Annotated in this window: 54 protein-coding genes and 2 pseudogenes (1 of these 56 running past the window's edge); 20 read left to right on the top strand and 36 right to left on the bottom strand. The window is 61.5% G+C overall.

Features of this window, described 5'->3' with window-relative positions; genetic code table 11:
- The 6 genes from lpxD to NKJ89_RS28595 all read left to right on the top strand — a co-directional run.
- Nucleotides 1-633: the 3' portion of a UDP-3-O-(3-hydroxymyristoyl)glucosamine N-acyltransferase gene (gene lpxD, locus NKJ89_RS28620; protein WP_352607476.1), read on the top strand. Its footprint begins 426 nt before the window's first position; 633 of the gene's 1,059 nt are visible here — the last part of the coding sequence; its start codon lies beyond the left edge, outside the window; the stop codon is at nt 631-633.
- Entirely contained in the window at nt 626-1,093 is a 468-nt protein-coding gene (fabZ, locus tag NKJ89_RS28615; protein WP_023759240.1) for a 3-hydroxyacyl-ACP dehydratase FabZ, read from the top strand. Before lpxD ends, fabZ begins: the two co-directional genes overlap by 8 nt.
- A gap of 13 nt (nt 1,094-1,106) precedes the next feature.
- Nucleotides 1,107-1,940 carry an acyl-ACP--UDP-N-acetylglucosamine O-acyltransferase gene (gene lpxA, locus NKJ89_RS28610; RefSeq protein ID WP_352607474.1) on the top strand — a complete coding sequence of 278 codons (834 nt, stop codon included), beginning with the start codon at nt 1,107-1,109 and terminating at the stop codon, nt 1,938-1,940.
- Nucleotides 1,912-2,829, top strand: a complete 918-nt coding sequence (locus tag NKJ89_RS28605; protein WP_352607472.1) for an LpxI family protein — start codon at nt 1,912-1,914, stop codon at nt 2,827-2,829. The genes lpxA and NKJ89_RS28605 overlap by 29 nt, the downstream gene beginning before the upstream one ends.
- On the top strand, nt 2,822-4,000 hold the full coding sequence (lpxB, locus tag NKJ89_RS28600; RefSeq protein ID WP_352607470.1) for a lipid-A-disaccharide synthase: 1,179 nt from the start codon (nt 2,822-2,824) through the stop codon (nt 3,998-4,000). Before NKJ89_RS28605 ends, lpxB begins: the two co-directional genes overlap by 8 nt.
- A 331-nt stretch (nt 4,001-4,331) precedes the next feature.
- On the top strand, nt 4,332-6,107 hold the full coding sequence (locus NKJ89_RS28595; protein ID WP_352607468.1) for an adenylate/guanylate cyclase domain-containing protein: 1,776 nt from the start codon (nt 4,332-4,334) through the stop codon (nt 6,105-6,107).
- A 414-nt stretch (nt 6,108-6,521) separates the two neighbouring features.
- Here the strand turns inward: NKJ89_RS28595 and gltA are convergent, their stop codons facing one another.
- Nucleotides 6,522-7,850: a citrate synthase gene (gltA, locus tag NKJ89_RS28590; protein ID WP_352607466.1), complete on the bottom strand. Its 1,329-nt coding sequence runs from the start codon at nt 7,848-7,850 to the stop codon at nt 6,522-6,524.
- A 184-nt stretch (nt 7,851-8,034) separates the two neighbouring features.
- Complete coding sequence (gene gltX, locus NKJ89_RS28585) at nt 8,035-9,459, bottom strand: glutamate--tRNA ligase (RefSeq protein ID WP_352607464.1); 1,425 nt, start codon at nt 9,457-9,459, stop codon at nt 8,035-8,037.
- Nucleotides 9,460-9,559: 100 nt separating this feature from the next.
- On the opposite strand from gltX, the gene NKJ89_RS28580 reads away from it, so the two are divergent.
- Nucleotides 9,560-12,025 carry a ComEC/Rec2 family competence protein gene (locus NKJ89_RS28580; RefSeq protein WP_352607462.1) on the top strand — a complete coding sequence of 822 codons (2,466 nt, stop codon included), beginning with the start codon at nt 9,560-9,562 and terminating at the stop codon, nt 12,023-12,025.
- Here NKJ89_RS28580 and lexA read toward each other — a convergent pair.
- The 4 genes from lexA to NKJ89_RS28560 all read right to left on the bottom strand — a co-directional run bounded on the left by lexA (nt 12,019) and on the right by NKJ89_RS28560 (nt 17,000).
- A complete protein-coding gene (gene lexA, locus NKJ89_RS28575) occupies nt 12,019-12,771 on the bottom strand; it encodes a transcriptional repressor LexA (protein ID WP_352607460.1) in 753 nt (250 codons plus the stop codon). The two genes, NKJ89_RS28580 and lexA, sit on opposite strands and share 7 nt — an antisense overlap.
- Before the next feature lie 442 nt (nt 12,772-13,213).
- A complete protein-coding gene (gene kynU, locus NKJ89_RS28570) occupies nt 13,214-14,461 on the bottom strand; it encodes a kynureninase (RefSeq protein WP_352607458.1) in 1,248 nt (415 codons plus the stop codon).
- An 80-nt stretch (nt 14,462-14,541) separates the two neighbouring features.
- Nucleotides 14,542-15,378 carry a tryptophan 2,3-dioxygenase gene (kynA, locus tag NKJ89_RS28565; protein ID WP_031260180.1) on the bottom strand — a complete coding sequence of 279 codons (837 nt, stop codon included), beginning with the start codon at nt 15,376-15,378 and terminating at the stop codon, nt 14,542-14,544.
- Nucleotides 15,375-17,000 (bottom strand): AMP-binding protein, encoded by a 1,626-nt coding sequence (locus NKJ89_RS28560; protein ID WP_352607456.1) that lies wholly within the window; start codon nt 16,998-17,000, stop codon nt 15,375-15,377. The genes kynA and NKJ89_RS28560 overlap by 4 nt, the downstream gene beginning before the upstream one ends.
- 318 nt (nt 17,001-17,318) lie before the next feature.
- Here NKJ89_RS28560 and NKJ89_RS28555 point away from each other — a divergent pair, with 318 nt between their 5' ends.
- Nucleotides 17,319-18,149: a hormone-sensitive lipase gene (locus tag NKJ89_RS28555; RefSeq protein ID WP_352607454.1), complete on the top strand. Its 831-nt coding sequence runs from the start codon at nt 17,319-17,321 to the stop codon at nt 18,147-18,149.
- Nucleotides 18,150-18,195: 46 nt separating this feature from the next.
- On the opposite strand, the gene NKJ89_RS28550 is transcribed toward NKJ89_RS28555, so the two are convergent.
- The 5 genes from NKJ89_RS28550 to NKJ89_RS28530 form a co-directional block, all read right to left on the bottom strand.
- Nucleotides 18,196-19,401 carry a molybdopterin molybdotransferase MoeA gene (locus NKJ89_RS28550; RefSeq protein WP_352607452.1) on the bottom strand — a complete coding sequence of 402 codons (1,206 nt, stop codon included), beginning with the start codon at nt 19,399-19,401 and terminating at the stop codon, nt 18,196-18,198.
- Nucleotides 19,401-19,883, bottom strand: a complete 483-nt coding sequence (moaC, locus tag NKJ89_RS28545; protein ID WP_023759227.1) for a cyclic pyranopterin monophosphate synthase MoaC — start codon at nt 19,881-19,883, stop codon at nt 19,401-19,403. The genes NKJ89_RS28550 and moaC overlap by 1 nt, the downstream gene beginning before the upstream one ends.
- A 66-nt stretch (nt 19,884-19,949) precedes the next feature.
- The gene (gene trpC, locus NKJ89_RS28540) at nt 19,950-20,798 is read right to left on the bottom strand and encodes an indole-3-glycerol phosphate synthase TrpC (protein WP_023759226.1); all 849 of its coding nucleotides are present in this window, start codon (nt 20,796-20,798) and stop codon (nt 19,950-19,952) included.
- A 3-nt stretch (nt 20,799-20,801) separates the two neighbouring features.
- Nucleotides 20,802-21,812 (bottom strand): anthranilate phosphoribosyltransferase, encoded by a 1,011-nt coding sequence (gene trpD, locus NKJ89_RS28535; protein ID WP_352607450.1) that lies wholly within the window; start codon nt 21,810-21,812, stop codon nt 20,802-20,804.
- Entirely contained in the window at nt 21,809-23,701 is a 1,893-nt protein-coding gene (locus NKJ89_RS28530) for a SurA N-terminal domain-containing protein (RefSeq protein ID WP_352607448.1), read from the bottom strand. Before NKJ89_RS28530 ends, trpD begins: the two co-directional genes overlap by 4 nt.
- A 143-nt stretch (nt 23,702-23,844) precedes the next feature.
- On the opposite strand from NKJ89_RS28530, the gene tpiA reads away from it, so the two are divergent.
- The 5 genes from tpiA (at nt 23,845) to NKJ89_RS28505 (ending at nt 28,890) form a co-directional block, all read left to right on the top strand.
- Entirely contained in the window at nt 23,845-24,612 is a 768-nt protein-coding gene (gene tpiA / locus NKJ89_RS28525; protein WP_023759223.1) for a triose-phosphate isomerase, read from the top strand.
- 170 nt (nt 24,613-24,782) lie between these two features.
- Nucleotides 24,783-25,232, top strand: a complete 450-nt coding sequence (secG, locus tag NKJ89_RS28520) for a preprotein translocase subunit SecG (RefSeq protein WP_352607446.1) — start codon at nt 24,783-24,785, stop codon at nt 25,230-25,232.
- A 209-nt stretch (nt 25,233-25,441) separates the two neighbouring features.
- Nucleotides 25,442-26,557: a L,D-transpeptidase gene (locus tag NKJ89_RS28515; RefSeq protein WP_352607444.1), complete on the top strand. Its 1,116-nt coding sequence runs from the start codon at nt 25,442-25,444 to the stop codon at nt 26,555-26,557.
- A gap of 136 nt (nt 26,558-26,693) precedes the next feature.
- A complete protein-coding gene (gene pyrG / locus NKJ89_RS28510) occupies nt 26,694-28,331 on the top strand; it encodes a CTP synthase (protein WP_352607442.1) in 1,638 nt (545 codons plus the stop codon).
- A 19-nt stretch (nt 28,332-28,350) separates the two neighbouring features.
- The gene (locus NKJ89_RS28505; RefSeq protein WP_352607492.1) at nt 28,351-28,890 is read left to right on the top strand and encodes a DUF1697 domain-containing protein; all 540 of its coding nucleotides are present in this window, start codon (nt 28,351-28,353) and stop codon (nt 28,888-28,890) included.
- Nucleotides 28,891-28,958: 68 nt separating this feature from the next.
- Here the strand turns inward: NKJ89_RS28505 and NKJ89_RS28500 are convergent, their stop codons facing one another.
- On the bottom strand, nt 28,959-30,416 hold the full coding sequence (locus NKJ89_RS28500) for an NCS1 family nucleobase:cation symporter-1 (protein WP_352607441.1): 1,458 nt from the start codon (nt 30,414-30,416) through the stop codon (nt 28,959-28,961).
- Nucleotides 30,417-30,705: 289 nt separating this feature from the next.
- Between NKJ89_RS28500 and NKJ89_RS28495 the strand changes: the two genes are divergently transcribed.
- Nucleotides 30,706-31,008 carry a DUF982 domain-containing protein gene (locus NKJ89_RS28495; protein ID WP_023759217.1) on the top strand — a complete coding sequence of 101 codons (303 nt, stop codon included), beginning with the start codon at nt 30,706-30,708 and terminating at the stop codon, nt 31,006-31,008.
- Between the two features lie 92 nt (nt 31,009-31,100).
- Here NKJ89_RS28495 and NKJ89_RS28490 read toward each other — a convergent pair whose 3' ends face one another.
- Entirely contained in the window at nt 31,101-31,547 is a 447-nt protein-coding gene (locus NKJ89_RS28490) for a pyridoxamine 5'-phosphate oxidase family protein (RefSeq protein ID WP_352607439.1), read from the bottom strand.
- A gap of 182 nt (nt 31,548-31,729) precedes the next feature.
- On the opposite strand from NKJ89_RS28490, the gene NKJ89_RS28485 reads away from it, so the two are divergent.
- Complete coding sequence (locus NKJ89_RS28485; RefSeq protein WP_352607437.1) at nt 31,730-31,954, top strand: hypothetical protein; 225 nt, start codon at nt 31,730-31,732, stop codon at nt 31,952-31,954.
- Here NKJ89_RS28485 and fixJ read toward each other — a convergent pair.
- Complete coding sequence (gene fixJ / locus NKJ89_RS28480; RefSeq protein WP_352607435.1) at nt 31,951-32,565, bottom strand: response regulator FixJ; 615 nt, start codon at nt 32,563-32,565, stop codon at nt 31,951-31,953. The two genes, NKJ89_RS28485 and fixJ, sit on opposite strands and share 4 nt — an antisense overlap.
- Nucleotides 32,555-34,066 carry a PAS domain S-box protein gene (locus tag NKJ89_RS28475; RefSeq protein WP_352607433.1) on the bottom strand — a complete coding sequence of 504 codons (1,512 nt, stop codon included), beginning with the start codon at nt 34,064-34,066 and terminating at the stop codon, nt 32,555-32,557. The genes fixJ and NKJ89_RS28475 overlap by 11 nt, the downstream gene beginning before the upstream one ends.
- 229 nt (nt 34,067-34,295) lie before the next feature.
- Between NKJ89_RS28475 and NKJ89_RS28470 the strand changes: the two genes are divergently transcribed.
- Both NKJ89_RS28470 and NKJ89_RS28465 read left to right on the top strand, forming a co-directional pair.
- Complete coding sequence (locus NKJ89_RS28470; RefSeq protein ID WP_352607431.1) at nt 34,296-35,108, top strand: putative universal stress family protein; 813 nt, start codon at nt 34,296-34,298, stop codon at nt 35,106-35,108.
- 163 nt (nt 35,109-35,271) lie between these two features.
- Nucleotides 35,272-35,508: a DUF6455 family protein gene (locus NKJ89_RS28465; RefSeq protein ID WP_352607429.1), complete on the top strand. Its 237-nt coding sequence runs from the start codon at nt 35,272-35,274 to the stop codon at nt 35,506-35,508.
- A gap of 141 nt (nt 35,509-35,649) precedes the next feature.
- On the opposite strand, the gene NKJ89_RS28460 is transcribed toward NKJ89_RS28465, so the two are convergent.
- The 9 genes and pseudogenes from NKJ89_RS28460 to ccoN all read right to left on the bottom strand — a co-directional run bounded on the left by NKJ89_RS28460 (nt 35,650) and on the right by ccoN (nt 44,545).
- Entirely contained in the window at nt 35,650-36,348 is a 699-nt protein-coding gene (locus tag NKJ89_RS28460; RefSeq protein ID WP_502904170.1) for a CBS domain-containing protein, read from the bottom strand.
- A gap of 106 nt (nt 36,349-36,454) precedes the next feature.
- Nucleotides 36,455-36,610 carry a cbb3-type cytochrome oxidase assembly protein CcoS gene (gene ccoS, locus NKJ89_RS28455; RefSeq protein ID WP_352607425.1) on the bottom strand — a complete coding sequence of 52 codons (156 nt, stop codon included), beginning with the start codon at nt 36,608-36,610 and terminating at the stop codon, nt 36,455-36,457.
- Nucleotides 36,607-38,895 (bottom strand): annotated as a pseudogene (locus tag NKJ89_RS28450) (cation-translocating P-type ATPase). Before NKJ89_RS28450 ends, ccoS begins: the two are co-directional and overlap by 4 nt.
- On the bottom strand, nt 38,892-39,389 hold the full coding sequence (locus tag NKJ89_RS28445) for a FixH family protein (protein ID WP_352607423.1): 498 nt from the start codon (nt 39,387-39,389) through the stop codon (nt 38,892-38,894). Before NKJ89_RS28445 ends, NKJ89_RS28450 begins: the two are co-directional and overlap by 4 nt.
- The gene (gene ccoG / locus NKJ89_RS28440; protein ID WP_352607421.1) at nt 39,386-40,945 is read right to left on the bottom strand and encodes a cytochrome c oxidase accessory protein CcoG; all 1,560 of its coding nucleotides are present in this window, start codon (nt 40,943-40,945) and stop codon (nt 39,386-39,388) included. The genes NKJ89_RS28445 and ccoG overlap by 4 nt, the downstream gene beginning before the upstream one ends.
- A gap of 218 nt (nt 40,946-41,163) precedes the next feature.
- Nucleotides 41,164-42,027: a cytochrome-c oxidase, cbb3-type subunit III gene (gene ccoP / locus NKJ89_RS28435; RefSeq protein ID WP_352607419.1), complete on the bottom strand. Its 864-nt coding sequence runs from the start codon at nt 42,025-42,027 to the stop codon at nt 41,164-41,166.
- A gap of 2 nt (nt 42,028-42,029) precedes the next feature.
- On the bottom strand, nt 42,030-42,179 hold the full coding sequence (locus NKJ89_RS28430; RefSeq protein ID WP_023759205.1) for a CcoQ/FixQ family Cbb3-type cytochrome c oxidase assembly chaperone: 150 nt from the start codon (nt 42,177-42,179) through the stop codon (nt 42,030-42,032).
- Nucleotides 42,180-42,191: 12 nt separating this feature from the next.
- Complete coding sequence (gene ccoO / locus NKJ89_RS28425; RefSeq protein WP_352607417.1) at nt 42,192-42,923, bottom strand: cytochrome-c oxidase, cbb3-type subunit II; 732 nt, start codon at nt 42,921-42,923, stop codon at nt 42,192-42,194.
- A gap of 11 nt (nt 42,924-42,934) precedes the next feature.
- Nucleotides 42,935-44,545 (bottom strand): cytochrome-c oxidase, cbb3-type subunit I, encoded by a 1,611-nt coding sequence (ccoN, locus tag NKJ89_RS28420; RefSeq protein ID WP_023759204.1) that lies wholly within the window; start codon nt 44,543-44,545, stop codon nt 42,935-42,937.
- A gap of 252 nt (nt 44,546-44,797) precedes the next feature.
- Between ccoN and NKJ89_RS28415 the strand changes: the two genes are divergently transcribed.
- Complete coding sequence (locus NKJ89_RS28415; protein ID WP_023759203.1) at nt 44,798-45,214, top strand: hemerythrin domain-containing protein; 417 nt, start codon at nt 44,798-44,800, stop codon at nt 45,212-45,214.
- Here the strand turns inward: NKJ89_RS28415 and NKJ89_RS28410 are convergent.
- Entirely contained in the window at nt 45,211-45,939 is a 729-nt protein-coding gene (locus NKJ89_RS28410) for a Crp/Fnr family transcriptional regulator (protein WP_352607415.1), read from the bottom strand. The genes NKJ89_RS28415 and NKJ89_RS28410 overlap by 4 nt on opposite strands.
- Nucleotides 45,940-46,095: 156 nt before the next feature.
- On the opposite strand from NKJ89_RS28410, the gene hemN reads away from it, so the two are divergent.
- On the top strand, nt 46,096-47,445 hold the full coding sequence (gene hemN, locus NKJ89_RS28405) for an oxygen-independent coproporphyrinogen III oxidase (RefSeq protein ID WP_352607413.1): 1,350 nt from the start codon (nt 46,096-46,098) through the stop codon (nt 47,443-47,445).
- 14 nt (nt 47,446-47,459) lie between these two features.
- Here hemN and NKJ89_RS28400 read toward each other — a convergent pair whose 3' ends face one another.
- From NKJ89_RS28400 to NKJ89_RS28380, 5 genes are all read right to left on the bottom strand, one after another.
- Nucleotides 47,460-47,891 carry a potassium channel family protein gene (locus NKJ89_RS28400; protein ID WP_352607411.1) on the bottom strand — a complete coding sequence of 144 codons (432 nt, stop codon included), beginning with the start codon at nt 47,889-47,891 and terminating at the stop codon, nt 47,460-47,462.
- 95 nt (nt 47,892-47,986) lie between these two features.
- Nucleotides 47,987-48,436, bottom strand: coding sequence for a group III truncated hemoglobin (locus NKJ89_RS28395; protein WP_352607409.1), 450 nt, complete (start codon nt 48,434-48,436; stop codon nt 47,987-47,989).
- A 20-nt stretch (nt 48,437-48,456) separates the two neighbouring features.
- Entirely contained in the window at nt 48,457-49,326 is an 870-nt protein-coding gene (locus NKJ89_RS28390; protein WP_352607407.1) for an SUMF1/EgtB/PvdO family nonheme iron enzyme, read from the bottom strand.
- Nucleotides 49,327-49,396: 70 nt separating this feature from the next.
- Complete coding sequence (gene nirK, locus NKJ89_RS28385) at nt 49,397-50,500, bottom strand: copper-containing nitrite reductase (protein ID WP_352607405.1); 1,104 nt, start codon at nt 50,498-50,500, stop codon at nt 49,397-49,399.
- A gap of 238 nt (nt 50,501-50,738) precedes the next feature.
- Nucleotides 50,739-51,185, bottom strand: a complete 447-nt coding sequence (locus NKJ89_RS28380; protein WP_352607403.1) for a pseudoazurin — start codon at nt 51,183-51,185, stop codon at nt 50,739-50,741.
- Between the two features lie 230 nt (nt 51,186-51,415).
- Here NKJ89_RS28380 and NKJ89_RS28375 point away from each other — a divergent pair, with 230 nt between their 5' ends.
- Nucleotides 51,416-52,120: a Crp/Fnr family transcriptional regulator gene (locus NKJ89_RS28375; protein ID WP_352607490.1), complete on the top strand. Its 705-nt coding sequence runs from the start codon at nt 51,416-51,418 to the stop codon at nt 52,118-52,120.
- 2 nt (nt 52,121-52,122) lie between these two features.
- Here NKJ89_RS28375 and NKJ89_RS28370 read toward each other — a convergent pair whose 3' ends face one another.
- The 6 genes and pseudogenes from NKJ89_RS28370 to NKJ89_RS28345 form a co-directional block, all read right to left on the bottom strand.
- Nucleotides 52,123-52,332 (bottom strand): DUF1858 domain-containing protein, encoded by a 210-nt coding sequence (locus tag NKJ89_RS28370; protein WP_352607401.1) that lies wholly within the window; start codon nt 52,330-52,332, stop codon nt 52,123-52,125.
- An 86-nt stretch (nt 52,333-52,418) separates the two neighbouring features.
- Nucleotides 52,419-52,757, bottom strand: a complete 339-nt coding sequence (locus NKJ89_RS28365; RefSeq protein ID WP_352607399.1) for a DUF779 domain-containing protein — start codon at nt 52,755-52,757, stop codon at nt 52,419-52,421.
- Between the two features lie 64 nt (nt 52,758-52,821).
- Nucleotides 52,822-53,343: pseudogene (gene adh, locus NKJ89_RS28360) on the bottom strand (aldehyde dehydrogenase); the annotation flags it as partial.
- A 3-nt stretch (nt 53,344-53,346) separates the two neighbouring features.
- Nucleotides 53,347-54,315 (bottom strand): ABC transporter permease subunit, encoded by a 969-nt coding sequence (locus tag NKJ89_RS28355; protein ID WP_352607397.1) that lies wholly within the window; start codon nt 54,313-54,315, stop codon nt 53,347-53,349.
- Nucleotides 54,316-54,376: 61 nt separating this feature from the next.
- Nucleotides 54,377-55,396 (bottom strand): FAD-binding protein, encoded by a 1,020-nt coding sequence (locus NKJ89_RS28350; protein ID WP_352607488.1) that lies wholly within the window; start codon nt 55,394-55,396, stop codon nt 54,377-54,379.
- A 116-nt stretch (nt 55,397-55,512) separates the two neighbouring features.
- Entirely contained in the window at nt 55,513-55,767 is a 255-nt protein-coding gene (locus tag NKJ89_RS28345; RefSeq protein WP_352607395.1) for a LysR substrate-binding domain-containing protein, read from the bottom strand.
- Between the last annotated feature and the right edge of the window lie 239 nt (nt 55,768-56,006).

Genomic DNA, 56,006 nt, shown 5'->3' with positions numbered 1-56,006 from the left:
ATCGGGCCGGGAGCGTCGATCGGCAGCGGTACCGTCATCGCGCCCAATGCGGTCATAGGACAATCCTGCCAGATCGGCCGCGACGGTTATGTCGGTCCGGGCGCCAGCATCCAGTATGCCTTGATCGGCAACCGCGTCATCATCCATGGCGGTGCCAGGATCGGCCAGGATGGTTTTGGCTTCGTCGGTGGCGCCAAGGGCCCGGAACGCGTGCCGCAGATCGGCCGTGTCGTCATTCAGGACGACGTCGAGATCGGCTCCAACACCACCGTCGATCGCGGCGCCATGTCCGATACGATCATCGGCCAGGGTACCAAAATCGACAATCTCGTGCAGATTGCCCATAACGTTCGCATCGGCCGCAATTGCATAATCGCCGGGCTTTCGGGTATTTCTGGGTCCGTGGTCGTGGGTGACAATGTCACAATGGGCGGTGGCGTCGGGCTTGCGGATCACCTGACCATCGGGACAGGGGCCAAGCTTGCCGCCAGAAGTGGATTTATGAGCAATGTCCCTGCAGGCGAGATCTGGGGCGGTTATCCGGCACAGCCGATGGCGGAAGCCATGCGGGAGATAGCCATGCTGCGCAAGCTCGCCAGGAGCCGCAAAAAGGGCGAGGGAGGCAATGGCTGACATGATCGCGTCGACGACGCTGGAAGCGGTCGACATTATGGGGCTGATAAAGCTCTTGCCGCACCGCTATCCGTTCCTGATGATCGATCGCATCGTCGACATCGATGGCGACGAGTCCGCCGTCGGCATCAAGAACGTGACCATAAACGAGCCACATTTTCAGGGGCATTTTCCAGAGCAGCCTGTGATGCCAGGTGTGCTTATCGTCGAAGCGATGGCGCAGACGGCTGGTGCCATCTGCATCCGTAGCCTGGGAACTGAAAAGCCGTCGCTGGTCTATTTCCTGACCATCGACAACGCCAAATTCCGCAAACCGGTCGTCCCCGGCGACCAGTTGAAGATCTATGTGAAGAAAATCAAGAAACGCGGCAATCTGCTCAAATTCGCTTGTGAAGCCATGGTCGACGGCGCCAAGGCGGCCGAGGCCGAGATTTCAGCCATGATGGTCACCAGCGACTGACGATCGAATGCTTATGAAAATCAAGACATTCATCCATGCTTCTTCCGTAGTGGAGGAAGGCGCCCAAATCGGTGAAGGTGCGCGCATCGGACCGTTCTGCCACGTCGGCGCCGACGTCGTGATCGGCGACGGCGTCGAACTGGTCAGTCATGTCTCGGTAATGGGCGTGACCTCAATCGGTGCCTCGACCAAGGTCTACCCAATGGCGACATTGGGCGCCCCACCACAGAACACCAAGCACAAGGGCGGCCGCACCACTCTGGTCATCGGCAGGAACTGTACGATCCGCGAAGGCGTGACCATGCATCTCGGCACCGATTCCAGCCGCGGCGAGACGACGGTCGGCGACAATGGCAATTTCCTTGCCTACGCCCACATCGCCCATGATTGCGTGGTCGGCAACAACGCGACGTTCGCCAATGGCGCGACGCTGGGCGGCCACTGCGAGGTCGGCAACAACGTCTATATCGGTGGGCTGACCGCCGTGCATCAGTTTGTCCGCATCGGCGACAACGCCTTTCTGGGCGGTTGCTCGGCGGTCGTCGGCGACGTCATTCCCTACGCCATCGCGGTCGGCAACCGCGCCAGCCTGCGCGGTCTCAACATCATCGGCCTGAAGCGCTCCGGCCTGCCGAGGTCAGAGATCCATGTGCTGCGCAAGGCCTACAGGATGATCTTCGATCGTTCCCGCACCGTTGGCGAGAACATCGAATTCGCCAAGGCTGAGTTCGCGTCTTCGCCGACCGCCATGAAAATCATCGATTTCATCACCAGTCGCGGCAAGCGGCACTACGCTGTGCCGTCGCTCAAGGGCGGCGATGGCGACGATGTCGATGACGAAGACTGAGACAGCGGCAGCGCGTCTTGATCTCCCGCCAGGCGCCAGGGTCGGCATTATCGCCGGCGGTGGCAGTCTGCCCGTCGAGGTCGCGGCCGGTTCGGCTGAACAAGGCTATCCGCCCTTCGTCATCCTGATGGACGGCGAGGTCGACCGCATGGCGGAGCTCTCCCGGTATGAGCATGAAAGCCTCGCTCTGGAAGGCATCGGCTCGCTGATATCGTTGCTGCGGCGGCACCGGATCACCCATCTGGTGCTTGCAGGCGAGATCAAGCGCCGGCCAAGACTGACACAACTGCGTCCAAGTCTCGGTCTGCTCGCAGTGATACCGGTCGTTGTCGCGGCGCTGGCGCGTGGCGATGATGGCCTGCTGAAGGTCTTGGCGCGAGGCCTCGAAGCGCGGGGAATAAAGGTCGTCGGCGCTCACGAAATTGTGCCGAACCTTGTCGCTGCCGAAGGCGTGCTGACGAAAACCTCGCCAAGAAAAACCGACTGGCGCGACATCGAGGCCGGCCTTGCGGCGGCTAAGGCCATAGGGGCGCTCGATATTGGCCAGGCGGCGATCGCCGTCGGCGGCCGGACCATCGCGTTGGAAGGTATCGAGGGAACAGCAGGACTGCTCGACCGTGCGAAGCTGCTGCGTGGCCACGGCCGTATTGCCGGCAAGACCCGCGGTGTCCTGGTCAAGTGCGCCAAGCCTGGTCAGGAACTGCGCGCGGATCTTCCCTCAATCGGCCCGCAGACGGTCGAAGCGGTGCATGCGGCCGGGCTTGCCGGCATTGCGGTGGAAGCGGGTCGTTCGCTGGTTCTCGAAGGCCCGGAAACCATCGCGCGCGCCAACGCGCTTGGGCTGTTCGTCATTGGCCTGCCTGCCGCGACGGAGCCAAACAATGGTTGACAGGGCATTGAAGATCGCGATCGTGGCCGGCGAGGAGTCCGGCGATCTGCTCGGCGCCGACATCGTGCGTTCGCTCAAGCAGGCTACCGGGCGCGACGTGCGACTCGTCGGCCTCGGCGGTCGCCATTTGCAGGCACAGGGACTGATCGCGCCATTCGATGCCGGTGAGATCGCCCTCATGGGCTTCAGCGCCATCCTGCGCGACCTGCCGCGCCTGATGCGGCGGATCAATGAGTTGGCCAGGACAGTTGCGGACGAGAAGCCGGATTGCCTCATCACCATCGACAGCCCCGACTTTTCGTTGCGCGTCGCCAAAAAGGTCCGTGCTGCCAACCCGTCGATCCCGATCATCCACTATGTCTGCCCGAGCGTCTGGGCGTGGCGGCCGGGCAGGGCGGCGGCGATGAAGCCCTATGTCGACCATATCCTCTGCATCCTGCCGTTCGAGGTGAAGGAGCTCGAGCGGCTGGGCGGCCCACTGGGCACCTATGTCGGGCATCGCCTCATGCATGATGCGGGCGTGCTCAGCGCGGCCAAGGCACAGGACCTGCCGCGCGACCTTGCCGCGGACCGCGTCAAGACGCTGCTCGTTCTGCCCGGTTCGCGGCGCGGCGAGGTGCGTCGGCTGCTCGACCCGTTTGGCGAAACCGTGTCGATGCTGCGCGCGCGCGGGCACCGCCTGCGGCTGTTGCTGCCGACGGTTCCGCATGTCGCCGACCTGGTCAAATCCTCGGTAAACCGTTGGGATGAAAAGCCTGAGATCATCATCGATCCGCAGCGCAAATGGCAAGCGTTCGGCAAAGCCGATGCCGCACTCATCGCGTCCGGGACGGTATCCCTGGAACTGGCGCTGGCCGGCGTGCCGATGGTCTCCTGCTATCGGCTCGATCCTGTCGCGCGCGTCGTCGCGCCGTATATGGTTTCGGTCTGGTCGGCTCTGCTGCCCAATCTGATCTCGGATCGAGCCTTGATCCCTGAATTCTACAATGAGTACGTCAAGCCGAACAATTTGGCTCGGCAATTGGAGGCGCTGTTCGCCGACAGCGGCATGCGGGCCTGGCAGAAGCAAGGCTTCGCCGAGATCACGCGGCGCATGGCGACCGAGAAGCCATCCGGAGAGATCGCTGCGCAGGTCGTGATGCGGTACATTAAGAGAGCGAATAGTGAATAGGAAGAAGGCGGTTCTCACCGCCTCGGTCTATATGAGGGCATAGCTTTGGTTTCCCGCTAAACAACGCCAAGGGAGATCAAATCGCGAATACGAACCGGATGGTGTGCTGAACTTCTTTGTGGGTGCAACGTTGCCCTTCGTCTCGTCGATGGGAACGAGCAAGCAGCGCCACTTCGGGACCTTTGCCAGCGATGCCGCGAAGGCGTCTCGAGCCCAAAACGGTCATTTTCGGCCGGCGATTGAAAGTTACTCTCCTCGCCTGGATCGTACCCATCGAATGGGAGGCGCTGAACGGTTCGTTGTGCTAATCTCGACAGTCGGCGAGGGCACCATGGGCGAGAATCGCAAGCTAGCCGCAATCCTAGTCGCAGACGTGGTCGGATATAGTCGGCTCGCCAGCGAAGACGAAGATCGCACCTTGGCGAGGTTGCGGGCTCTGCGCAGCGACCTGATCGATCCGACCATTGCCGTGTACAACGGGCGCGTGATCAAGCGCACGGGGGACGGGGCGCTGGTCGAGTTCCGAAGCGTGGTGGATGCCGTGCGCTGCGCGATTGAGGTACAAAACGGAATGGTGGAGCGCAACGCCGGAGTACCGCAGGACCGTCGCATCGAGTTCCGGATCGGCATCCATCTGGGAGACGTTGTCGAGGAAAGCGACGGCGACCTGATGGGCGATGGTGTCAACATCGCTTCGCGTCTGGAGGGCGTTGCGGCGCCCGGGGCCATCTGCCTGTCCGAAGATGCTTATCGCCAGGTCAAAGCGAGGCTCGACCTCTCGGTCACCGATCTCGGCAGCACGCAGCTCAAGAACATAGCCGAGCCGATCCGAGTTTACTCGCTGGCGGTCGGTGCCGCCGGCGCGAAGGCGATCGCGATGTCGGAACCCTCGACGAGCCGGCCGGCAGGATCAACGCCGGTAAAGCACTCGATCGCCGTGCTGCCGTTCGCCAATATGAGCGGCGACACCGATCAGGACTACTTCGCCGACGGCATGAGCGAAGACATCATAACCGACCTGTCGAAGGTCGCCGGCCTCTCGGTCATCGCCCGCAACTCCAGCTTCACCTACAAAGGCAAGAACATCGATGTCCGGACGGTCGGGCGCGAACTCGGCGTGACTGCGGTGCTCGAGGGCTCGATCCGCCGCGCCGGCAACCGAGTCAGGATCAATGCCCAGCTGATCGATGCACGGACCGGGACGCATGTCTGGGCGGACCGCTACGACCGCGACATGACCGATATCTTTGCGCTGCAGGACGAGGTGACGCACCGCATCGTCGAAGCCCTCAGGATTGCGCTGACCCCGGCCGAGTCGGCGCGCATCGCCCATATGCCAACGAGAAACATCCAGGCGCATGATCTTTTCCTGCGCGGGCGCGAGGTCTTGCTCGGTCCTGAAAAGACAAAGGAGACGTTCGAGCGCGCGGTCGCCCTGTTCACCCAGGCAATTGAGCTCGACCCCGACTATGCCGAACCGTATGCTGGCCTGGCTCACGCTTACAACCACGACTTCCAGAACCACTGGAGCGGGCGCACCGACAGCAAGGAACTCTCTGCCCATTACAGTCGGCTGGCGCTCGAGAAGGACCCCAACCTGCCCTATGCGCATTACATGGCCGCGCTGGTGAAGTTTTGGGAGAAGGATCCGGCCGGACATCGCGAAGAGGTGGAGAAGGCGCTTGCTCTCAACCCCAACTTCGCACTGGCCTTCGGCATGCGCGGGGTGGGCAACATCTACAATGGCGAGCCGCTGGAGGCGATTCCGGATCTTGAGCACGCGCTGCGCCTCGATCCGCTGCAGGGGCATTTGACCTGGCACTTCATCGGCTCGGCTTACCTCCTGGCCGGGCAGTACCAAAAAGCGGTCGAGGCATTTCGCGAGCGTATCCGCCTGTCGCCCAAGACCGACCTGTCCCGGGGACTTCTGATTGCCGCGCTTGGCCACCTCGGCGAAGTCGATGAAGCACGGCGCGTGAGCGCCGAGCTAAAAGAGATAAACCCGAGCTATCGCTTTTCAGAGCACGTGGGGCGGCTGCCCTTCAGCAATCCGGCCGATGCCGAACGCATCCGGCAGGGCTACGCCAAGGCGGCGCTACCCGAATAGGCGAACGAAAGCCCTGTGCCTGTCGCACGAGAGGTTTCGAGGGGCCGCTAGGTCGGCGGTGAAGGCCGGCACCATTATTAAATGGGTTTCCCCCGCAAACATATCTGACGGCGCCGCCTAGTCAGGAGCATGCACTTTTTGGAGTCGCGAGCTGCTATTGGTCCGAGACGGGTCCTGGATGTGAATTCGCCCGTCGGGTGGGAGCATATTGCCTTCTCCGGCGACTTCCTTTGGGATCGAGCAGCCAAGGCAGCCGGCCGGAAAGCTCTCAATCTGTCCGCGAAACAGCGGGCAGCATGACGATGTTCAAGCTTCGCTCCCCCTTAGCGTTGTTTAGCGGGAAACCAACGCTATGCCCTCTATATAAAAGTCCCTATTCGCTACTGGCTATTCGCTATTCGCTATTCGCTCTCATCACCGCTTGGCGATCGGCACGTAGTCGCGCTCCGGCGCGCCGGTGTAGAGCTGGCGCGGGCGGCCGATCTTCTGGCGCGGATCCTCGATCATCTCTTTCCACTGCGCGATCCAGCCGACGGTGCGGGCGACCGCGAACAGCACGGTGAACATCGTGGTGGGGAAGCCCAGCGCCTTCAGAGTGATGCCGGAATAGAAGTCGACGTTCGGGTAGAGCTTCTTCTCGATGAAATAGGGATCGGTCAGCGCGATCTTCTCCAGTTCCATAGCGATGTCGAGCAGCGGATCGTCCTTGATGCCGAGTTCGCCCAGAACCTCGTGCGCCGTCTTCTGCATGATCTTGGCGCGCGGATCGTAGTTCTTGTAGACGCGGTGGCCGAAGCCCATCAGCCGGAACGGGTCGTTCTTGTCCTTGGCGCGGGCGATGAACTCCGGGATATTATCGACATGGCCGATCTCGCCAAGCATGTTGAGCGCCGCTTCATTGGCGCCGCCATGGGCCGGCCCCCACAGGCAAGCAATGCCGGCGGCGATGCACGCGAACGGGTTGGCGCCAGAAGAGCCGGCGAGACGAACGGTCGAGGTCGAGGCATTCTGCTCGTGATCGGCATGCAGGATGAAGATGCGCTCCATGGCGCGCGCCAGCACCGGGTTGATCTTGTATTCCTCGCATGGCACGGCAAAGCACATATGCAGGAAATTGGCGGCGAAATTCAGCTCGTTCTTCGGGTAAATGAAGGGCTGGCCGATGTGGTATTTGTAGGCCATCGCCGCGATCGTCGGCATCTTGGCGATTAGCCGCATCGACGCCACCATGCGCTGGTACGGATCGGAGATGTCGGTGGAATCGTGATAGAAGGCCGACAGCGCGCCGACCACGCCGCACATCACGGCCATCGGGTGCGCGTCGCGGCGGAAGCCGGTGAAGAAGCGCGACATCTGTTCGTGCACCATGGTGTGGCGCGTCACGCGGTAGTCGAAATCGTCCTTCTGCGCCTTGGTCGGCAATTCACCGTAGAGCAGGAGATAGCAGACCTCGAGGAAGTCGCCGTGTTCGGCCAACTGGTCGATCGGGTAGCCGCGATGAAGCAGGATGCCGGCGTCGCCGTCGATGAAGGTGATTTCGGATTCGCAGCTTGCGGTCGAGGTGAAGCCGGGATCGTAGGTGAAGGCCCCGGTGGTGGTGTAGAGCGAAGCGATGTCGATGACGTCAGGCCCGACAGAACCGCTTCGCACCTTGAATTCGTGGGTCTTGCCGGCGAATGCAAGCGTTGCCGTGGTCTCCTGGCCCTTGCCGCCCAAGTCCAGTTTTTTAGCAGCGTCGGTCATTGCAAACTCCTTCTTGTTTCCTCATGCCGGCAAAGGCAAAATTCTGCAGAGCGACACGTTGAGATCACCGCAATGCGCGTATTCGCCACCGCATTTCAGGAGGTGCGTGCCAGATTGGGCCAAGGCCTAATGTTGCACTGCGAAACCCGCCTTTCAATGCCAATCTTCTTGGGCCAGTTTGCTCCTAATCGATTTGGTCTTCTATGCGCGCCAGGCTTTCCTCGCGGCCGAGCACGGCAAGCACATCGAACACGCCCGGCGAGGTGCTTTTGCCGGTCAAAGCGGCGCGCAGAGGCTGGGCCACGGCGCCAAGCTTGTGGCCACCAGCCATGGCAACCTCGCGGATCGCGGCCTCTGCCGAGGCGGCCGTCCAATCGCTTGTAAGCCCATTCAAAGCTTCGTGAGCGCCGCGTAGGATCTTGCGGGCATCGTCATTGAGCAGAAGGGCCGCCTTGTCGTCGATCGGTAGTGGCCGCGTGGCAAACAGGAAGGCGGCACCATCGACGAGTTCGACCAGCGTCTTGGCGCGCTCCTTCAGCCCCGGCAACGCGGCCAGCAGCTGCGCCTTGTTGCTGTCGTTCAGACGCGCGGCCATCGCCGGGCCGGCTTCGAGATAGGGCAGGGTGGCGATGAAGATATCGAACAGCTCGGCGTCGCTCATGCGGCGCATATGCGCGCCGTTGATCGCCTCCAGCTTGGCGAAGTCGAATCGGGCCGCACTTTTGTTGACATCACCGATGTCGAACCAGGAGATCATGTCGTCGATCGACATGATCTCGTCGTCGCCGTGGCTCCAGCCCAAGCGCGCCAGGTAGTTCAGCAATGCCTCCGGCAGATAACCCATGGCACGATAGGCTTCGACGCCGAGCGCGCCATGCCGCTTCGACAGCTTGGCGCCATCGGCACCGTGGATCAACGGGATGTGCGACATCGAGGGCACGGCCCAGCCCATGGCGTTGTAGATCACGGTCTGGCGCGCGGCGTTGGTCAGATGATCGTCGCCGCGGATGATATGGGTGACGCCCATGTCATGATCATCGACGACGACGGCATGCATGTAGGTCGGATTGCCGTCCGAACGCAGGATGATGAAATCGTCGAGGTCCTTGTTGGGGAAGCGTACCTCGCCCTGGACACGGTCATGGACAATCGTCTCGCCCTCGGTCGGCGCCTTGATGCGGATGGCACCCTTGGCGCCTGCAGGCGCCTCTGAGGGGGCACGGTCGCGCCAGCGGCCATCATAGCGGGGCGGCAGGCCTTTGGCTCTGGCGGCCTCGCGCATCGCCTCCAGTTCGGCCGGCGTGGCATAGCAATAATAAGCCTTGCCCAGGCGCACGAGTTCCTCGGCCACCTCCCGGTGGCGCGGCGCGCGCTCGAACTGCGACACCGGCTCGCCGTCCCAGGTTAGGCCGAGCCAGGAAAGCCCGTCAAGAATGGCAGCTGTCGCCGCGTCGTTGGAGCGTTCGCGATCGGTATCTTCGATGCGCAGCAGCATCGTGCCGCCGGTGTGCCTTGCATACAGCCAATTGAACAGCGCCGTGCGCGCGCCGCCTATATGCAGGTAGCCGGTAGGCGAGGGAGCAAAACGGGTGACGACCTTGTCGGACATGTAACTCTCGGAAACCATCTGAAGCGGGTGCGGTGCGCGGACTTTCGCGCGCCCGGCGTTCATGTAGCATAGGGTGTCGAGGGCGCAAGGGGCAGACCCGATGGCTGGACGAGGCTGGGGCTCGGATCAGGACGAGGACGCTGTCATTGGCGTCAGCGAGCGGTCCCTGTTTGCAGCGCCACTGCCAGCTTCATTGCCGCCGCCATCGCCCCTTGTGCCGGCACCCGACAAGGCGCCTTTGCAAGCCGGTGTCTCCGCCCCTGTTCCAACTGCCGAAGCCAGCAGGATCGTGCGCTTGCGCCGGCAGATTGGCCTGATATCACCGCCGCGCCTGCGCAATAGCCTGGCCATGGCGGCAGGCCTGGAACTCGACCGAGGCGTGGCCTTCCTGCTGGTGCCGGTCTGCCTGGCAAGCGGGGCGATCGGCTATTTTTCGCTTGTGGCGGAGCCGGACTTCGCAAAGCCTGTCGCAGTTGTCATCTTGGCGGGGCTCTGTGCGCTGGTCTCGCGTTCCTGGCCGAAAACCCATCTGTCCTTCATGGCGGCGCTTTTGTGTACACTCGGCCTGCTCGCCGCGAAGGTCGAGACATGGCGAGCCGGAACGCAGATGCTGGGCTCGGAAATCTCGACGCAAGTGACCGGCCGGGTCGTCTCGCTCGAACGGATGGAGAGCGGTCGCATCCGGCTGACAATCGACGTGGCATCGACTGCAAGGCCGAAACTGCGCTATGCGCCGGAGCGGGTGCGGCTTTCGGCACGCAATATCCCGGCGGACATGACCGCCGGTTCCCTGATCACTGGGTATGCCAAGCTGTTGCCACCGACCGGGCCGGTGCGGCCGGACAGCTACGACTTCTCCTTCGACAGCTATTTCGCCGGCATCGGCGGCAGCGGTTTCTTTCTCGGCAATCCAAAACTTGTCGTCACCGATGACGATAACATGCCGTTGGCGGCCCGGCTTTCCTCGGGGATCGAAAAAGCCCGTGAGGCCATTGCCGATCACATCAGGGGCAGCGTCGGTGGCGCCGAAGGCGAGATCGCCGCGGCGCTGATCGTCGGCGTTCGCGCCGGCATTCCCGATGACGTGAACGAGGCGATGCGGCGTACCGGCATCTATCACATCATCTCCATTTCCGGACTGCACATGGCGCTGGTCGCTGGCACCATCATGGGTTTGCTGCGTGGCGCCTTCGCCCTGTTTCCGGATTTTTCCGCGCGTCGCCCGGTCAAGAAGTATGCTGCGGCTGCCGCACTGTTCTCGATCGCCGCCTATCTTATCATCTCAGGCGTCGTCGTTGCCGCCGAGCGCAGTTTCATCATGCTGGCGGTGATGCTGATTGCCGTTCTTTTTGATCGGACAGCACTGACGATGCGCAATCTGGCGATCTCGGCGATCGCGGTCATCATGGTGTCGCCGCATGAAGTGGTCGGCCCGAGTTTTCAAATGTCGTTTGCCGCGACGGCCGCGCTGGTCGGTGCCTATGCCGGCTGGGCGGATCATCGTGCGGGGAAGGCGAGGCCACCGCCGCCAAAGCGATCCTTGCCCGGCTTCCTGACGCGAAAACTCCTGCTGGCGGCAGCCGGCCTTGCCATGACCTCCATCATCGCCGGCAGCGCCACGGCGCTGTTTGCCATCTGGCATTTTCAGCGTGTGTCGCCGCTCAGCCTGTTCGCCAACCTGGCCATCATGCCTATCGTAACAGTCGTAATGTTCCTGGCTGTCGCCAGCGCGCTGCTGATGCCATTCGGCTTGGACTGGCCGGCCCTCTTTCTGATGGGCAAAGGCCTGACGGTGATGATCGCGATGTCCGGATGGATTTCCGAGCGTTCGCCAGTCGACGCAATCGGTTTGATTTCGCAGCAATCCGTCGTGCTGGTGACGATTGCCTTGGTCATCGCGACGATGGCGACCACATGGTTGCGGCTCGCAGCGCTTCCCTTCGCGCTTGCCGGCCTGTTGACCGTCTCGGATACGCGCGTACCTGACGTGCTGGTCTCGGAGGATGCGAGGCTGGTGGCGCTGCCGATTGGCGGCGGCGAACTCGCGGTCAGCCGGGCCAGGCCGAACGAATTCACCGTCGACAACTGGAAGCGTGCGCTGACGTCCGAAAGCATTATCGCGCCGGAGGTGTTCGACGAAGGCGACGGGCAATTCGACGTCGAGGATGCGGCTGAAATGCCGCCGGGAGCGCCATTCTATTGCACATCAGGCGTTTGTCTCGCCAGGCATCCGTCCGGTGCTATCATTGCCTATGTCGAGGACCGAAAGGACACCTGGAAAGCCTGCGGCTTCGCCGACCTGATCGTCATCAACGACGCGACGGCCTATGACGCTTGTCACAACCCGCTGGTTCTCGTCATCACCAAGCGGCAACTGGCTCGCAATGGCAGTGCTGCCGTCTTCTTCGATCGCCAGTCGGCGACTGCGCCGGCAACGGTCAGCTTTGCGGTGGGTAAGCCCTACCGGCCTTGGCACGTGCAACGCAAGTTTTCGCGCGAGGCGAGGGGCCTGCCGCCCTTCAAGAGACCGGACAAGCCCGTCGTTAAACCGCAGCTGCCTCAGTAACGGCGGATCAGGCCGACAAGCTTGCCTTGCACCTTGACCCGGTCTGGACCGAAAATCCGTGTCTCATAGGCCGGATTGGCGGCTTCGAGAGCAATCGAGGCACCCTTGCGGCGAAACCGCTTCAGCGTCGCTTCCTCTTCATCCACCAGCGCCACGATGATTTCGCCAGGGCTCGCCGTATCGGCGTTGCGGATGATGACGGTGTCGCCGTCGAAGATGCCGGCCTCGATCATCGAGTCGCCCTTGACCTCCAGCGCATAGTGCTCGCCTCCCATGATCATGTCCGGCGGCACCGAGATCGAATGGGTCTGGTGCTGGATGGCATCGATCGGCACACCGGCGGCGATGCGCCCCATCACAGGGATCGACACGGCGGAGACCACGTCGTCGTCATTGCCGGCTGAAGGCATCCGCGAAGACGCCGGCTTGATCTGCCGGCCAAGGCCGCCCTGGCCGACGCTGGCCTGACCAAGACTGCCTTGGATGACGCTTGGCGAGAATTTTTTTGCGGCGTTGAGGCCGGGCGCGATCGAATCCGGCAGCCGCAGCACTTCCAACGCGCGTGCCCGGTTGGGCAGCCGGCGAATGAAGCCGCGCTCTTCCAGTGCCGTGATCAAACGATGAATCCCGGATTTGGAGGCAAGGTCGAGCGCCTCCTTCATCTCGTCGAAGGATGGCGGAATGCCGCTTTCCTTCAGGCGTTCATGAATGAACATCAGCAGTTCGTGTTGCTTGCGTGTCAGCATGGCGGCCCCCAGGGTACCTAAAACCAGAATCAGAAAACAAACCCAGAACAAACACTATATGTTCCAGTTGTGTTCTGCAACCGTTTAAAGTTTAATGAATCTGTTAAGGCCGCTGAAATTATTTGGCGCGCGCCAGCGCGCTTGGGTGATCACGGCATGCCGTCACAAGGCGCTTTCCGGCATTGAAATTGTTATGGTTAATGGGCTGCCGCCCATCGTTGGCCCAAGCTTTGGCATGAGCTGCCCATGGATCCGCGACGGGGCATTTCCAGCCTTCCATGCGTTCGTCTGCCGTGAACGAAACGAAGCCAAAATGCCAACCTTGGTTAATTTGTTGATGCCAGTGTTGGCCAGCAGCGGCAACCGGATTTGTGCACTGGAAATTCGTCCCTCCATCATCCGACCAAGAGGCAACGATGCGACAACAGTTGGGACGACTGCGTCAGGTCACGGCCTCCTTGACGGCGAAACGCTGGTCCTTCCATGCATCCGTTCGCAGAATGTCTTCCAGCACCTCGACCGCCAGCCACACGTCCTTGTAGCCGACATAGAGCGGCGTAAATCCGAAACGGATGGTTGACGGCGCGCGGAAGTCACCGATCACTCCGCGCTCGATCAGCGCCCGCATGATTTGATAGCCATGATCGTGAACGAACGACACCTGGCTGCCGCGCCTGGTCGCGTCGCGGGTGCTCTCCAGCGTGAGGCCATAGGCGCCGCACTTCGCTTCGACGAGCTGGATGAACAGTTCGGTCAGCGCGACGCTTTTCTTTCGCAATGCCGCCACGTCGACGTCGTTCCAGATTGCGAGCGCACCTTTGAGCGCCCGCATCGACAGGACCGGCTGCGTGCCGCACAGAAAGCGGCGGATACCGGTGCCGGCAACATAGCCTCGTTCGAAGGCAAAGGGCCGTGCATGCCCCCACCAGCCGCTGAGCGGCTGGCTGATCGCGCCGTGGTGGCGTTGCGCGGCATAGATGAAGGCTGGCGCACCTGGACCGCCGTTGAGGTACTTGTAGGTGCAGCCGACAGCGAAATCGGCTTTTGCATGATCGAGCTCGACTGGCAGAGCGCCAGCGGTGTGGCATAGATCCCAGACGATCAGCACTCCGGCCGCATGAGCTATGCGCGTCAGCGCCGCCATGTCGCGCAGTTCACCCGATTTGTAATTGACGTGGTTGACCAGCACCACCGCGACGCTTTCGTCGATCAGCTCTTCGATGGTTGGCGCGTCGACGCCCGCGAGGCGCAGAAGGACCCCATCGCGGGTCGAGGCAACGCCTTCGGCGATGTAGAGGTCGGTGGGAAAACTGTCAGCCTCGGCGACGATGGCCGATCGGCCGGGCCGCATCTCCATCGCGGCATGTAGCACCTTGTAGATGTTGATCGACGTCGTGTCGCAGACAACAGTCTGTCCGGCTGCGGCCCCGATCAAGCGTCCGAGCTGGTCGCCAAGTTCGATCGGCATCTCGAACCATCCGGCTGTATTCCAGGCCCGAATGAGATCCTTGGCCCATTCCTCGGTGGCCGCCTGCTGCAGCTCGCCGAAAACGGCATGCGACGCTGCCCCAAGCGAATTGCCGTCGAGATAGATCACCCCCTCCGGCAGAATGAAACGATCGCGCATGGCGCGGAGCGGATCCGTGGCATCCATCGCTTCGATTGCAGCGAGATCAGGAATTCCACTCATGGTCAGTCAGTCCTCGGTTGTTCGCGAAGGTTTTCCGCTGCAAGCGCGCCCTCGATGTGCCTGTTCTCATTTCGATTGTGTCAAAGCCGGGTACGGACTGCCCACAGCTCCGGAAACAGCACGACCTCGAGCATCTTCTTGAGATACGAAGCACCCGACGTGCCGCCGGTGCCGCGTTTCAGGCCGATGATGCGCTCGACCGTGGTGACGTGGTTGAAGCGCCAGCGGCGGAAATAGTCCTCGAAGTCGACCAGCTTCTCGGCCAGTTCGTAGAACATCCAGTAGCGCTGCGGGTCGCGGTAGATGGTCTGCCAGGCGACCAGAACCTCTTCATTCTCGGTTCGCGTCTCACGCCAATCCGTGCGCCTGGCATCGGTGCCGATGTCGAATCCGTTGCGCGCCAGAAGCAGCAGCGCTTCGTCGTAGAGCGACGGCTCCGCCAGGATCGCCTCCAGCTTGCCGCTGAGGTCCGGCCGGTGCTTGTGAGGGCCCAGCATGGCGAGGTTGCGGTTGCCGGCCATGAACTCTATGGCGCGATACTGCCAGGACTGGAAACCCGAGGACTGGCCGAGTGCATCGCGGAACTCGGTATATTCGCTGGGCGTCATCGTGCGCAGCACATCCCAGGCGTTGTTGAGCTGTTCGAAAATGCGGGCGACGCGCGACAGCATCTTGAAGCTTGGCTCGAGGCGATCGGCGCGGATCGAGCGGATCGCAGCGCCAATCTCGTGCAGGGCGAGCTTCATCCACAGTTCGGAGGTCTGGTGCTGGATGATGAACAGCATCTCGTCATGCGCCGAAGACAGCGGCGTCTGGGCCTCCAGCACTTTCTCCAGGTGCAGATAGTCGCTGTAGGACATGCTCTCCTTGAACGACATCTGTGCGCCTTCGGACGCCGGATCGTAGGGTTCGCTCAATTGATCTTCTCCGTGCGCAGCCGAAAACGCTGGATCTTGCCGGTCTGGGTCTTGGGCAGCGCGGCGATAAATTTCACCGATCGCGGATATTTATAGGGCGCGATCGTTGCCTTGACGTGGTCCTGCAGGCGCTTGGTCGTCAATGCGTCCGGCGCTACGCCCTGCACCAGCACGACGTGCGCTTCGACGATCTGGCCGCGTTCGGCATCTTCCGTGCCGATCACCGCGCATTCGGCAACATCCGGGTGCGACAGGAGTGCCGCCTCGACCTCGGGTCCGGCAATGTTGTAGCCGGCGCTGACGATCATGTCGTCGGAGCGCGCGGCGAAATGGAAGAAGCCGTCTTCGTCCTGCGTGAAGGTGTCGCCGGTGAGGTTCCAGCCGTCGCGGACGTAGTCCTTCTGCCTGTTATCGGCCATGTAGCGGCAGCCGGTCGGTCCGCGCACCGCCAGCCTGCCGGTCGCGCCGCGCGGCAGCTCGCGCATCTCCTCGTCGACGATGCGCGCCTCGTAGCCGCCCACCGGCTTGCCGGTCGACGCCGGCTTCATGTCGTCAAAGCGGTTGGAGATGAAGATGTGCAGCATCTCGGTGGCGCCGATGCCGTCGAGGATAGGCTTGCCGGTCTTTTGCGTCCACTCTTCGAAAACCGGAGCGGGCAAGGTTTCGCCAGCCGAAACGGCGACACGCAGCGATGACAGATCGGCCCCTTCATCCATGGCCTTCAGCATGGCGCGGTAGGCGGTCGGCGCGGTGAAGGAGACGGTCGCCTTATAGGTCTCGATGATGTGTATCATGTTGGGCGGCGTCGCCTGTTCCAACAGTGTCGCTGCCGCACCGAAGCGGAGCGGGAAGATGGCGAGCCCGCCAAGGCCGAAGGTGAAGGCCAGCGGCGGCGAGCCGACAAAGATATCGTCCGGTGTCACCCGAAGGATTTCGCGTGCGTACGCATCGGCGATGATCAGGAGGTCGCGGTGGAAATGCATCGTCGCCTTCGGCACGCCAGTCGTGCCCGAGGTGAAGCCGAGCAGCGCGACATCGTCGCGGCCGGTGTCGACGGCGGTGAACGTCACCGGCTTATCGAGAGCGGCACGGTCGAGTTCAGCATCATGGTTGGCGGTGCCGTCGAAGCCGATGACCTGTTTGAGGAACGCGCTGTCCTTGGCGCAGGCTGTCATCTCGTCCATCAGCCTGGTGTCACACAACGCGATGGTGATTTCCGCCTTGTCGACGATCTTGGCAAGCTCACCGGCGCGCAGCATCGCCATGGTGTTGACGACCACGGCGCCGACCTTGGTGGCGGCCAGCCAGCAGGCGACCATGGCGGGGTTGTTGGCGGAGCGGACCAGCACCCGGTTGCCCGGCTTGACGCCGTAGTTCTCGACCAGCGCGTGGGCTAGCCTGTTCGTCCAGTCGGACAGTTCCTTGTAGGTGCGGCGGCGGCCATTGCCGATCAGCGCGGTGTGGTCACCGAGGCCCCTCTCGACCAGCCTGTCCGTCAGTTCGACGCCGGCATTGAGACGTTCGGGATAATCAAAGCCGTCGAGCAGGAAATCCGGCCACTGCTCCGGAGGCGGCAGGTGATCGCGCGTGAACGTGTCGATATGCGCTGAAGGCCCAAGCATGTCGCCGCTATCCCGTCTGCTGCCTGGCCAGTGCGCGATGTGCCTGACCTGTGTGGTGGATTTGAAGTTCCTGTCTTTCGCGGGAGGTTTTCGTACCGCCAATCGTGCCAGCTCGACTATGCCACCGGGAAAGCACGAGCATCTACGGGGTCAGGGCAGCACAGCAGACCTCCCATTTCGTCGGCTGATCGTCTTGTCAGGATCGCACCAGTCGAAATTTGTTTCAAGCCTAAAATGTTTTGGCCTTGAAGCATTGACGCATGGCGTGACGGTGGCCATTGCTAGCTCATAAGCGATGACGTTTTGGGGGAGGCGCAGATGTTCGAACGTCACATTGTCGATTGGGATGATGCCTATGCCAACGGCGCGAACATCGCCGGCAGTGACCGCTGGCCGGCTGCGTGGGCGGAGCCGGCGCAAGCATTTCGTGATGCGCTCTCAATGGAGGGCCGGGCACGGCTCGACATCGCCTATGGTGGCGGACCGCGCAATCGGCTCGATCTTTTCCTTCCCAATGCCGCGCCCAAGGGGTTGGTGGTGATCCTCCACGGCGGTTACTGGCTGGAGACCGACAAGAGCATGTGGTCGCACCTCGCCAATGGCGCGGTCAGCAGCGGCTTTGCCGTGGCGATGCCGTCCTACACGCTGTGCCCGGACATACGCATTGCCGGTATAGTCGGGGAAATCGGCGCGGCTATCGGCAAGGCAGCGGCAATGATCGACGGGCCGCTGATGCTGACGGGACATTCGGCCGGCGGCCATCTCGCCACCCGGATGGTGTCGACGACCGCGCCCCTGGCGACCGATGTGGCGCGGCGCATACGCCACGTCATTTCGATTTCCGGCCTCCACGACCTGCGCCCGCTTATGCGCACCGGGATGAACAAGGCACTGGCAATCGACGAAGAAGAGGCGCTGGCTGAAAGCCCGGCGCTGCTGCGACCCATGGATGGCGCCCGCATCACCTGTTGGGCCGGTGGCGGCGAGCGCGCCGAATTCCTGCGCCAGAATGCGCTGCTCGCCAATATCTGGACCGGCCTCGGCGCCACCACCAGCACCGTGGTCGAGCCCGACCGTCATCATTACAACATTGTCGACGGCCTCGCAGATCCGGCGCATCCGCTGACACAGGCCTTAATCTCGGAATAACCGAGCACAATTTTCTCAACTTTATTAAAGGCTTGCCAGAGCTTCTTCAGCGCAACATCAGCACGCTGCAAGCCTCGCCTGCGGCCGCAGCGGGGGCAAACGGCGCCCGCACGATCAACCCGTTGGCGTCGGCCAGCATTCTCAGCATCGAGGAATCCTGGATGCCGAACGGCGTCGCCACCAGCGCGCCATTGTCTTCCCTGACCACCGCCCGCACATAGTCCTGGCGCAGATCATTGGCCGGCATTGCTGCACCCAATCGCGCCGGACGAATGTCCTGGCGATAGTCGCGGCCACCGAGCCGCGCCAGCAGCGGTTTCAGGAACAGCTGCGAGCAGACCAGGCTTGCCACCGGGTTGCCAGGTAGGCCGATGCACCTGATGTCGCCGAGGCGGCCGAACATCAGCGGCTTGCCGGGGCGCATGGCGATCTTCCAGAAGCCGAGTGTCATGCCTTCGCCGGTCAGCACGTCATGGATCAGGTCGTGATCGCCGACCGAGGCGCCTCCAAGCGTGACGATGACATCTGCGCCGGCACTGACCGCCTTTTTCACCAAGGCTGCAATCGCGTCCTTGCGGTCGGCGGCAATGCCGAGATCGAGCGCGTGGGCGCCGACGGATTGCGCTGTCGCGGCAACGCCATAGGCATTGGATGAGATGATCTGGTCCGGCCCAAGTTCGCTGCCGGGCGGCAACAATTCGTCGCCGGTGGCGATGATGGCGACCAGCGGCCGTTTTACCACGCTGACCCGGGAATGGTTTGCCGAAGCCGCCAGCGACAGCGCCGCCGGATCCAGCACGCGGCCTTTTTCCAGCAGCACGTCGCCTTTTGAAAAGTCGAGGCCGATGCGGCGGATGTTTCGCCCTTGGGCGGTTGGTTCGATCACTTCGACGTCGCTGCCGCCGAGATCCCTGATATTTTCCTGGATGACAATGGTGTCGGCGCCTTCGGGCAGCGGCGCACCCGTGAAGATGCGCACGGCCTGAGCGTGGCTGACGGTGCCGTCAAAGCCGCGTCCGGCCGGCGCCATGCCGATCACCGAAAGTCGCGACGGCACCGACGCCACATCGATAGCGCGGACTGCATAGCCATCCATGGCGGAAGCGTTGAAGGGCGGCTGGGTACGCAGGGCAACAAGCGGTTCCGCCATCACGCGATCCGCCGCCTCGAACAGGGGAACGTTTTCGCCGGCCAAAGGTGCTGCACCCTCGAGCAGGCGCTCGAGCGCTTCGGCGATTGGAACCAGCGCCATCAGGCGCCTGCCTTGTACGCGCCCGACTTGCCGCCGGTCTTTTCGACCAGCCGAACGCCAGAGATGACCATGGCGCGGTCCACCGCCTTGGCCATGTCATATATGGTCAGACAAGCCACCGAAGCGGCGGTCAGCGCTTCCATCTCGACGCCCGTCTTGCCAGTGACGCGCGCCAGTGCCGTGACCTTCAGGCCGGGCAGGGCATGGTCCGGCTCGATGTCGACGGAAACCTTGGTCAGAAGCAGCGGATGGCAGAGAGGGATCAGTTCATGTGTCTTCTTCGCCGCCATGATGCCGGCGATACGCGCGGTGCCGAGCACGTCGCCCTTCTTGGCGTTGCCGGCGAGAATCGTCTTCAGGGTCTCGGGCTGCATCGCGACAAAGCCCTCGGCGATCGCCGTACGTGTCGTCTCCACCTTGTCGCCGACATCGACCATGTTGGCCTCGCCCTGCGCGCCGAGATGGGTGAGGCCTGATGTCATCGTCAGATCGCCATAGAGCGACGTGCGTCCGTTCGGACGCACAAAGTACGCTCTATCATTTTGAATCTATGCATCGTGCTCTCCGAAAATCGATTCCGATTTTCGGGCCGATGCATCTGGCGCCTTGCCCGTCAGAAGCAGGCGTGTCGCCGTGACGACGTCCTGTTGCCGCATCAGGCTCTCGCCGACCAGAAAGGTGCCGATGTCGCTCTTTCGAAGCCTGAGGCAATCGTCATGCGAGAAAATTCCGCTCTCGCTGACCAGCAAGCGGTCCGCCGGCACCATCGTCGCCAGCCGCACTGAGGTCTCGAGGCTAGTCTCGAACGTGCGCAGATTGCGGTTGTTGATGCCGATCAGCCGCGACGACAGCTTTAGCGCGCGCTGCGTCTCGGCCTCGTCATGCACTTCGACCAGTGCATCCATGCCAAGTTCGAACGCCGTGGATTCGAGGTCGCTGGCCAGGGTGTCGTCGACGCTGGCCATGATGATGAGGATGGCGTCCGCACCCCAGGCGCGGGCTTCGTAGACCTGATACGGGTCGAATAGGAAATCCTTGCGCAGCGCGGGCAGGGCGACGGCGGCTCGCGCCCTGGTGAGAAATTCAGGCGCACCCTGGAACGACGGCGCATCGGTCAGCACCGAAAGACAGGCAGCGCCGCCTTTCGCATAGGCCTGTGCCAGCGCTGGCGGGTCGAAATCGGCGCGGATCAGGCCCTTGGATGGGCTCGCTTTCTTGATCTCGGCGATCAGCGCAAAAGCGCCGGATTTGCGCTTCGCTTCGAGCGCGGCAAGAAAGCCGCGCGGTGCATCGGCATCCTTCGCGCGCGCCTTGATTTCGGCGAGCGGCACATGTGCCTTTGCCGCTGCGATCTCGTCGCGCTTGTAGGCCTCGATCTTGCGAAGAATGTCAGACACGTTCTATCCGTTCGAAATCTCGACCAGCCTGTCGAGCACTTGCAGCGCCCGGCCGCTGTCGATGGCTTGCGCCGCCGTCGCGATGCCGTCGCCAAGCGTCGTCACTTTGCCTGCCACGACCAGTCCGGCGCCGGCATTGATCAGCACGGTGTCGCGATAAGCGCCGGCAGCGCCACCCAGCATATCGCGCAATGCCTTGGCGTTGTAGTCCGCGTCGCCACCGCGCAACTCATCCTTGGTATGGCGCGCCAGCCCAACCGCTTCAGGGGTCAAGGTGAAGCTGCGGATCTCGCCGCCGATCAGTTCGGCGACCTGCGTCTCGCCGGTGGTGGTGATCTCGTCATAGCCGTCGCCATGGGCAACCCAGGCATGCTCGGCGCCCAGCGCCTTCAGCGTCTCGGCTACCGGCAGGATCCATTCCGGCAGGAACACGCCGACCATCTGCCGCTTGACGCCGGCCGGATTAGAGAGGGGCCCCAGCAGGTTGAAGATGGTGCGGGTGCCGAGCTCGACGCGGGTCGGGCCGACATGCTTCATCGCCGGATGGTGCGCGGGCGCGAACATGAAGCCGACGCCCGCCTCGTGGATGCAACGGCCGATAAACTCGGGCGGTATGTCGATCTTGACGCCGAGTGCAACCAGCACGTCGGCGGCTCCTGTCAGCGACGACAGGCCGCGATTGCCATGCTTGGCAACCGGCACACCGCTTCCGGCAATGACAAAGGCCGATGCCGTCGAAATGTTGACGCTGTGGGAATTGTCGCCACCCGTGCCGACGATATCGATGGCGCCGTCAGGCGCTTCGACGCGCAACATTTTGGCCCGCATGGTGGCGACGGCGCCGGAAATCTCGCTCACCGTTTCGCCGCGCACGCGCAGCGCCATCAGGAAGCCGCCTATCTGGCCGGGCGTGGCGTCACCCGACATGATGATGTCGAAGGCCTCGCGCGCCTCCTCGAAGGAAAGCGCGCTTCCGGTCGCGACCTTGGCGATATAAGTTTTCAGCGCGCTCATCTTGTCGAGGCTTGGGCGACTGCGGCCTGGTCGACGCGAACGTCGTACTGCGTCTGCAACTGCGCCACCAACTGGTCGAGCAGGTCATCAGACATGCCGGAAGTGAAGGACTTCTGCGCATCGTCTGGCACCGAGCTGGCATCGGCCCCTGCAGGCTCGAACACTTCGGCGACCTTGTACAGGATCTGCCCGTCTCCGGTAGGCGAGGGGATCAGGCCGGTGCCGCCTTCGCCGACTCCGAACATCGCCGCGGCGCCCTCCTTGCCGAAATCGACATCGTCGGCCTCACGTTTGACGCCGCGCTTGGTCTGCTTTTCCAACTTCAGTTCGCCCGCGATGACGTCGAGCGTGGTGCCAGCCTTGAGCCGCTTTTCAAGCTCATCTGCCTTGGCGGCCAACCGCTTGGTTGTCTCCGCCGCCGTCCAGTCGGCGACGACTTTCTGACGAACTTCGTCCAGCGTGCGGTCCCGAGCCGGCGTGACCGAAGCCAGTTCATAAAAGACAAAGCCGTTGTCGGCGGTTGTCAAAGCGTCATTCTCCGTACCGGGCTCGGCATCGAAGACGGCCTTGATCAGCTCTGGCGATTGCGGCAGGTCCTTGACGATGCTTCCGTCGGGCCGCAGCCCGCTGCGGTCGATGGCGTCGATGGTGACGACCTTCAGCTTCAGCTTGGCGGCGGCATCGGCAAGCGAACCGCCGGCGGCGCGGGTGTCTTCGTAATTGTCACGCACGTCGAGGAGGATGCGGCTTGCCTCGCCCAGCGCCAGGTCCTTGCGGATATGGTCGGACACTTCTGCCAGCGGCTTCACCACCTCGGGCTTGATCTCGGTGACGCGCAGCAACACCGGACCAAAGGCGCCTTGCACGACTTGGCTGACTTCATTGGTATTGAGCGCGAAGGCCGCATCGGCGACGGCCTTGTCGGCGATCTTGTCCTTGGCCAACGTGCCGAGCAGTGTGTCGGCCGGGGTTTTGCCTTCCGCCGTGACGAGCTTGTCGAACGTCACACCGGTCTTAAGCGAATCGAGCGCGGCCTTGGCCGCATCAGGCGTCTTGAACACAAGCTGCTCGATGGTGCGCATTTCCGGCGTGGTGTAGCGCGCCTTGTTCTTGTTGTAATCGTCTCTGACCTGTTGGTCGGTGACGGCGGTTGTATCCATGATGTCGACCGGTTCAAGCCTGACATAGGAGAATTTGCGGTATTCGGGCGCCGCGTATTTCTTCTTGTTCGCCTCGAAATAGGCGGAAAGCATGCTATCGGACGGCACCTCGATCGGCTCGACCAGTGCTTTGGGCAGCGTCAGATAGTCGATGGTGCGGTCTTCGCCGCGATACAGCGCGACGGCCTTGAAGAAGGTGTCCGGGGCTTTCAGACCATCCGAGACCGCTTCGACGATCTGCTGGCGCACCGCCACCTGGGCACGGTTCTTCAGATAGTCCTCCGGCCGCATGCCAATCTGCCGCAGCATATATTCGAAGGTTCTGCGGTCGAACTGGCCGCCCGGGCCCTTGAAGGCCGGATCTTCGCGCGTCAGTTCGGCCAGCCGGTCCTTGGAGAGGCCGAGGCCAAGCTTGCGGGCCTGTTCGTCGAGAACGGCGCCCGAGACGAGCTGGGCAAGAACCTGGTTATCGACGCCGAGCGCCTTTGCCTGTTCGTGGCTGAGACGCTGGCCAAACTGTTGCGACATGACCGCAAGCTGGCGATCATAAGCGAGCCGGTATTCCTTGATCGACACCTTGGTGCCGCCAGCGGTTATGACCGAATCATGGCCGGCGAAACCGCCCATCAGCCGTCCGGAAATGCCCCAGGCGGCGAAACTGACCACCAACAGCGAAAGCAGCGTCTTCGCGACCCAGGTACCTGCCGCGCTTCTCAATACACCAAGCATCGTTACTTCCGATTTATGCGCAATTTCGCATGCGCCGAGTCTGAACCAAGCGCAATAGCGCCCTTCCGGTCCACTGTCGATTGCTTTGTGGGCTGATTTTGGTAGTGAGGGCCAGAGCCCGATATCGCCCGGAGAAGCAAACCATGACGCCAGGAATTCGCCCGCTTGTTGCCGGCAACTGGAAAATGAACGGCACCAGTGCCTCGCTCAACGAACTCAGGATGATCGGCAACGGTTTCCTGAGTGGGCTCGATGCGGAGACCGAAGCGCTGGTCTGCGTTCCCGCGACATTGCTAGCCCATGCCGCGGAGATCTTGTCGCGCACGCCGGTGCATGCCGGCGGTGAAGATTGCCACAGCAGGGAGAGCGGCGCCTACACCGGCTGCATTTCGGCGGAAATGCTCAAGGATGCGGGCGCCAGCCATGTCATCGTCGGCCATTCCGAGTGCCGTGAGCAGCGCGGCGAGGATGACGCGACGGTACAAGCCAAGGCCTCCGCCGCCTGGCGTGCCGGGCTCGTGGCCATCATCTGCATTGGCGAGACCCAGCAGCAGCGTGAAGCGGGCGCGACTCTCGACGTGCTGTCGCGTCAGGTCGACGGATCGGTGCCGCCAAGCGCCACCCCGTCCAACACCATCATTGCTTATGAGCCCGTATGGGCGATCGGTACCGGCCTGACGCCGACCGCGGCCGATGTGGCCGAAGCACACGCACATATCCGCGAAAAGCTGGCGGAAAAACTCGGCGGCGTTGCGGCAAAGGTGCGCATCCTCTATGGCGGCTCGGTCAAGCCCTCAAATGCAGTCGAACTGCTCGGCGTCAGGAATGTCGACGGCGCGCTGGTCGGTGGCGCCAGCCTGAAGGCAGCGGATTTTCTTGCCATCGCCGAGGCTTATCGCAACATCGCTTGAACTTGTTCGCCACGCCGGATGGGGCTCCCGGCGCTGGAAATCGTTGCAAAGAAGGCGTTGCTTCCCATATTCCGGCCACGGGCTTGGAAATGCCATCAAAGCATTGTATTGAGCCGCCTCCAATTCACCGGTCGTGTCCGCGGCCGGGCAAGGCTTTGCCAGGATAAACTATGGAAACCGTACTGATCGTCATCCATCTCATGGTCGTGCTCGCCCTCGTCGGGGTGGTGCTGCTGCAGCGTTCCGAAGGCGGCGGCCTTGGCATCGGTGGCGGATCCGGCTTCATGACCGCGCGCGGTGCCGCCAATGCGCTGACGCGTGCGACGGCGATCCTGGCGGCGGCCTTCTTTGCCACGTCGCTGACACTGTCGATCGTCGCCCGCTATGGCGAGAAGCCGATCGACATCCTCGACCGCGTGCCCGCGACATCGGATGGTGCCGGCAAGGGTGTGCTCAACCAACTGCCAGGCACGACCACACCGGCGCCCGCCGGCAACGCCACGCCGACGCCGCCGTCCGGCAACGACGCCGCAGCTCCGGCGGGCACGGCGCCTGCCGCCGGCTCGAAACCGTCGACCAATGGCACCGCTCCGGCGGCCCCGCAGGTTCCGAACCAGTAATCTCCAGGCTCTGCAGCCGCGGCCTGTTGTCGTTTGAACACAGTCGCGGCAAATGCAGCACAATCACGAAGATTCGACGTGGTGAGGCGCGGCCTCGCGCTTGAGGCGTTCGCGCTTATTCGACTATAGATTGCGCGCGGCATTTCCGGCGCCTTGGGGGCGCTGGGCGACGCCGTGGGCAACAAGCATAGAACGATCGGATCTTCGCCATGCAGCTTCGCAGCTTCATTTTCCTGGGACTTTGCGCCGCACTCGGCATGAGTTCCCCAGCCTTCGCCGGCGCGCCGGCAAATATGGCCGCACCTTCCGTTGAGAAAACCGGCGCCATCAATGTCGCCGTCAAGAGTGACGCGTCGCAGTTGAAGCTTCTCAAGAAGAAGAAAAATCCGACGCCGGACGATCTCGCCCAGATCAAGAAGATCGAGGCCAAGATCGTTGCCGACAAGGAAGCCGCCAAAGCCAAGGCTCTCGAAGCCAGGAAGCTGGCGATGCGCGAGGCGGCCAAGGCCAGGGCCGACGCTGAACGGCAGGCGTTCCTGGCCAAGAAGGGCAAGAGCGCGCCCGCTACCGAAGTGGCCGACGCCAAGCCGGCCAAGACGCAGGCTGTAAAGATCATTGAGCCAATCGCGCCGATCCAGTCGGCCGAGTCGCTTCCGGCAGAGGCGATGAATGTCGCCTTGACCGGCAACAATGGCGAGCTGCGCAGCGAGGTCGTCGGCCAGAAGCGGCCAAGCGGCGGTGGTCTGTTCGCTGGTCTTTTCGGCGGTACCTCATCCGGCTCGTCGATGAGCTATCTTCCAGAGACGCGGGCTCTCGATCAGGCCCTCGCCAAGAAGGAAGCCAAGAAGCAGTTCAAGGTGAAGCCGGAATTCGTGCCGCAGGACGTGGAATTCACCGGCTATGACGCCGGCACCATCGTCATCGACACCAGCGCCCGGCGCCTCTATCTCGTCGAATCATCTTCGACCGCTCGCCGCTACGCCATTGCGGTCGGCCGCGAAGGCCTGCAGTACAAAGGCACGGTGGCGGTCGGCGACAAGCAGGAATGGCCGCGCTGGATCCCGACGCTGGACATGCAGAAGCGCGAGCCGAAGCACTACGGCCAGTACAAGGACGGAATGCCGGGCGGTGGCCAAAACCCGCTCGGTGCCCGCGCCATCTATCTCTATGACGGCAAGAAGGACACGCATCTGCGCATCCACGGCACCATCGCGCCGCAGTCGATCGGAACCAGCGCCTCGAATGGCTGCTTCCGCATGATCAACGAGCACGTCATGGACCTCTACAGCCGCGTCAGGGTAGGCACCAAGGTCGTCATCATCTGACGTTTTCGTCATCCTGCCAAAGGGCCGGCTCAGCCGGCCCTTTTCTTTTGCCTTGCCTATCGTCCAAGCGCCTTCTTGGGAAAAAACCTTCGCGGTGGTTTTTTCTCTGGCGGAATCAATCCGGCCGCGTTAAGCGATGACTCCCATGGCGCGATATGTATTCATCACAGGCGGCGTGGTTTCCTCACTTGGAAAAGGCATAGCCGCAGCGGCCCTTGGGGCTCTCTTGCAGGCGCGAGGCTATCGCGCACGCATCAAAAAACTCGATCCCTACCTCAATGTCGATCCGGGCACGATGTCGCCGTACCAGCATGGCGAGGTTTTCGTTACCGATGATGGCGCCGAGACCGATCTCGATCTCGGCCATTACGAGCGCTTCACGGGGCGTTCAGCCAATCAGCAGGACAACATCACCACCGGCCGCATCTACAAGAACATCATCGAGCGCGAGCGGCGCGGCGATTATCTCGGCGCCACCGTGCAGGTCATCCCGCACGTTACCGACGAGATCAAGAATTTCGTCCTCAACGGCAATGATGACTATGATTTCGTGTTGTGCGAGATCGGCGGCACAGTCGGCGACATCGAGGCGATGCCATTTCTGGAAGCTATACGCCAGCTCGGCAACGACCTGCCGCGCAACAATGCCGTCTACGTTCATCTGACGCTGATGCCCTACATCCCCACGGCCGGTGAGCTGAAGACCAAGCCGACCCAGCATTCGGTCAAGGAACTGCGCGGCATCGGCATCGCGCCCGACATCCTGCTGGTCCGCGCCGACCGCGCTGTTCCCAAGGAAGAGCGCAGAAAACTGTCGCTGTTCTGTAATGTGCGCGAGAGTGCGGTGATCCAGGCGCTCGACGTGCCACATATCTACGACGTGCCGATGGCCTACCACAAGGAAGGGCTCGATTCGGAAGTGCTGGCCGCCTTCGGCATCGATCCGGCGCCGAAGCCGCGCATGGAGCCCTGGCAAGCGGTGTCCAACCGCATCCACAATCCGGAAGGCGAAGTCACCATTGCCGTGGTCGGCAAATATACCGGCCTCAAGGATGCCTACAAATCTCTGATCGAGGCGCTGTCGCATGGCGGCCTGGCCAACCACGTCAAGGTCAAGCTCGACTGGATCGAATCGGAGATCTTCGAAAAGGAGGATCCGACGCCCTGGCTGGAAAAGGTGCATGGCATCCTGGTTCCCGGTGGCTTTGGCGAGCGTGGCGCGGAAGGGAAGATCCTGGCGGCGAAGTTCGCGCGTGAGCGAAAAGTGCCGTATTTCGGCATCTGCTTCGGCATGCAGATGGCCTGCATCGAGGCAGCGCGGTCGCTGGCCGGCGTCGAGCATGCGTCATCGACCGAGTTTGGCCCGACCAAGGAGCCGGTCGTCGGCCTGATGACCGAATGGCTGAAAGGCAACATGCTGGAGAAGCGCCGCGAGACCGGCGACCTCGGCGGCACGATGCGGCTCGGAGCCTACCAGGCCGAACTCGCCAAGGGCTCGAAGATCGCCGAGATCTATGGCGATACGCAGATTTCCGAGCGCCACCGCCACCGCTACGAGGTCAATGTCGACTACAAGGAGCGGCTCGAGGATTGCGGCCTGGTCTTCGCCGGTATGTCGCCCGACGGCGTGCTGCCGGAAACGGTCGAGTACCCCGATCATCCCTGGTTCATCGGCGTGCAGTATCACCCGGAACTGAAAAGCCGGCCGCTCGACCCGCATCCACTGTTCGCCAGTTTCATCGAGGCGGCGGTGGAGCAGAGCCGGCTGGTGTAGTTTCACAGGCCGGCAGATGATGCGGACTTATGTCGCGCTGCTCTACAGCATCATTCTGGGTGAGGGGCGACGGGTCGTCATGGCCGACCTCAAGGCGATGGCCGAAGAACTCGGGCTGAAGAACCCGCGCACGCTGGTAGCGACCGGCAACCTGGTCTTCGAGGCGCCGGCAACGAACGTCGCCGATCTGGAACAACGGCTGGAAGCTGCCTTCGAAAAAACCTTCGGCCGCCATGTCGACATCATCGTGCGTTGTGCCGAGGACTGGCTGAAGCTTGCCGCCGGCAATCCGTTTCCGGACGAATCGAATGCGACTGCGGATCAGGTGACGGTGCGCGTGATGCGCCAACCGGTGCCAGACGAAGCCGTCACGGCGCTCGGCTCTTATGTCGGCAAGGACGAAAAGATGCACGCCGTCGGTGGCGATATCTGGATTGTCTTCTCGCGCGCCAGTTCACGGCTTCTGACGGCAACCAGCCACAAGCGCCTGGGCGTCGGTACATCCCGCAACTGGAACACGGTGCGCAAACTGGCCGAGATGGTGGACAGTAGACAGTAGACAGTAGGCAGTAGGCAGTAGGGAAGCGGTTCTCTACTCCCTAGCACCTACTGCCTACTGCCTCAGTTTCAAGCCTTTGCCGTCTTGGCGCCTGCGCCCAAAGCGGCGGTGCGCAGCACGTAGTAGATGATGCCCGCGATCGCCACGCCGAAGAACCAGCCATAGACGCCCCACCACGACGGCAGCCAGTTGGTGAAGTTCGGCAGGATCGACGAGAAGATGGCACCGATACCGGCGGCGATGAAGGCATTGACATGCCAGCCGCTCTGGAACCGGAACTCGCCGTCCTCGCGATAGAGCGCCTCGACGTCGACCTCACCCTTCCGGATCAGATAGTAGTCGACCATCATCACGCCGAAGATCGGCCCCATCGTCGCGCCGATGACGTTGACAAAGGAAGCGGCACTGCCTTCCCATGGCGCGAAGGGATAGAGCACGAGCGCGATGACGGCCGCGATATAGCCGCCCTTTTTGAAGTCGATCTGCCTGGGAAAGACGTTGGAGAAGTCGAAGGCCGGCGAGACGAAGTTTGCCACCACGTTGATGCCGAGGGTTGCCACGGCAAACGTCAAGGCCGCGAGCGCTGCCAGGAACCAGCTATCGAACTTCGCCGAGATCTGGTCGGGATGCAGCAGCACTTCGCCATAGACGTCAAAGGCGGCGATGGTGGTGACACCGGCGACCAGGGAAAACAGGATCAGGTTGATCGGCAGGCCCCAGATGTTGCCCTTGCGCAGCGATGCCTTGTCCGGCGCGTAACGGGCGAAATCGCAGAAATTGAGATAAAGCGCGGAAAAGTAGGTGACCCAGATCGCCGCCACCGCAAACAGCGACGTCCATGATCCCGGCGTGCCCGGTACGCCCGCATCCTTGGTCTTGTCCAGCAGCACGTCCATAGGGATATCGCTGGTGAAGGCAAATCTCCCGGATTTGACACAAAGGTAGATCGCCAGGATCAGCATCATCACCCAGACTGCCGGTCCTGCCCAATCCTGGAAGCGGCGCACCGTTTCCATGCCGTTCTGGATGATCAGCAATTGCAGCGCCCAGATGACCACGAAGCAGATCACCTCCAGGCCGGTATGGCCGAGGAAATGCGTGTTGGCGTTGAAATCGGCAAACCATTGCGCGCGGATCAATAGCGCTACGATCGCGCCGGAGGCGGCGGCGGTCTGTGCGCCGTACCAGAAGCAGGCAACGACGGCGCGCACCAGCGCCGGTATGTTGGCGCCCCAGATGCCGAAAGTGGCACGCGCAAGCACGGGGTAGGGCACGCCTGTCTTCACGCCGGCGTAGCCGACCATGTTCATCAGCGCGTAGATGATCAGTGAACCGATGCCGATGGCGATGAGGAAATTGACGAACCCGCCACAGAATAGAAAAAGGCTGGCGGCGAGATAGTAGCCCCAGAGGCTGTGAACGTCCGATGTCCAGACGTTGAAGATCGAGAATGGTCCCCAGTTTCGAGTTTTGGCAGGCGCCAGGTCGTCGTTGTACAGATCAGGTGAAGCACCCTGTATTGTCATTGCAATGGTCCCCTTTTGCAGCACGCGCCCTCACGCGTTGGCGGTGCAGGGTAAGCCTGACGCAGGGGAACCGACAAGCAATCTATTTGTCGGCTTTGGCCTTAAAGATATTCAATGAGAACTGCGATTATCGACGGCACTCCATGGTGGGCCGCCTCTGCATCTGCCAGGTCGATGATTCGAAATTCCGATCTCCTAGAAAGAAATCTCGGATTGCGTGGAACCGGCTGTCGAATGGCGCGTTTCATTGGGTTCGATTGAGCGCATCGCGATCGACGGGGAGGAAACGATGAACGACCTGCATTTCATTTCGCCCGTGCGGATCTCGCGCGGGCAGGGGCACCCTACTGAAGAAATTGATAGTGTTGCCGAGGCCATGGCGTTCTTGCGGAAATGGCCGACGGGACGGCGCGGTCCGGTTTATCAGTGCGCGCTGAATTGCTGCTCGGCCGCCCTGTCGGGCCAGATGACGGCCGAGGAAGCTCGGAAAGCCTTCACAGGCTTTGCCCGCATAACACGCCTTCTCGATGATGACATGGCATTGCCGGCGGCCGGCGAGGACAAGGCAAGCGTGCACGCGCTGCGGCGGTAGGTGGCTCGCATCATCATCCTTACGGGGAAGTACCTACGACAACGGGTTCCGTCGGCCCAGCCGTCCCATCTGTGGTCGGGGTGGTCGTTCAGCTATTCACTTGCCTCGCGACCCGACACCTGCTCGATCAGGATGCGAAAAAACACATGTGGGCTGCTGTCCGACACAGGAGGCACGACCGGCTTGAGCGCACCAGGCTCCCACCAGTCGGCGTGTTTGCTCAGCACTGACCATGCATGGTCGCGCTCGATCTTGTGGCCAACCCGGTCCGGCAATTCCTCATAGCGGCCATCGACTACGACGCTTCTCCATCCACGCCCTTTGCCGCGCTCGTCGACCTGGACGGATACCAGCGGATTGGCTCGCATCCATTCGATCTTCTTGCCCGGCATTGAAAATGCGTAGAGGTGATTATCCGCATGTGCGTAGTAGAGAGGCACGACGTAAGGCTGCCCGTTCTTTGCGCATGCGAGCCGTCCGACCCGATTGGCCGTCAGCAATCTCGTACTTTCCAGGGTGGAAAGAGTTTGGATCAGCATCGGTGCCGTCTCCTATTTCGCGGCCATCCCAAAGTGTTGTTTGCCTTGCCGCTTTGAACCATCACCATCCGGGTGCTTCCGCCCGGCTCATGGCTGGCAAAGTCCACATTCGCGCATTTGGCAATTGCGGAAAATGATTCAGCTCAAGGCGCGGGCTGGCGCTTCTGGAGAATCATCTGGAGATGTGGAAACCGATCCTCACCGCTCCGTTTGGGCGCAACCTCACACTGGCCGTCTTCGACGAGGATGGCGAGCATGCGCTCGTGTTTCCCTGCATGAAGGAGCGGGAAGGCTGGAGGAACGCCGCCACCGGCGCATGGGTAGACATCCGCCCGACTCACTGGCGCGACTGGGGGTCTCACAGTGTGCCGGCTCTCGACGACAACTCCTTTGACGATGGTTCCTAGGATTTGGGTTCTACGATCAGTGCCATGCGCACGAGGTGCGACAGGCTGCTCGCGCTCATCTTGCTCATGACATTGGCGCGATGGATCTCGACCGTACGTGGGCTGATTCCGAGGTCATAAGCGATCGTCTTGTTTGGAAGACCTGAGACAAGTCCATCCAGCACTTGTCGCTCTCGTTCCGACAGCGTCGATAAACGGCCGTTGATTTCCGTGGATTGTGGGTGCGTAGCGTTCGCCTGATTGCGCTTATCCAAAGCGGAACGGATCGCACTTATCAGAATATCGTCGTCGAAAGGTTTTTCGATGAAATCGGACGCCCCCTCCTTCATTGCCTGAACGGCGAGCGCCACATCAGCATGGCCCGTCATCACGATGACCGGAAGCATGTGTCCGCGGGTTCGGAGCTGCCGCAGGAACTCGATTCCGTCGATGCCCGGCATGCGCACGTCGGTGACGATGCAACCGTCGGGATTGCCCGTCGCGGTATCCAGAAAAGCTGTCGCCGATTCGTACAGCCGCACGGCAAAGTCGGCTGTCGCCAGAAGAAAGCCAAGCGATTTGCGCACGTCCACATCGTCGTCAACCACGTGCACCAGATCACTAACTGACATTTGTGACCTCTTCCTTCTCCACAATGCGCAACGTGAACCGGAAAGCGGTTCCTCCGGCCGGCATTGGCTCGGTCCAGATGTGACCACCGTGCGATTCGACGATGGTACGGCAAATCGAGAGGCCGACGCCCATGCCCTGCTTCTTTGTGGTGACAAATGGCTGGAAAAGCTGTGCGGAGACCTCCGGCGCGAGGCCGGGGCCGGTGTCGATCACGCTTACCTCCGCCATGCCATCGTCCCGGGCGACAGTTGTGACTTTCAACTCGCGGCGCGGCGCGCCTTGCATGGCCTCCACGGCGTTGCGTATCAGGTTAAGCACCACCTGCTGAATTTGGATGCGATCCGTCAAAACCAGTTCGGCCTCCGGATCAAGCTGGTAGCTGACGCGCACGTCTATTTCCCTCGCCCCCACCAAAGCCAGTGAGGAGGCTTCTTCGATCAGCATCGGCAAGCGTTCGACCTGACGCTCGCTTTCGCCCCTGGCGACGAAGTCGCGAAGATGACGAATGACCTCTCCAGCCCGCAAAGCTTGCTCAGCCGCGTTCTCGACGGCCTCTCTCAGCATCGGTGCGTTCTCTTCCATGCTCTTCTCAAGAAGCCGGCGGCTGCCTTTGAGGTAGTTTGTGATCGCCGTGAGCGGCTGGTTTATCTCATGGGCAAGCGTCGAGGCCATTTCGCCGAGCGCGGTGAACCTGGCCATGTGGAGCAGTTCCAGCTGCTGGTCCTGTATTCGCGCTTCCGCCCTGTGGCGCTCGGTCAGGTCTCGGCAGAAGCCGGTAAAGAAGCGTCCGGTTCCGGGATGCATTTCGCCAACGGAAAGCTCCATTGGAAAGGTCGAACCGTCCTTCCGCATTCCGGTGACCGTGCGGCCTAGCCCGATGATCCGGCGCTCACCGGTCGTCAGATAGCGAAGCAGGTAGGCGTCGTGATCGTCACGGTAGGGCGACGGCATCAGTATGTTGACGTTTCGCCCAATGGCTTCGCTGGCCTGATAACCGAACAGCGCTTCCGCAGCTGTGCTGAACGATTGAATGCTGCCCAGTTCATCGATAACCACCATTGCATCGGGCACCGTCGCCAGGATCGAACGCAAATGATCTTCGCGCAGCTGAAGGGCTGCATTTGCGAAGGAAAGCTCACTGACATCAGTGCCTTGGACAAAGATGGCCGTGACGCGGCCATCGTCGGCCTTGATCGGCTGATAGACGAAATCGAGGATACGCTCCTCAAGCGGCTGGTCGTCCCTGTTGCGAAGACCGACCTTGATGCCTTGGCCCCTGTATGGCCCTCCGGTCCTGTAGACATGGTCCAGCTGTTCCAAGAACCCTTGGCCTTCGAGTTCGGGAAGGGCTTCGCGCAGCGATTTCCCAATCACTTGCCTGTCGCCGATGAGCCGTTGATAGGCGGTATTCGTCAGTTCAAAGACATGATCCGGCTCACGCATGATAGCCATGAAGCCCGGGGCCTGTTCGAACATTTGGGACAAGACCGACTTCAGCATCGTCCCGCCGGCCGACAAAATAGGCGCTTCGTCTTGGCTCACCTGAAATCCTTGGATTCGACACGCCTGCGAGAAGGGCTAACTACCACTTCTCGCCGCGCACGCAAAACGGATCGGGGCCGACGTTCTCGGATACGGATGCGCTTAGGCCCTTTGACGCGCATCAAAGCATCGGGTGCCAGCAAATGCATTCATCGTGCATTCCGTCGTTCAGCGAAAGGCCCGTGCGATGTGCTACAAGTCAATTGTCGTGAATCTTGCCGTCGATGCGCCTCCCGTATCCATCGTGAAGGTCGGAATCGAGCTAGCGGAGCGGTTTGGAGCCCGCCTCATTGGCCTGGCGGCTGCAGATGTCCCGCCGTTGGTCGCGACAGGGGACGGCATGGTCTACGAAGGCGAGATCATGCAGGTCCAGCGGACGGAAATCGAAAAGCGACTTGCCGAACTGCGGGCCGAGTTCGAGAGGCTGGTTCCTGCTTCGATGTTCAGCGAATGGGTGCAAGCTATTTGCAGCCCGACTCGCTTCCTGAGTGTCTCCGCGCGAGGCGCGGATCTTGTCGTTACCGGCAGCGAGAAGGCGGACAATATCTTTCGCGCAGTCGATGTCGGTAGCCTGGTGCTCGGTGCCGGTCGACCGGTCCTGGTTGCTGCGAGTAATGTCGACCATCTCGTGGCAAAAACCGTGCTTATTGCCTGGAAGGACGCCAGGGAGGCCCGACGCGCGATAGCAGATGCCTTGCCTTTCCTGGCCAAGGCCAACGAAGTCGTGGTCGCCACGATCGATACGGACCATGACAAAAGCATTCGCGACAGCCTCGCCGATGTCGCCGTTTTTCTGGAACATCACGGCATTTTGGCGCGAACCGAACTGATCGCCGGCGACGCCGACGGCGACCGGCTGCTGGCGTTCGCGCGGTCGATCCATGCCGACCTGATCGTCTCCGGCGCCTATGGCCACAGCCGCCTCCGGGAATGGGCGTTCGGCGGCATCACGCGCACATTGATCGAAGACAGCGGCATCAGCCGTTTCATGTCGTATTGACGGTTCGATGCCCACTGCCGGATGGCTTGGATAATGAAAGTCCTCATATTGAGGTCGATCCATCCTTGACTGCCTCGGCTTGGCAGCGGCTCCGCCTGTTGACCGAGATCAATGTCATGTGCCGCCAGCATGCAATGATCGCAAAGAAGGAGGAGCCACCGACATGAACTTTCTCGACTACCTGGTCTCGGTTGACGCAAGGACCGCGTTGATGGATCGAATGATGCGCAAGCTTGGCGTCGACAGGCAATTGAAAGTCGTGCCGGACCATGAAGCCGTCGGCCACCAGGACGAATGCGCAATTTGGCTCGACGAACACCAGCAGGCCGATGATCCACCCGACTATTGCCGCAACCGGGATTTGATCGCACGGCTGCAACATGCGGCCGGCCAACGCTAGTCTTAGGCTAACGCTTCTGGGGCGACAGGCATTCCTCATTCGCACCTTGCCACAAAAGCGATGCTGGCCGGCCCAAGTCACCTTTCAACGGTTGCGAGGAATGGATGGCCAGGCGCCTTCTCAGCTTCTGTGGCCAAATGCCTACGAAACCAGGACGACAGACAGCGGTCCGGCGCAGATGAGGTTGTCCCTGACAGCTTTGACGCCGGCGACATTTTCGGCGGCGACGATGGCTGCCTGGCGCTCGCGCTCGTCGAAGATGGCGCCGTTCAGTTGCACCGCCCCTGTGTTCACGGTCACATCGATCATGTCCTTGCCGGTCCATTTCTGCTTCGCAAGTTCGGCAAGGACGTCCTGACGGATTTGTTCGTCGTCTATCCGTGCCGAGGCCGCGCCAGATGGGACGTCGAGTAATGCGCGCAGCAGGTCGGAGCGGGTCACGATGCCGATCACCTTGCCGCCATCGACGACCGGAATGCGTTTGACGTGATGGCGTGTCATGAGCTCGACCGTGCTGGACAGCGATGTGCCAGGTGATACTGTAACGACATCCGCCGTCATCACCTCTTCGATACGCCTTCCGTTGGCTTGAACATATTCATCGGCGGCCCTTCCTGGGGTGACCAGAGCCTCCAGCCAACGCGGACGCGTGCGTCGCGTGCCCAGTTCTTCCCGGCGCAGAAAATCGCCCTCGCTGACGATCCCCACCAGCGTGCCGTCGCTGCGAATGACAGGCAGGCCGCTGATCTTCTTCGAAAGCATCAACCGTGCCGCATCGGCAATCGAAGCGTCAGGGTCAATGGCGACGACGGGTGTGGTCATTATCGCTTCTGCTCGCATCCTTGCCTCCTCGGATGTTTATCCCTTGACTATCCAGATTTATGGGCTGTGCACTTTGATCTGGGTCACCGGTCCCAGCGGTGTTTGAGCGACCCCGGCGCCCGAGTCAGCCTTGCGGCTTGTCGTCGCCATCGATCAGGATCCGTTCTGCGGCTCCATCGAGATCTTCATATTGACCGCTTCTCAAGGCCCACAGAAAGCCCCCAAGTCCAAGGGCGCCAAGGAAGAGGGCCAGGGGTATGAGGTAGGAAAGAGTCGTCATCGGGGTTGTGCCAATTGGCTGACGCCGCGGCGCCTGTCCTGTCGAGAGTTTTGCGCCTGTCCGTTCGACACGAAGCCTTGCAGGCGCAGCGCATTTCAAATGACAAGCAGCGATGAGGCCGACATGGCGATCGCAGCGATCAATGGCGTGACGTGTCCCAGTATGGCGATCGGAACGGCGACCGCATTGTAGCCGATAGCGATCGCGATGTTCTGGCGGATCAGGCTCCCCGCCTTGCGCGCGATGTCCAGCGCGAGAGGCACTGCCGCAAGGCTTTCACGCAGGAATACGAAATCGGCGGCATTGCGGCCGATGTCGGCCGCGGTAGCCGGCGCGATCGACACATGCGCCGCGCTCAGTGCAGGCGTGTCGTTGAGGCCGTCGCCAACCATCAGAACCCGCTGTCCCTCTCTTGCCAGGGTCTCGATGCATTCGACCTTGCCGGATGGCAGCAAGCACGGAATGAAGTCGTCGATACCCAGCATTTTCGAGACTTCGCCGCAGGCGGCCGCCGTATCCCCCGACAGCATCCGCACCGACACCCCGGCATCCTTCAATCGCTCGATCGCTGCTCTGGCGTCGGCACGCGGCGCATCCTCGAAATCGAAGGTCGCGACGATGATCCCGTCTTTCGTCAGAACCGTCCCGCCATAGCCATGTCGGCCTTCGCCGCCGGTGCGGGCTTTCCATCCAGCCCATCCGCGTCGACCCAGCCGCCAGATATTTCCGGTGGAAGCGGCTTCGATGCCGAATCCCGGCTGCTCGGTGACGGCATCGAATTTGCGCTGCCCGCCAGGCGCGGCAAAGCCGGCTATGGCCTTTGAAAACGGGTGGCGCGAATGCGCTGCCATGTCGGCTGCAATTGCCAGCATGGCCGGATCGATCGACGATGCATTGACGAGCCGCGGTTTTCCGAGCGTAAGCGTTCCGGTCTTGTCGAACACCGCGGCATCGATCGTCGCCAGGCGCTCCATGGCCGAACCGTCCTTGACCATGATGCCGTTCTCGAACAGGCGCCGCGCGGCGACCACCTGAACGATCGGCACGGCGAGGCCGAGCGCGCATGGGCATGTGATGATGAGAACGGCAATGGCGATGGTCATCGCCCGATGCCAGTCGCCAGTCGCCGCCATCCAGCCGAGGAACGTCACGAAGGCGGTAAGATGAACCACCGGGGCATAAAGCGCTGAAACGCGATCGGCGATCCGGCGATAATGTGCCCGGCCGCCCTCGGCAGCTTCCATCATCCGAACCATTTCCGCCAGGAACGAATCCTTCGCGGCGGCTGTCGCCTTGATCGTCAGCGAGCCGGTAAGGTTGAGCACGCCAGCCTGCACAGGTTCGCCTGGTGCTACGTTTCGGGGCGTGCTCTCGCCGGAAACCAGCGAGCAGTCGAGATCCGACGCCCCTTGGACGATCTCGCCGTCGACGGGTATCCTATCGCCTGCCGCGATCAGCAGCAGCATTCCCGGTTCGATCTCGCCAACCGGCAGGTAGTCGCGCGCGCCGTCGGCGCGCAGCACCATGGCGCCACGCGCGGCCAACTGCGACAGGCCCTTCACGGCGGTGCGGGCGCGCTCCCGCATGACGTGATCCAGCGTCCGGCCGATCAACAGGAAGAACAGCAGCGACACCGACGCGTCGAAATAGGCGTGATCGCCATGGTTGATCGTCTCATAGAGGCTCATTGCGTAAGCGAGCGAGACCCCCACCGCGATCGGCACGTCCATGTTCATGCGGCCGTGGCGCAACGCATTCCAGGCCGAGCGGAAGAAGATGCCGCCGGCAAACGCGAGCGCGGGGATGGCAATCAGCGCCGAGACCCAGTGGAACAGGTCGCGTGTCGCGCCTTCGGCCCCGGACCAGACCGAGACCGAAAGCAGCATGATGTTACCCGCCGCGAAGCCCGCAACAGCGACGGCGCGGATAAGCTCCGAGAGCGTCTTGTCCTTTGCATCGATCTCGGTCTCGAACAGGTGAGCTTGATAACCTAGCCTCTCAAGCACGGTGACGAACGGTGGAACCTCGTCCCCGCGCCACCGGACCGAAACCCGCTTCGTTGACAGGTTGACGCGAGCGGCCTCGACGTGATCGAGTTTCCCCAACGCCGTCTCTATGGTCTGGATGCAGGCGCCGCAGTGAACAGTCGGTACGGAAAGGTCGGTCTGACGAAGATCATCGCCAAGAGATCGGCTTGCCAGCCTGATTTCCTGGCTGGATGGCAGGACCGAGGTGGCGCCGACCAGATCCAGCGCCATTTCGGCGCCCGGCGCACAGCAGCTCATTTCAGCGCTCCATGGGAAATCATGATCCTGCGCACGTCGCGAAAAGGTTCCTTCAGGCCGGCATCGGCGTCGACTTCGACGATCCAGACACCATCCTTAGGCGTGTGCAGGGCGGCGAATTCCTGATCCGAGGCGAGGGCGAGCTTGATGGACTCATCCTCTTTTTCGTAAGCGGGATGGCGGAACAGCACCTTGACGCCATGCAAGGGGACCGGCTTGCCGGCGGCGTCGGTAAGGCTGTAGCGGACTTCGCCCCCTGCGATGGTCAGCTTGCCGGTCCAGCCGAGGGCTGCCTGCGCGCGCCCTTCCTCGGCCTTCCTGTTGAATTCCTGGCTCGCCACATAGGTGTTTTCGACGACCAGGCCGGTCCAGCTCGTGTTGGCAAGCGTCGCCATCGTCAGATTGACCGCGATGACCACCCCGAAGAAGGCAAGGATAATCGCCAACATGTGCCTGCCGGTGAATTCGCGGGATTTTCGCGTGGTGGCGTTCATCTGGCGATCTCCGGCGCGTTGAAGGTGGCGGTGTATTCGTTCGACTCGAAACTCGCTTTGTCCTCGACCTGAAGAGTGAAGGTCTGCGCTTCGCCATGGATCTGCTCAGCAGGCAGGCGCACGAAAACCTTCAACATCTTGAGCCGGTCGGGTTCGACCTGGATCGCAAAAGAGCGACCGACGGGGAGGTCGACACCGACGATGCTCATCTCTGCGCCTGGCAAGCCTGCTATGGTGACGATGACCGTTCTTGGTTCGGGGATCATGTTCAGCAGCTTGACGGTATAGCCATTGCGGATGGAGCCGTCGGACAGCGTCACGAATTGCGGATTGCGATCGTGCAGGACATTGATCTCGAGCCGGTCGCGCGTCAGCAGCGAATAGAGCAGGCCCAGACCGATCAGAGACCACATAGCCATGTACACGTAGGTGCGCGGGCGAAAGATCTTGCGGATATGGAAATGAGCCACCCTGTCTGAAAACAGGCCGTTGTCTGTTCTGACCAGCGACGGATTGACTGAACCGGAGCCGCCCGCAGTCGCCAACATCATGTTGGCGTTGTAGTCGGAGAGGGTCGCGTAGGAGATCAGCCCACGCTCCTTGCCAAGCTTGTCCATGACACCATCGCAGGCGTCGATGCAGAGCGCACAGGTGATGCATTCGAGCTGCTGGCCATCGCGAATGTCGATCCCCATCGGGCAGACAGCGACGCAGGCATTGCAGTCGACGCAATCCCCGACCGGTTGTCCGGCGGCCTGGACCTTCTTGGCATGACGCGTGCGCGGTTCGCCGCGCCAGTCATTGTAGGTGACGGTGAGCGAACTTTCGTCGAGCATGGCTGCCTGGATGCGCGGCCACGGGCACATATACGTGCAGACCTGCTCGCGCATCAGCCCGCCGAACGTGTAGGTCGTCGCCGTCAGCACGGCGACGGTGATGTAGGCGACAGGAGCCGCCGTGCCAGTGAAGAGTTCGCCGAGCAGGGTCGGCGCATCGGCGAAATAGAAGATCCAGGCGCCGCCGGTCGCCGCACCTATGATCAGCCAGATGGCGTGTTTCGATACCCGCAGTGCGAGCTTGCGGGGGCTCCAGGAAGCGGCATCGAGCTTGATGCGTGCATTCCGATCGCCCTCGATGGCCCGCTCGACCACCAGAAACAGATCGACCCATACTGTCTGCGGGCATGCGTAGCCGCACCAGGCACGACCGACAGTCGACGTGATCAGGAAAAGACCGACGCCAGCCATGACCAGAAGGCCTGCCACATAGTAGAATTCTTGCGGCCATATCTCGATGAAGAAGAAGTAGAAACGCCTGTTGGCGACATCGAGCAGCACTGCCTGGTCGGGGGCAAACGGGCCACGGTCCCAGCGCAGCCACGGCGTTAGATAATAAATACCAAGCGTGACCGCCATCACCAGCCATTTGAACTGGCGAAAATTCCCCGTGGCCCGCTTCGGAAATATCTTCTTGCGAGCGGCATACATCGGCTGTCGCACTTTGGCGGAGTTGACCGCCTCCGCTTCGAGCCGTTCTACCTGCGTATTGTCCAGCACTGGTTTCTCCCGTCGCGCGGCTCGTGATTTCGCCGGGCAACTGTCCTGACTGGGCGCAGGCAGATGCGCGAAATACATCATCGACCGTATTGTGCCGCCCACCGGATTGCGCCGCGTTGATGCAGGTCAATCGCCGGGGCAGACGAAAACAAATCGAAGCCCGGCAGAGCCGGGCCTCGTCGCTTGGGCGGTGAGGGCCGGAGAATAGCCCCCCGTTCCTATTCTCCACCGCCGAGCGAATGCACGTAGACCGCCAGTTCCTTGACCCTCGTTTCGCCCAGGCGCGCGCCCCAGGCCGGCATCACGCCTTGTTTCGGCGCTGTGACCTGGGCGGCGATGGCCGCTTCGCCCGATCCGTAGAGCCAGATGGCATCGGTCAGATCCGGGGCGCCGAGCTCCTTGTTGCCCTTTGCATTGTCACCGTGACAGGCCACGCAGTTTTCCGCAAAAACCTTGGCGCCAGGCGCCAACATCGATTGATCGCCAACGGTTTCGGACAGGCTGGCCACATAGGCGCTGACCTGTTTGATCTGGTCGGCGGTGATGATGTCGCCAAAGGCCGGCATTTCTGAAAGGCGCGTATCCGGATCGGAAACGAAGCGGATGCCATGCGTGACCGTCTGTTGGATCTGATCCGTCTTGCCGCCCCACAGCCAGTCGTCGTCATTGAGGTTGGGGAAGCCCTTGGAGCCCTGGGCGCCGGAACCATGGCACTGGACGCAATTGACCTTGAACGCGGCTCCACCCGCTGCGACGGCGAATTCGCGGAGCGTATCGTCTGCCGCGATCTCCGAAACACTCTTCGATTGTATCGCGGCGACATATTTTCCCTTCGCCGCTTCAGCCGCCGACAGCTCGTTCTTGACTTCGTTGCGGCTCGAATAGCCGAGAACGCCCTTTGTTGCCGAATGCAGCAAAGGCCATGCCGGATAGGCGACGGTGTATCCAATCGCCCAGACAATCGTGATGTAGAACGTTATCACCCACCAGCGCGGAAGCGGGTTGTTCAACTCACGGATGCCATCCCATTCGTGGCCGGTGGTCGAAACGCCAGAGATTTCATCGATGTGCTCGTCGCTCATGATCACTCGTCCTCAAGGGGAATCCGGGCAGCTTCGTCGGCAAGCTTGCGGCTGCCGGGGCGTAGGGCAAAGGCGATCGCGCCGACAAAGAAAAGGGCCATGGCGACCAGCCCCCAGCTGTCGGCGAACTCTCGCATCAAATTGTAATCCATGGATAAAACTCCTCAGCGGTAGCCGGCGGCTTCGTCATAATTCTTGAAATCGACCAGCGTGCCGAGCATCTGCAGGTAGGCGACCAGCGCGTCCATCTCCGTCACCTGTTGCGGGTTGCCGTCGAAGTCGCCGATCTTGGCCTTTGGGTAGCGGGCCTCGAGGCCGGAGGTGTCGGCGTTGGGATCGGACTGCGCCATCAAATCGGCGTTCGCGTGTGCGACCATGTCATCGCTGTAGGGGACGCCGACACGCCTGTTGGCAACCAGGTGCGTCGAGAAGTCCTTCACCTCGATCGGCGTGTCTTTCAGGAACGCATAGCTCGGCATGATCGATTCAGGCACCACGGAACGAGGGTCCGTGAGGTGCTCGACATGCCAAAGATTGGAGTAGCGGTCGCCAACCCGGGCAAGGTCCGGGCCGGTACGCTTCGATCCCCACTGGAAGGGATGGTCATACATCGACTCGGCCGCCAGGCTGTAATGCCCATAGCGCTCGACCTCGTCACGGAACGGGCGGATCATCTGGCTATGGCACAGATAACATCCCTCACGCACATAGATGTTGCGCCCAACGAGCTCGAGCGGCGAATAGGGCCGCATGCCTTCGACCTTCTCGATCGTATTGTCGAGGTAGAAGAGAGGTGCGATCTCGACGATGCCACCCACGGTGACGACGAGAAGTGAACCTACGAGTAGAAGCGTGGCGTTCTTCTCGATCAGCGCGTGTTTGTCCATCAAGCCCATTTTCTGGCTCCTTATTCGGCAGGCTGAAGGGCGGGAACGGAGCCGGGCATCGGCTCTTCCTCGCGCTGGTATCCAAGGATGGTCATGGCGATGTTCCAGGCCATGATCAGGGCGCCGGAGAGGTACATGGCTCCGCCGATTGCGCGCATCACATAGTAGGGGTGCATGGCGGCGACCGTTTCGGCGAAGGAGTAGACCAGGAAGCCCTGCTCGTCGTATTCGCGCCACATCAGGCCCTGCATGATGCCGGACACCCACATGACCGAGGCGTAGACGACGATCCCGAGGGTCGCCAGCCAGAAGTGCCAGGTGACCAGCCGCAGCGAATAGAGACGGTTACGGTTCCAGAGCTTCGGCACCATATAATAGAGCGCGCCGAACGAGATCATACCAACCCAGCCGAGTGCGCCCGAATGGACGTGTCCGATGGTCCAGTCTGTATAATGCGACAGCGAGTTGACCGCCTTGATCGACATCATCGGACCTTCGAAGGTCGACATTCCGTAGAAGGCAATGGCCATAACCATCATGCGGATGATCGGATCGGTGCGGAGCTTGTCCCAGGCGCCCGACAGCGTCATCAGGCCGTTGATCATGCCGCCCCATGACGGCATCCACAGCATGATCGAAAACACCATGCCGAGCGTCTGCGCCCAATCGGGCAGGGCGGTGTAGTGCAGGTGATGCGGTCCGGCCCAGATGTAGAGAAAAATGATCGCCCAGAAATGAACGATCGACAGGCGGTAGGAATAGACCGGCCTGTTTGCCTGCTTGGGTACGAAATAATACATCATGCCGAGGAAGCCGGCGGTCAGGAAGAAGCCAACGGCATTGTGGCCGTACCACCATTGGGTCAGGGCGTCCTGGACACCGGAAAAGGCGGAGTAGCTCTTGGAACCTAGGAATGAGGCCGGCATCGACAGGTTGTTGACCACATGCAGCATCGCGATGGTGACGATGAAGGAGAGGTAAAACCAGTTGGCGACATAGATATGCGGCTCCTTGCGTTTCAGGATCGTGCCGAGGAACAGGATGAGATAGGCGACCCAGACGATGGTCAGCCAGATATCCACATACCATTCGGGCTCGGCGTATTCGCGGCTCTCTGTGATGCCGAGCAGGTAGCCGGTCGCGGCCATAACGATGAAGAGCTGGTAGCCCCAAAACACGAACCAACCGAGATCGCCGCCGAATAACCGGGCGCGGCAGGTGCGCTGGACGACATAGAGGGATGTGCAGAGCAGCGCATTGCCGCCGAAGGCGAAGACGACGCCCGACGTGTGCAATGGCCGCAGGCGGCCGAAGTTGAACCAGGGCTGAATGTTGAGATCGGGGTAGGCAAGCTGCAACGCAATGACGACGCCGACCAGCATCCCGACGACACCCCAGAACATGGTGGCGATGGCGCCATAGCGGATTGGCCCATCCATATAGGCGGACGGGTCGATCGGAGCGGCGACCTTGAAATTCGTGTTGCGGATGAGGATGGCGACAAAGCCGAGCAGCACAAAAAACAGCACCCACATATGCTGCCGGAATGGCTCGTCCGCACCGAACCCGGCTGCCACAAGAGCCCCGAATGTGAACAGGCCCAAAGCGAAGATTTGCGTGCCGAACTTCATGACCTGTCCCCGACCTCCGATACCGATGCGCGGACGCCAATCCGCTTGACACCAATTCAGCAGTCGCGTTGTCGCCGCCTTGATCCAAGTCAAAGCCATTTGTTTTTGGATTGGGCAGCGTTGCTCGCGCAAACGATCAGGAGACAGTTTTTGAACAGGGAGAGGGAGCCGGGATCGACACTGTTCGAGACGAGCCGCGACGGCTCGATACTGACAGTTCGATCTGACAGAGAAGCGGTCCCGGCGACGCTGATGAAACGTGCGCATCAGGAAAAGCTGCAGCTCTGCGATGCCTTGGAAAGAATAGCCGACACCCTGCCCAGGGTCGACTGCCTGTCATGTCTGGCTGCAGCCAATGCGATCGTTCCGCTATTGCGCAACGTTCACCAATACGAAGAGACGGTCATCTTTCCGGTCTACGAGGCTGCTTCGACCAGCAGCGATGCCAACCGTGCTTCAATTCGTCGATTGCGTGCCGAACATGTCGAGGACGAATGCTTTGCCGGCGAGGTGACTGAAATCCTGCTGGCCATCGGCCATGGCGAGACAGTCGAGAATGCCGAGGCTATCGGCTTCATGTTGCGTGGCTTCTTCGAAGGCTTGCGCCGGCATATCGCCTTCGAACGCGAGCACGTCCTGCCGCTGATCGGGGTCGTCGATGCCGGTTAGGTGCCGGAGCGGCGTTCCAGCCGGCTCATGTTCTCCACAGTCACGTGCCGGTTGTTGTCGATCCGAATTACGCTGTCTGTTCGCAGCCTAGTCAGTTGGCGGCTGACCGTCTCGATCGTCAAGCCGAGGAAATCGGCGATGTCGGCGCGTGTCAGCGGCAGGTCAAAGCTTGTCGACTCGGCCGCTGCGTCAACTGCGGGATCGATATTTCTGGCGATCATCAGGAGAAAGCTCGCCACCTTTTCCGAAGCACTCTTGCGCCCCAGCGTCACCATCCAGTCGCGTGCTTCGTCCAGTTCGTTGAGCGTCTGCTTGAAGAGACGATGCTCAAGCTCTGGCGATTCCTTCATCATGCGCTCGATGGCGGCCTTTGGAAAAGAACACAAGGAAACGGTGGTTGCGGCCTCGGCGTTGATCGCACTTTCCGTCTTGAAGGGCCTGCCCAGGAAATCGGGGGCGAACTGCAGGCCAACAATCTGCTGGCGTCCATCCGAAAGGCTCTTGGTGAGCTTCACCACGCCGGAAAGCACATTGGAATAGCAGTCGACGGTCTCTGCATCACCGATCAACTCCATGCCCGGTTTGACCTGTTGTTTGGACGAGGTCTTGGCGAGCCCCACCAATTGCTCGGGATCGAGTGCGCCGCAAACGCCGCGATGCCGTGCCTCGCACGACTGGCAAAGCACTGGGATGCCGGCACTGTGAACGTCCTGGCGCACCGTCATCTTGATCGTCCAATGGGTTCCATATGCCGACAACGTAGCATCGGCGGAGAAAAAAGCCTTGCGGCAGTTTGTCTGCAGGGGGCTTTGACCGAAATCAAGGCCGCCGGCGACCAGTGTGACCAGTGTCGCGCCATGCAAAGAGGATCGGATAGCGACATGCGGCCAGAACTAGTTGCCAGGCTCGGTGAGAACGTTCCGCGCTATACCAGCTACCCGACCGCGCCGCATTTTCATCCAGGCATCGATGCCGCCGTTTGTCGTGGCTGGATGCAGGCACTCGACAGCGGTGACGAGATCTCGCTCTATCTGCACATTCCCTACTGCGATAAGCTTTGCTGGTTCTGTGCCTGCCATACGAAGCAGACCCGCCACTACGAACCAGTGAGGATCTATCTTCGCTCATTGCATGCCGAGATCGCCACAGTCGCCAGTCTTGTCGCAGGCAAAGGTCGCGTGCGGGCAGTTCATTTCGGCGGTGGCTCGCCGACGATGCTCAAGCCAGACGACATGGTGGCGCTGGCAACCGTCTTGCGTAACAGCTTCGATTTTCTTCCCGACGCCAAGATCAGCGTCGAAATCGAACCCAATGACATGGACGAAGCACGCCTCGATGCGCTCGCCGAAATAGGCATGACGCGAGCGAGTCTCGGCGTGCAGGATTTCGAACCGAAAGTGCAGAAAGCGATCAACCGCGAGCAAAGCTTCCTGCAGACCAAGGCGGTCGTCGACGGCGTTCGTTCGCGCGGCGTCGAATCGGTCAATCTGGACCTGCTTTACGGGTTGCCGCATCAGACCAGGGAGAGTGTCTGTTCCACCGTGGCGCAGGCGCTGACTCTGGAACCGGACAGAATGGCACTCTTCGGCTACGCGCATGTGCCCTGGTTCAAGAAACACCAAACGATGATCGACGAGGCGTGGCTGCCCGGTCCCGCGGAGCGGTTTGCTCAATCGCAGCTGGCGGCACGGGTGATCGTGGACCGGGGATACGAAGCAATCGGCCTCGACCATTTCGCCAAACCGGGCGATGCCCTGGCGCTTGCAGCCCGCGCAGGAACTCTGCGCCGGAACTTTCAGGGCTACACGGAGGATCGCTGCGAAACATTGATCGGGCTCGGGCCGTCATCAATCAGCCAGTTTCGGCAGGGCTATGCACAGAACATGCCTTCGACCAGCGAATATGCACGCATGGTTGAAGCGGGAGGGCTGTCCGCTGTGCGGGGTATCGAGCTTTCCGACGACGACCGCGTACGCGGCTGGGTAATCGAGCGGCTGATGTGTGACTTCGCCTTCTCGGCGATCGAGTTGGTTGAGCGCTTCGGCCAAGCCGGCCAAAGCCTTCTCAGCAAGGCAAGTGCAACAGCCCTCCATGATCCTGCGCGGTTGCTCGAGCTTGATGGCGACAGTTTCGTCGTGCCGGCGGAAAGTCGCCCCTTTGTCAGAAGCATCGCGGCGAAGTTCGACAAATATTTCGAAGCCGGCAAAGCCAAGCATTCGGCAGCGGTCTGAAATATCGCTTCGTGTCAGAAATGCTCGCCGGCCTTGAACGGGCCGATGCGGGTGCCTGCCGCAATAAGATAGGCGGTCGACCAGCCGATAAGCAGAAATCCGTTCACGCCCTCGAGCGCCGCCAGGACACGCCACGCGTGAGCGGGCACGATGTCGCCATAGCCGACGGTCGAAAAGGTAATGGTCGAAAAATACAGTGCGGTTTCGAAATCGGCGAAGATATCAAGCAGCCTGTATAACCCCGCCCAGAGCCAGACCTCCGCGGTCATGACGGCAAAGAGCCCCATCACCACGCTGATCATTGCGACGATACGGCTGCGGCGTCCGTGCATACGAAATCTGGCGACCAGGTGCCCCATCGCATGGGTAACGGCCATCAGGCCAAAAGTGTGAACCAGGACCGTCAGGCTTATGACGATCGTGCCGACGAAGAGATTGAGAGCCATGCAAGGAAATTACGAATTCCGAGGACAATTTCCTTGCGCAAAATCAAACCCGGCACTGGCCTTTGAAGTGCCGGCCCTGTTTCGCCAAAACCAGCCTATTGGCTGCCGTCGGTCGCGGCGGGGGTGAGGCGAAAGAACATCGCGAGCTTCAAGCTTGTCGCTATCCGTTCGGCGCGATCGACAAACACCGCCGCCGTTTCGGGGGCAAAGAGGTCGGCTGCCGTCCGGCCGAACAGGGCCAGCCAGATCTCGAAGTCGGCCTCGGTAACATCCTTGAGCTTGAGGTGCGCCGGCACCGGCCGTCCGTGATAGTCGCCGCTTTTCAGGATGACCGAACTCCAGAAGTCCGTCATTTTCTCCAGGTGGGGCTCCCAGTCGCCGGTGATCTCGCGTGCGAAAATCGGCCCGAGCCGCTCGTTGCTCCTGATCTTGGCATAGAACTCGCGGACTAGTTTTCCAATTGACCCCCGATCGACGCCAGCATGGTCCAAAGGCTGTTCCGCGACGGGGCGCGCCCGATCTGTCAAAGCTGATTTCGATGTCATCATGACTCTTGTCTATGTTGTCAGGATAATCCGAGGCGCCGAAGGGTAGCTTGCACAAGACTGGGCCGATCGCGGACCAGCCGGAAACCCAGATTGTCGGGCGGGGTTCCAACCGCGCAGCCGCCGCTCTTGCCGTCGCGGATGAAGTTCGACATGTAAGTGCGGTGGAAGCCTTCCACAACATGCACTCCGCAATTGTCTATCGAACTCACAACGCCCACGCCGTCGCTGGCCATGGTTGCATGGATGTAGCAAGTCGACGTCCATTCCCAGATGTTGCCGGCAACGTCCGCCACTCCCTTGGAGTTGAGACCAAAGTCCCCCTGGACCCTTGGTTCAGGATCCGGCTTGCGTCCGAGCGCCGTTTCGATGCGGTATTGAGCGAGCCAGCGCAGCGCCGGGTTGTTCGGGTCGCTTTCATCACTCTCTATGTCGCCCCGGAACCGTTCGCCGGCGGCATACGCCCACTCGACGTCCGTCGGCAGCCGCCATGTCTCGCCCGTGCGGGCTGAAAGCCACGTCGCATAGGCTTCGGCATCGATGTGGCTGACGCCTGTGACCGGAACGTTGCCGATCTTGCGCGGGTCGGCCGGCTTGCAGGCGCCGTCCGCCACGCAGTGCTCATACTCGGACAGGCTCACCTGGTATTTCATGATCTCCAGTGGAGCATTGATGGATTCCAGCGCGACAGGCGCCGCGACGGGGTGGTTCTTCTTGAGGAATTCTCCCGGCTGTGGGTGATCGAAACTGCCGGGCCCGAGGACCACCACGTCGCTCATGGCTACCGGTGGCGGGACCTCGAAGGAATTGTCGAGCGCATGGTTCATGCCTAGGCCTATCAGAGCGGCAGCTCCAATTGTTCCGAAGGTGAAGACAGGATCGAAGGACATGGCATCAAGTCCGCCGCGAGTGCAACTCTTCGGCTTTGCCGACGGGTTGCACCGAGGATCGGATCTCCGTCTACGAGGCAATGGCCTTGGGCGCTTCGACCTGCATCATCAGATCGTCGTCCCAGGTTCCTTCGACCGTGAAGTGCGCGGTCGCTCCGAGTTCGACTGCCTCGATCAGATTGTGGTTTACATAGGCATAGATGCCCGGCTGCAGGAAGGTGTAGAGTGCCGAACCTGCCGACCCGCCACGGATGAACCATGTTTCCAGATCCTTGGACGGCGGGTTCGCGAATTTGCCCTGTTCCCAGACATAGTCGCCATGACCGCCGATCAGGTGCGGTCGGGTATCGCGATTGGCTTGGGAATGGACGATCAGAACGGTTTCGCCGACCTTGGCCTTCATGGCGTTCGCGCCGGTCAGCGATCCTGCCTTGCCGTTGAACACGACATGGGTCGGGATCAGCCCGCGCATGACCTTGACGGTGTCGTCGTAATTGTCGCCGGCCGAGTCGTACTTCTTGAATTTCCCCTGCTCGTCGCGCGGGATGTAGAAGTCGTTTTCGCCGATGTAGTAGATGTGGTCATAGTGGATAGGGTCGCCCTTGTCGTTCTTGAGGCCGTCCCGAGGCAATATCATCACCGCACCGCTCATCCCCGACACGACGTGCCACGGGATCATCGCGCCGCCGGGCGCGCAATGGTAGACGAACGTGCCGGTGCGGGTGGCCTTGAAGCGCAGCGTGACCTGCTCGCCGGGATTGATCAGCGTCAGCCCGCCGCCGCCGAGAGCCCCGGTAGCTGCGTGGAAGTCGATGTTGTGGGCAAGCGTGTTCGTGTCAGGGTTGATTAGCGTGAGCTCGATATAGTCGTCTTGATGCACAACCATCAGAGGGCCGGGAATTGAGCCATTATAGGTCATGGCATTGAGCTGCGTTCCATCGGCATCGATGACGATCGGCTTTTCTTCGATGGTCATGGTGAATTCGACGACCTTTGGACCGCCCTTGGCCACCTGCTCGTGAGCGTGGACAAATGGCGGCGCCACCAGGGTGACCTTTTCGCGCGGCAATCCCGCGACTTCCTTCGCGCTCGCCACTGCCGGCATTGCGACAACGGCAGCGGCAGCGGCTGCGGTAAGGACAGATCCTAACAAAGCTTCGCGTCTCGTGAGCATTTCCATCTCCTTGGCTATCGCTACTTGATGGGCTCAGAATAAACTGCGTACTGGCCAAGTCTTTGCGTTAGCGCAAATCCAATGTCTTTCGCAGGTTTCTGGTTTGGAGACGCTGTGCAGCGAAGCGACGCCGCGGCGCGCAGTGCCAAATAAAAACAGGCCGGACAGACCGCTCCCCGGTCCGTCCGGCCTCTGCTCCGGAACATTGCGAACCTGAGCGGCATCCATGAAGACCAGGTCAGTTAGCAGTGACCTTGGTTGCTTCGGCGAACAGGTCGGCGAATACAGGTTTGGCTTTTCCGATCTGCTTCACGGCTTCCGCCGCCTCAAGATTGACGGGCTTGCCGACGACGATCAGCGCAACCATGCCCATGCCGTAGTGCGGAGCGCATTTGACACCGTAGACCCCTTCCTTGGTAAGGGTGACCGTTATTTCCTCACTGGCTTTCCCCTTGAACGCTTCAGCACCGTCCGGGATCATTCCCTTAATGATCTCGGCATTGTGGGACTTGTCGGTCGGCACGAACTTGATCGTGTCTCCAGGCACCGCCCGGATAAAGGCAGGCTGGAACACCATCGAGCCTTTCTCTCCCTTGTTCAGCATTTGCACCACGTGTTCTTCGGCATTTGCGGAGCCGGCTATGGTAAGGAGGGCGATGGCCGCGGCAATCAGAGGCAGTTTCATAAGGGAAGTCCTTTCTTGAGTTCGTCACGGTATCGACCGTGCCCCGCCGGACGATCTGGCAATTTGCGCTGGCGCAAACTCTTGAGCAAAAAAACTGCGCTTGGGTTCCCATGCGGCGTCGCGCATGCACGTCACAATGCACGTGCCCCTTGCCGCCCGCCTGTCGCCATGGGAACACTCTCGATCAGACCGGTTGGGTGCCTGATAGTCGGATTCGGGAGGGGACAGAGTTGGCTAACCTCGATCGCTCGCTGATTGCCGGGCTTTCTGCCTTTGAGGGCGTGGCCGTCACGGATCTCGACCGCATAGTCGGACAGGCCAGATCGCTCCGGATTGCCAAGGACCAACCTGTATTCGAGCAGGAGCAGGAAGCACATTCCTTTTTCCTGCTGCTCGACGGACATGTGCGCGTCGTGAGATCGATGCCTGACGGCCAGGAGGTTATTGTGCGCTACATCAGTCCGGGTGAGTTGATGGGTATCGCCCACGCGCTGGGCCGCACCACCTATCCGGCAAATGCGATCGCTGCCGTCGACTGCGTGGCTCTTGCCTGGCCAAGCCAGCTATGGCCGACATTCGCGATGGATTTCCCGAGCTTCAGCGCTAACACTTACAAGACCGTCGGCAGCAGGTTGCAGGACGCCCATACCCGGGTCATCGAGATGTCGACCGAGCAGGTGGATCAGCGCGTCGCCCATGCCCTGCTCAAGCTGGTCAAGCAGACGGGCAGGAAGACCGAGGAAGGGATTCTGATCGACTTCCCGATCTCACGCCAGGACATAGCCGAGATGACGGGAACGACGCTCCATACGGTGAGCCGGCTGCTCTCGGCATGGGAGGAGCAGGGATTGGTCAAAAGCGGGCGCCAGAAGGTGACTGTGGTCGAACCTCACCGGCTCCTGCTGATCGCCGAAGGCCGCATAGAGAAAAGCTAGCCTCAGTCGGTGTTTTCGATCGCGGTCTGCAAATCGCTGCTGAGTTGTTCCTCGTTCAGATGATGCTCCCGTGCCGCGTCGGAAACGGTGTGGAATGAGGCGATCGGGCAGCCGACGCAAAGCATGCCGTGCTGGAGCACGACGCGGATGGCCGCTGGAAAATCGTGCATTATTTCGTCCATCGTCGCGTCGTCGGTGAGTTTGCGTTTCATGACGCTTTGCCCGCGTTTGCAAGCGGACATGTTGCATCGGCTTTGCGAGATGCTCGTTGCGCCAGGACAAACAGCGAGCAGCCCAATCACATCGGAACGGCGCAGATAGTCGACCGCGTCAGGAACCGCCTCTCCCGTCCATTGTCGAGTGAGAACATGCCGCCGCGGCCAGGCACAACGTCGATGATGAGATCTGTATGCTTCCAGGCTTCGAATTGCGGAGCGCCGATATAGAAGGGCGCATTGCCGATCTCGCCGAGCAGCACATCCTGGTCGCCGACGATGAACCCCGCACGCGGATAGCACATGGGCGAAGAGCCGTCACAGCAGCCGCCGGATTGATGAAACAGCACCGGGCCGTGCTCGGCGACGATTTCGGCGATCAGTTCAAGGGCCGCCGGTGTCCCGGTGACCTTCGCTCGCATGGTGATTTCCGATTTCCTTTGGCGCGGCCCGTCACGGAGCCGCGCCAGTGAGTCAAAGCGCCGATCAGAAGAAGCCGAGCTTTTTCGGGCTGTAGCTAACCAGCATGTTCTTGGTCTGCTGGTAGTGATCGAGCATCATCTTGTGCGTCTCGCGGCCGATGCCGGACTGCTTGTAGCCGCCAAAGGCCGCATGCGCGGGATAGGCGTGGTAGCAGTTGGTCCAGACCCGGCCGGCCTGGATCGCGCGGCCGAACCGGTAGGCGCGGTTACTGTCACGGGTCCAGACACCGGCGCCGAGGCCGTAGAGCGTGTCGTTGGCAATTGCCAGCGCTTCGTCGTCATCCTTGAAGGTGGTGACCGAAACCACCGGCCCGAAGATCTCTTCCTGGAAGATGCGCATCTTGTTGTGACCCTTGAACACCGTCGGCTTGACGTAGTAGCCGCCGGCCAGATCACCAGGCAGAACGTTGCGCTCGCCGCCGGTCAGTAGTTCGGCGCCTTCCTGGCGGCCGATGTCGATGTAGGACAGGATCTTTTCCAACTGCTCGGACGAGGCCTGGGCACCGATCATTGTTACCAGTTCAATTACTTAATTCAAAATCTGGCTAAGAAACAGCTTGCTGCGTTCGTGAAGCGGGTTTGTGAAGAACTCGACCGGAGTGTTGGTTTCGACAATCTCGCCCTGGTCCATGAACACAACGCGCTCCGCAACCTGGCGGGCGAATCCCATCTCGTGGGTGACGCACAGCATTGTCATGCCATCACCGGCCAATGACGCCATTGTATCTAGCACCTCTGCAAGGAAATCCGGATAGCCAACCGCGATTGCCAAGGTCGAGTTCTTGACGACGTTGATGTACTGGCTGTTGAGCGGCGGCACGATTACCCGCAGCATCTGGGGAATGACGATCAGGCGCAATATCTTGCCGCGCGGAAGGCCAAGCGAATGGCGAGCGTCCCACTGGCCGCGGCCGATCGACAGGACACCGCCACGCACGATTTCTGCTACGAAACCCGTTGTGTAGAGGGTCAATCCGATGAGGATCGTGCTGAGCTCCGGGGTCAGTTCTTTGCCACCCTCAAAGTTCGAGCCGGTGAAGACCGGCCAGTCGATGGTGAACCGCGCGTCAGCGAGCCAAACTCCTGCGGCGCTAACTGCCAGCACACCGGGCACGACAGCCTTCGGCGACCAACCTTTGCGTACTGCGATCCGGCCTGCGATAGCGAGCGCGATGGCGCACAAGATCATGAGGAGACCGGTCATGCCTACGTCGATGCCAACGGCTGGCACCACGAAACCGCGCATGGAGCATAGACGCCAGTCGCCACGCGACATCGGCAACGCGCTCGGCGGGTAAAGCGCGCCGCCCGTCTTGCGGATGCGCTCGTAGATGGAACGATTTTGAGACAGCATTCGATCCACCCTTGCGGCACCAGTCGCGTCGGGCATGCGGATGATATTGAAGACGAAAGCTGTCTTCCCGACCGGCATGCGCATGAGGGGCGTGTCCTGCGCCGCCGTGCTGCCGCCGATGCGGGCAGGAACGTCAGCAGCCAAGGATGTGGCTGTTGCCACCGGCCCCTTGCGCGAAGTGTTGCCTCCAGTCTGTCGAAGCTATTCACATGCTCCGAATGGTCACGTCGGATATCTTGGCCGCCGGCCGTTTGTCGGACAGATCGGAAAGCGTTTCATTGTCCTTCGGGGGACTCTTGGCGTCGTGGAACAGCGCGCCTTCCAACTGGAAAGTCCAGTCCCCCTGTGGTCCAGGCACGATCGCGCCTTGCAGGCTGTCAAATCGGTCGTCTGCGAAGGCGCGAGTCTGATCGGCAATCAATTGGCGTAAATCGCCATAGAAAACCTGATGGCGCCTGACGCGTTCGGGCGCGCGCATCAGTTTGAGCGTGGCCTTCACAATGACGGCACAATGTCCGAGGCCCGCGCAAACGGCGTCGAATATCTCCCGATTGCTTTCACGCGAGCAGGCGAGCAGGCGTCCGTCGCCGGTCACGACCTCCAGCACCAGCACATTGTCGGTCAGCATACCGTGGCGCGACGTCGTGCCGCCGACGCCTCCGACGCTCAACGTGCCGCCCACCGAGAGGTCGAGATAGTTGGGAAGCACGGGCGGCGTCAGACCACGCGGGCGCGTCACCGCAACGACGCTGCGCCAGGTAGCGCCGGCATCGACGGTGATGCGGTCCGATTGCGGTGGCTCGAGCCGGTCCGCGGTGTTCATGTCGAGGACCACTCCGTCGCAAACGCGGGCACGCCCGTAGATGGAGTGGCCGCGGCCGCGCACAACAATTTTGTGGCCACGTCTTCCAGCCCACTGGACGAAGGGTCCAACATTGGCAACGGAGCCGGGGCGATACATGGCAGCCGGGGCGTGGTAAACAATATGCCCAAAATCCTCTGCTGCCGCGGCCAGCGAATCCGACGTGCAATCGAGTTCGCCGCTGACGTCCGGTTCGTCGATCGTCTGTGCCATCGCTGCTGTCCCAGGCAGAACTGCGCCGGCGAATGCGGCGCAAAACAGCATTCTCCTTGTTGGGTTCACCTCGGTCCCGGCGAGGCACCCGTCCGGTACGACGGGCGCAGCGTGCCGGAGAGGCTGCTTCGGGCTCGAAGGGTCGACCATCGGCGGCAATTTCGTTGTTGACCGAAAAGGTGGCAGAACGGGTCAAAAAGAAAAACCCGCCCGATCGGGATGGACCATGCCGCAAAGCGGGAGAATGAACGCGTGCGGAATTGCCGTCAGAAGGTCTCGGCGATCAATCGCGCAGCCAGATACTCGATGAAGCAGCGTGTGCGTTCCAGCGGCGGTCGCGCCGGCGACCAGAACAACTGGACAGGCATGCGTTCGGCCTCGAAGGGCTGCAACACGATCTCGACCCGACCTTGCTCGACCAGCGGCTTGACCTGCCAATAGGGCAGGCGGCCAATGCCCCGGCCATTCGCCACGGCGGCCCGCGTGGCAGTGGCGCTGTTGGTTCGCAACGAGCCACCCACATTGATCCATTCTTCCGTTCTTGAGCAAGAAACGGCCAACGGTCGACGACGGTCGTGCTTGCCCTTAAGACCCGCAATCGTGAGCGTCAAGATGCGCGGGCTGCTGTGGCCGGCCGCGCGCGGCGAAATAGGACGGCGCACCGAAGACGACAACGCAGGGCGGAATCATGAATCGTTAACGCTCTGGTAACCAAGCGGGATTCTGTTGGCCGGGAAGGAGACCGGCGATGGACGCAAGC

It is taken from the genome of Mesorhizobium sp. M0047 (assembly GCF_040323315.1).
Taxonomy (GTDB): Bacteria; Pseudomonadota; Alphaproteobacteria; order Rhizobiales; family Rhizobiaceae; genus Mesorhizobium.
Note: the sequence above shows the minus strand (reverse complement) of the source record. Positions and strands in the feature narration are given on the sequence as shown.

Bases quoted from the DNA above. Each gene is read 5' to 3' on its own strand.
- ccoN (WP_023759204.1), bottom strand. From the start codon at position 44,545: ATGAAGTTCGGCACGCAAATCTTCGCTTTGGGCCTGTTCACATTCGGG.
- hemN (WP_352607413.1), top strand. From the start codon at position 46,096: ATGCGGCCAGAACTAGTTGCCAGGCTCGGTGAGAACGTTCCGCGCTAT.
- NKJ89_RS28395 (WP_352607409.1), bottom strand. From the start codon at position 48,436: ATGACATCGAAATCAGCTTTGACAGATCGGGCGCGCCCCGTCGCGGAA.
- NKJ89_RS28415 (WP_023759203.1), top strand. From the start codon at position 44,798: ATGAAACGTGCGCATCAGGAAAAGCTGCAGCTCTGCGATGCCTTGGAA.
- NKJ89_RS28350 (WP_352607488.1), bottom strand. From the start codon at position 55,396: ATGGTCGACCCTTCGAGCCCGAAGCAGCCTCTCCGGCACGCTGCGCCC.
- NKJ89_RS28365 (WP_352607399.1), bottom strand. From the start codon at position 52,757: ATGCGAGCGAAGGTCACCGGGACACCGGCGGCCCTTGAACTGATCGCC.
- NKJ89_RS28380 (WP_352607403.1), bottom strand. From the start codon at position 51,185: ATGAAACTGCCTCTGATTGCCGCGGCCATCGCCCTCCTTACCATAGCC.
- fixJ (WP_352607435.1), bottom strand. From the start codon at position 32,565: ATGTCAGTTAGTGATCTGGTGCACGTGGTTGACGACGATGTGGACGTG.
- pyrG (WP_352607442.1), top strand. From the start codon at position 26,694: ATGACTCCCATGGCGCGATATGTATTCATCACAGGCGGCGTGGTTTCC.
- NKJ89_RS28505 (WP_352607492.1), top strand. From the start codon at position 28,351: ATGCGGACTTATGTCGCGCTGCTCTACAGCATCATTCTGGGTGAGGGG.
- gltX (WP_352607464.1), bottom strand. From the start codon at position 9,459: ATGTCCGACAAGGTCGTCACCCGTTTTGCTCCCTCGCCTACCGGCTAC.
- gltA (WP_352607466.1), bottom strand. From the start codon at position 7,850: ATGACCGACGCTGCTAAAAAACTGGACTTGGGCGGCAAGGGCCAGGAG.
- NKJ89_RS28605 (WP_352607472.1), top strand. From the start codon at position 1,912: ATGGCGACGATGTCGATGACGAAGACTGAGACAGCGGCAGCGCGTCTT.
- trpD (WP_352607450.1), bottom strand. From the start codon at position 21,812: ATGAGCGCGCTGAAAACTTATATCGCCAAGGTCGCGACCGGAAGCGCG.
- NKJ89_RS28555 (WP_352607454.1), top strand. From the start codon at position 17,319: ATGTTCGAACGTCACATTGTCGATTGGGATGATGCCTATGCCAACGGC.
- fabZ (WP_023759240.1), top strand. From the start codon at position 626: ATGGCTGACATGATCGCGTCGACGACGCTGGAAGCGGTCGACATTATG.
- lpxA (WP_352607474.1), top strand. From the start codon at position 1,107: ATGAAAATCAAGACATTCATCCATGCTTCTTCCGTAGTGGAGGAAGGC.
- NKJ89_RS28490 (WP_352607439.1), bottom strand. From the start codon at position 31,547: ATGCTGATCCAAACTCTTTCCACCCTGGAAAGTACGAGATTGCTGACG.
- NKJ89_RS28500 (WP_352607441.1), bottom strand. From the start codon at position 30,416: ATGACAATACAGGGTGCTTCACCTGATCTGTACAACGACGACCTGGCG.
- NKJ89_RS28465 (WP_352607429.1), top strand. From the start codon at position 35,272: ATGAACTTTCTCGACTACCTGGTCTCGGTTGACGCAAGGACCGCGTTG.
- tpiA (WP_023759223.1), top strand. From the start codon at position 23,845: ATGACGCCAGGAATTCGCCCGCTTGTTGCCGGCAACTGGAAAATGAAC.
- NKJ89_RS28400 (WP_352607411.1), bottom strand. From the start codon at position 47,891: ATGGCTCTCAATCTCTTCGTCGGCACGATCGTCATAAGCCTGACGGTC.
- nirK (WP_352607405.1), bottom strand. From the start codon at position 50,500: ATGCTCACGAGACGCGAAGCTTTGTTAGGATCTGTCCTTACCGCAGCC.
- NKJ89_RS28560 (WP_352607456.1), bottom strand. From the start codon at position 17,000: ATGCTTGGGCCTTCAGCGCATATCGACACGTTCACGCGCGATCACCTG.
- NKJ89_RS28410 (WP_352607415.1), bottom strand. From the start codon at position 45,939: ATGACGGTGCGCCAGGACGTTCACAGTGCCGGCATCCCAGTGCTTTGC.
- NKJ89_RS28580 (WP_352607462.1), top strand. From the start codon at position 9,560: ATGGCTGGACGAGGCTGGGGCTCGGATCAGGACGAGGACGCTGTCATT.
- NKJ89_RS28460 (WP_502904170.1), bottom strand. From the start codon at position 36,348: ATGCGAGCAGAAGCGATAATGACCACACCCGTCGTCGCCATTGACCCT.
- NKJ89_RS28550 (WP_352607452.1), bottom strand. From the start codon at position 19,401: ATGGCGCTGGTTCCAATCGCCGAAGCGCTCGAGCGCCTGCTCGAGGGT.
- ccoP (WP_352607419.1), bottom strand. From the start codon at position 42,027: ATGAGCGACGAGCACATCGATGAAATCTCTGGCGTTTCGACCACCGGC.
- NKJ89_RS28470 (WP_352607431.1), top strand. From the start codon at position 34,296: ATGTGCTACAAGTCAATTGTCGTGAATCTTGCCGTCGATGCGCCTCCC.
- ccoS (WP_352607425.1), bottom strand. From the start codon at position 36,610: ATGACGACTCTTTCCTACCTCATACCCCTGGCCCTCTTCCTTGGCGCC.
- lexA (WP_352607460.1), bottom strand. From the start codon at position 12,771: ATGCTGACACGCAAGCAACACGAACTGCTGATGTTCATTCATGAACGC.
- NKJ89_RS28475 (WP_352607433.1), bottom strand. From the start codon at position 34,066: ATGCTGAAGTCGGTCTTGTCCCAAATGTTCGAACAGGCCCCGGGCTTC.
- NKJ89_RS28445 (WP_352607423.1), bottom strand. From the start codon at position 39,389: ATGAACGCCACCACGCGAAAATCCCGCGAATTCACCGGCAGGCACATG.
- NKJ89_RS28495 (WP_023759217.1), top strand. From the start codon at position 30,706: ATGAACGACCTGCATTTCATTTCGCCCGTGCGGATCTCGCGCGGGCAG.
- NKJ89_RS28485 (WP_352607437.1), top strand. From the start codon at position 31,730: ATGTGGAAACCGATCCTCACCGCTCCGTTTGGGCGCAACCTCACACTG.
- NKJ89_RS28370 (WP_352607401.1), bottom strand. From the start codon at position 52,332: ATGAAACGCAAACTCACCGACGACGCGACGATGGACGAAATAATGCAC.
- ccoO (WP_352607417.1), bottom strand. From the start codon at position 42,923: ATGGGCTTGATGGACAAACACGCGCTGATCGAGAAGAACGCCACGCTT.
- secG (WP_352607446.1), top strand. From the start codon at position 24,783: ATGGAAACCGTACTGATCGTCATCCATCTCATGGTCGTGCTCGCCCTC.
- kynU (WP_352607458.1), bottom strand. From the start codon at position 14,461: ATGAGTGGAATTCCTGATCTCGCTGCAATCGAAGCGATGGATGCCACG.
- NKJ89_RS28515 (WP_352607444.1), top strand. From the start codon at position 25,442: ATGCAGCTTCGCAGCTTCATTTTCCTGGGACTTTGCGCCGCACTCGGC.
- NKJ89_RS28390 (WP_352607407.1), bottom strand. From the start codon at position 49,326: ATGTCCTTCGATCCTGTCTTCACCTTCGGAACAATTGGAGCTGCCGCT.
- NKJ89_RS28530 (WP_352607448.1), bottom strand. From the start codon at position 23,701: ATGCTTGGTGTATTGAGAAGCGCGGCAGGTACCTGGGTCGCGAAGACG.
- NKJ89_RS28595 (WP_352607468.1), top strand. From the start codon at position 4,332: ATGGGCGAGAATCGCAAGCTAGCCGCAATCCTAGTCGCAGACGTGGTC.
- NKJ89_RS28430 (WP_023759205.1), bottom strand. From the start codon at position 42,179: ATGGATTACAATTTGATGCGAGAGTTCGCCGACAGCTGGGGGCTGGTC.
- moaC (WP_023759227.1), bottom strand. From the start codon at position 19,883: ATGACATCAGGCCTCACCCATCTCGGCGCGCAGGGCGAGGCCAACATG.
- lpxB (WP_352607470.1), top strand. From the start codon at position 2,822: ATGGTTGACAGGGCATTGAAGATCGCGATCGTGGCCGGCGAGGAGTCC.